This window comes from Vibrio rumoiensis 1S-45 (genome assembly GCF_000286955.2).
In the GTDB taxonomy this organism is placed as follows: Bacteria; Pseudomonadota; Gammaproteobacteria; order Enterobacterales; family Vibrionaceae; genus Vibrio; species Vibrio rumoiensis_A.
Genome location: NZ_AJYK02000024.1, coordinates 1 through 57671, shown reverse-complemented (window position 1 = coordinate 57671; position 57671 = coordinate 1). Strand labels below are relative to the sequence as shown.

Sequence of the window (57671 nt, the reverse complement as noted above, 5' to 3'; positions counted from 1 at the left end):
CTAAAATATATAAATTTGGCTTAATACGAATTTCACCGGTTGCACTTTCAGTTGGCGCTTCGTCTGATGCCGTGATCGTGCGTGCAATAAACCGGAAGCGATCACTTTTAAAGCCTTCTGGCATATTTTCGCTTAACCAACGGCCGGTTAATTCATGGAGTTGGAAATCGGTGAATTCAATGCGATCGATACTGTCACGAATTGAGTCGCGAGCAGGTCCGCTGTCTTTTTTGCCACGTAAAGATAAAATATCCGTGATGTATAATGGCGTCTTATTTGGCATCTGCTTGGCGTTCATGTGGTAGTCATCTTGATGATGCTCGTGGTATTGAACGGTAAGCGTAAACAGCGCAAACAATGTCATTAGATCATCCACCGTCATGATGTTTTTTGATGATCGTGTTTCAATTATCGCACGAGTACCTGATATTGAAACCATTGATTTTTGGTAACTTTTCCTGGTTCTAGGTGGTGCTAAGGCTTGATCGATAATCCCTGCCCAATTGGTTGGCGATACTACAAATTGATCTGCTTCATCACGCATTGCGGGGGGTGTATACAAACCATGTTCAGTTAAAAGTTGGCGGTTAACTTGAGTTTGTGCCAAAGCTTTCGAACGTTTTTGTTTTTCTGTTTGCCTAGTACTATCGGTTTTTAAACTTGTTGAACCTAGAATTGAAATTAATTGATTTGGATTCACAAAGGTGTGAAGCATGGTTTTTCCTGCTAAGCCTTCTTCAAATTTAACCGGAGTTTGGCTAAATAATCCAATGGAAACCGCAGCTCGTAATCTTTGTTGAATGGCAGCTCTGGTCAATTGCCCATCAGTGGCTTCAATGAGTTCAGTGGTTGAAACTAAGCCATCTTTGCTGGACAGTCCTTTGAGCGATATGAGATTTAATAACTCAATAATACTTTTTGTTACGCCTTTGAAATGTTGATATTGCTCGATCCAGTCGATCGCATGTTCTGAGATCTCAAATAAATGACCCCCTTTGTGGTCCCTCGGTAATTTAATTAAGATCTTTTCAAGGCTAGGCATAGCAATTCCATTTATCATTGGCTGTAAATGTCACATAGTTCCAAGAGAATAAATAAAAAAGATCAAAAAAGAAAGAAAAAATTACTTTTCTTTAAATAACTGATCTTTTTGTTTAATTGATCTTAAATGGTTATATGATCTATTGATCTGAACGAGAATTTGCTTTTAAGTTAATGATAATAAAGTTTATTTTTTTTATCATTTTGAAAGCATGATCAAGAGAATATCTGAACGATGATCATTGTATGAATGAAAGCATGATCAATTTCAGAAAGAAGAATGATCATCAATTCATCGAAGCATGATCATTCAAATATGAAACGATGATCATCATCTATTGACAAGTTATCCACAGATATCTGATTTTTAATTTTTGTTTTGATATAAATTTATCTTGGAACGATGATCAAGTATGAGCTATTTCGATGGTTATTTTCATCACTAATATTGGTATTTTTAGCAAAACATTCAATTTATGAAGCATGATCAAGGGGCTAGGCATAAATTGAATGATTATGTAGGTATTTTTGTATTCAACAGTGTCGATTCAAATGACATCAGATGTAATCTAGACAAGGGATTCCATGCTTCCAGAGGGTTATTTCTCTTGATCATTGATCCGTATTTCGATCCAACTGTTATCCCTATGCATATTTACAGTCTTATCTTGATCATGTTTCCAGTTAAAGTCATTCATTGCATTGGAAACATGATCAAGGGTATATGTATAAAATATCTATAATTTTCATAATTATTGCTGCTTTACTGTGATGTATTGTTCGATAAGAATGTTGGAATATAGTAAATTTATGGTGATTAGTGACGCTATGAGGTTATCTTAAGTCACTTTATATAGAGGAATAACGGGCCTATTTATACCTGTTCAATGTTTAACGTACGATGGTGAGTGATATTTTGAGCTAAGGTTATACCTGATTAAGCGATAAGATATATTTTGTTGTATTTTAATGGCATCAATTTTCCATGCATTCTCTTTATCATATTGCCAAACCCTCCTCCCCTCCCTCTTTTCTAAATGTTTTTATGGTCATTCTTTGTTTTTTGTATTGAAATGACAATGCCCGTAAATTCTATGGGTTTTGTAATCGTTCCGTTGATTATGACTATTTACATTGTAAATTGGTGACACCGTAACACTTTAAAAGTTTTAAGTTTACAAGGTAAATCAGTTAAGAAAAATGGACTATAAATAGACTTTTTTATTGTTATTGCCAATAAATGACAATTTAGCTTTAAAATACTCATTATATTATATGTTCAGCAAATTATTGTATTTAATGTCTTTTGGTGTACACTGTTTGACATTAGTTAAGTTGATTGGAAGAACTTATGAAAAGAGAACAAACGATTAAAAATCTGGAACGTTTAGCTGAATTAACCAAACAGGTTCAAGCTGATCGTATTGAGATTGTATTAGAAGAACGTAGGGAAGAACATTTCCCTCCAATGTCGAAGGCATTAATGGAAACTCGTTCTGGTTTAACTCGACGTAAACTTGATGAAGCGATTGCAAAAATGGAAGCGGCTGGTCACCAATTTACTAAAAATAACGCTAACCATTATTCGATCACTTTAAGTGAAGCCCATCAATTAATGGATGCAGCTGGCGTTGATATGTTCTATCAACGTAAAAAAAATCAATGCAATAAGCCTTGGATTGTTAATGTACAAAACCAAAAGGGTGGTACAGGAAAATCAATGTCGGCGGTGCATATTGCTGCTTGTTTGGCTTTGAATCTAGATAAACGTTACCGAATTTGCCTTATTGATTTAGATCCACAAGGTTCGCTACGTTTGTTCTTGAACCCACAAATTAGCACTGAAGACCGTGAAGAAATTTATTCTGCAGTTGACGTAATGCTGGATAACGTTCCTGAAGATGTCGAGATTGATAGCGAGTTTTTACGTAATAATGTTTTATTGCCTACGCAATATCCTAATTTAAAAACCATCTCTGCTTTTCCTGAAGATGCTATGTTTAATGCAGAAGCTTGGCAACATTTATCACAAAATCAATCTTTAGATATCGTTAAGCTATTAAAAGAGAAGTTGATTGATAAAATTGCCGATGACTTTGACATTATTATGATGGATACCGGTCCACACGTTGATCCGCTTGTTTGGAATGCGATGTACGCATCAAATGCGTTATTGATCCCTTGCGCAGCTAAACGTTTAGATTGGGCTTCGACAGTAAACTTCTTTCAGCACCTTCCAACGGTTTACGATATGTTTCCTGGTGACTGGCATGGGCTTGAATTTGTCCGTTTGATGCCAACTATGTTTGAAGATGACAATAAGAAGCAAGTGTCGGTATTAACGGAAATGAACTATTTACTTGCTGAACAAGTGATGATGGCAACCATCCCGCGTAGTCGTGCATTTGAAACTTGTGCAGACACATACAGCACGGTGTTTGATTTAACGGCAAGTGACTTCGAAGGTGGTAAAAAAACATTAGCCGTCGCGCAAGATGCAATACAAAAAAGTGCCCTAGAATTGGAACGTGTGATGCACAGCCATTGGGCTTCACTTAATCAGGAGAGTAACTAATGGCGATCAAAACTTCTGACTTAAACGCAAAATTGTTTGGTAAAGCAAATAAGCGTCGTGCAACTTCACCTGTGGAAGCACAAGCGGCAGCAAAAGATAAAGCGCAAGTTATTGAGCTTGCGATAGCGGGGCAAGATTTAGTCGCTTTTGAGCTAATCTCGGTTCCTGCCAACGAGATTGAGCAGCAAACGGTTGTGTTTGCCGAAAACTCGCGTGAACAATCGTTTCTTAACGAGCATGCACTGTCTGATATTCTCGTAACATTAAAAGAACGTGGTCAACAATACCCTGCTGTTGGTCGCCGTAATGTTAATGGAAAAATAGAAGTGTTAGACGGTAGCCGCCGTCGTATGTCATGTATTTTGGCGCAAAAAGATTTTTTAATATATGTTGCGGAAAATATAGAGACAGAACACGCTAAGTTTTTATCCGACGTTGCTAATGCCCACAAACCTTTATCGCTTTATGAGCGTGGGCGTGAGATGCAGCTTAAATTAGATTCTGGTGAGGCTGCCGATCAAAAAGCTTTAGCGCAGATCTTCCAATGCAGTGAAGCTTTGGTGAGTGGGGCATTAAAAGCAGCTGCATTACCTCTAGAATTATTACAAGCGTATCCTAACGTTAGTGATGTTGGTCGACCAACGATTGTGAAACTGCACAAGCTTTATCATTCATTGCCACAAAAATCCCAAGAACAGTTATTGAATAAATGTCAGTCGGGACATGGAGCCGTGTGGAAAAACTCTCAATCTCACGGCGTTGCTCGTTTAACTAAAGAAGTATCGAGCCAGCTAGAAGATTGGATTGAAGAGTTAGCACCGACTCAAAAAGAACCAGCAAGTAAGAAGGTTGAGTTGGTGAAAGGGCGTGTTAGTTATAACCGAAAAGGCAATAATTTATCGCTTTCTTTGAAGAAAATTGATGATGAAGTAATGGCTGAGATTCTGGCATTTGTAGAAACTAAGCTGCAGTCTTGATTTACTGAATAGTTGTTTGTCTCAACTTTTCAATAACGCTATACGTATAAGCCGCCAGCAATGTGCGGCTTTTTTTGTGCCTGTGATATGCTTGGCTTATTATTTTCAAACGGCCTAATTATCTATGTCTGCTTTAGATTATTTAAATCAGTTAACTAAAAAACTCTCTTCAATACGCCATCGCTCTGGCGTGGTGCTTAATCTAAATGAAGAGGAGCAATCATTATTATTAGACCGTTATATAGAGTCACAACAATTCACCGCACAACAAGTCGCTGCTTTAGGCAGTACGGTTAAGTTTAAGAACAATGGTCTTGTGTTGAACTACAACCAAGGGCAGCAGCTTCTTGGACGAGAAGTTTCAATGTTAGTTGTTGATTGCCATGATGGATTTGATGCCAACAGTTTTACTGCCGCATTGGGGGCTTTAATTGGCGGTGGCCTTGTGTTTATCATCAACTTTGAAGCTTTACCTGATTCAAATAGCAAAGTTTGGCTAGATAAACACTTGCAATCATGGACTCGAATTGATGATGTTCACTCTGTATGCGAGATATTATCAGCGTTCGAATTCTCAGCAGACACTCATTTTTCATTTGATGAGGCGACTGACGATCAAGTAAATGCGATTAATTCGATTAAGCGTGTTTTGTCTGGGCATCGTAAACGACCTTTAGTGATTAATGCTAATCGTGGCCGTGGCAAAACGGCATCCCTTGGTATGGCTGCCATTGAATTGATGGTAGAAAAACGCTGTCACATTATTGTTACCGCTCCAGCACGAAAATCCATTGAGCCGATGTTCACTCACATAGCGTCGAAATTTCCTCAACTTTCTTCATCACTGCATTGGGTTAAACAAAATAAATCCGATTGGCAACTTTCGAATGGCTCTACTCTTTCTTTTATGGCACCTGACGATCTATTATTAAATCGTCCAAATGCCGATTTATTGTTGGTCGATGAAGCCGCTGCATTACCGCTTTCTAGTTTGCAAGCGATGGTTTCTCTTTATCACCGTTGTGTTTTTAGTACCACGATCCATGGTTATGAAGGCTGTGGTAGAGGATTTACTCTCAAATTTATGGCTTGGTTAGACGAGCATCGACCAGGTTGGAAACAAATTGAGTTGACGCAGCCTATTCGCTGGAATGAACATGATCCATTAGAGCTTTGGTTGTTTAATACCTTTTTGTTAGATGCTGATAAGGAAGTCGCGAGTCTGTCTTGTTTGGTGAACCCTGAAGATGTGGAACTGGTCTCTGTACAAAAGCATGAGTTACTCGCCAATCCTAATTTATTTCACGACATTTTTGGATTGTTGGTTAATGCTCATTATCAAACCTCCCCGAATGACCTAACTCAAGTACTAGATGACGAAACGATTGATGTCATTCAGATTCAGTCTCAAGGCATTATGGTTGGTTGTTTATTATTGAATTTTGAAGGTGGGTTAGATGATCAAACCATCATGGATATTCAGCTTGGAAAAAGAAGACCAAAAGGGCAACTTGCTGCCAGTTATTTAGCCAATCATTTAGCTTTATCTGAACCTGCTCAGCAGCACTCTGCCAGAGTGATGCGAATTGCTATCTCTCCGAGTTATCAAGGGCAGGGGATTGGCTCAAAGACATTACATTTATTAAAAGCGCATCTTAATAAAAAAGTGGATTTTATTTCGGTTAGCTTTGGTGCTACATCCGATCTCGTTAATTTCTGGGGGGATGCGTTCCAAACAGTCAGTCTCGGCACTAAGCGTGATACCGCCAGTGGCTGCTATTCTGTTTTTATGGTGTGTGGGTTGTCCGAGGTATCATCAGAATGGGTTGAACAAGCCTCGAATGCTTTCATTTCAAATTTACAAATATCCTTACCTTTCCTTTATCCTCATTTTGACAGCCAATGTTTATTGTCGATATGTCGAACTTTAAATAGAGCTAATAATGTCGATAAATCTGTCGAGATGCCAATCTTAGTTGCCCACTATGCCCGTGGCGGTAACAGCTATGAATCGGTATTAGGGGCGTTGTATGTTTACCTTTGGAATCTGCTGATACATGCAGATGTTCAAATCAGTGAGAACACTCCTTGTGTTTTAGAAAAGGTTCTGTTCAATAAAAGCTGGCATGAAGTCTCGCATAAGTACAATTTGAACGGTCGTAAAGAAACGGAACTTTATATTCGTCAGTTTTTACTTTCTAAATTAGATGGTATTAGATAATCGATTTACACTGTAAATTGGTTCTCTTTACTCCATATACCTAAGTAACTTCAGAGTGCTGAACATAACACCTTGACGTTATTTGGCTATAAGCCAGTTAGATTTACAGTGTAAATTGGCTCTAGCATAAAATATCTAAGCCAAAAAAGAATATGACTTGTCTTGTGAAATGGATAAGCGCAAAATTAATGAAACGTAATTAGGGAATTGTAGAATGAAACTTTCAGATATTCGCCGTGAATATTCATTAAATGGACTTAAACGTTCAGAGCTTGTCGCTAACCCAATAGAGCAATTTAATCTATGGTTAGAACAAGCGATTCAAGCTGGTTTAGCCGATCCTACCGCTATGACAGTAGCTACTGTCGATGAGCACGGTCAACCATTTCAACGCATCGTGTTATTAAAAAATGTGGATGATAGTGGCTTTGTTTTTTATACCAACCTTGGCAGCCGCAAAGCTCAACACTTACAACACAACAATAAAATCAGTTTACATTTCCCATGGCACACTTTAGAGCGACAAGTGCATGTCACCGGCACGGTCGAGAAATTATCGGCAATGGAAAATATGAAATACTTCACTTCACGACCTAAAGAAAGCCAACTGGCTGCTTGGGCGAGCAAACAAAGTAACCGCATCTCAGCTCGTAGCATTTTGGAAGGAAAGTATATGGAATTAAAAGCCAAGTTTGCAGAAGGTGAGATTCCAGTACCGACTTTTTGGGGTGGGTATCGTATCAAAGTTGAAAGCATCGAATTTTGGCAGGGTGGGGAGCATCGTTTGCACGATCGCTTTATATACGTTAAATCAGAAAATTCTGAGGAAGATTGGGACATTTCCCGACTAGCACCGTAGCTGAATAAAGTTAAACTAATACCTGAGTTACGGATAATTGGCTTAGTGTTGATATTAATGTCACCCCATTTAATTCGATCACTACTACCAATAGTCAATTATTCGTAACTCGCCAAATCCTCTATTGACTCAGTTCTTTATACTCTTCTTTTATTGAAATGACTTCTTCCGTAATTTAATACTACTTGATCATCGTTCTGGAAGAATGATCAAGTGACCGACGTTGTCTATACTGATAATCTAAGTAAAGATATCCAAAGGACTGTGAACCAACCTATGATTAAATCTGTCGACTTTCATCACTATCCTCCTAAGCCTGCTCAAGTCATTACTTTGCCAAGTTATATGAATAGGCATCACCATGACTATACCCAAATCGTCATCGGTTTAACGGGGCGTGCTGAATTTGACGTAGAAGGTGAGGTGAATCTTATTGGCCCAGGGCAAGGCTGTATCGTAAGAGCGTCATCCGAACACAGTTTTGGTGGTATTGGCACATCCGATATTTTGGTTTTGAATTTTCTTAATTGGCGCGAACAAGATTCTCAAGTATCCCATTTACTCGATGAGCTACTTGCAGAAGAAGTCTATTTTCAATTGGATTTTCAAATACAACAGCTAGTTAAAATGTTGGTTCAAGAAATCAAGTCAAGCCCTGATGATTTGTTGTTATGTCGAGCTTGTCAGGATACGATTATCGCATTACTACACCGACATATTAAAAAGTTTGAAGTATTTAAAAAGGGTAACCGTTTAAATATGGATTTACTGGATCGTTACATTCACCAACATTTGGCCAGTAAAATTACTGTATCGGATCTTGCTGCTTGTGTTTTTCTTGGTGAAAGCCAATTTCATTTAGTGTTCAAAGCGCAAGTGAATATGACGCCTCATCAGTATGTCCTTAATAAGCGAATTGAAGTGGCGAAGACGTTAATTAAAGAAGGCCAATATAGCTTAGGGCATATTTCTGAATTAATTGGTTTTTCTGATCAAAGTGTTTTTACGCATACATTTACCCGTTTAGTAGAGGTTTCTCCCTCTCAATATCGTAAGCAGCACCAATAATTTTTCTTTTCTTATTCTTTTAATAATATGTGATCATGTTGGATTTTTGTTATTAAAACGATTTTTAAACAAATGAAGCGGAGTTTCTATCAATTATAAATATGTATTTGCCACTACACTTTAAACAATATTCGTTATTGTTCCGATTTGTATGTGAGGAAGATGCATGTTTACAGCAACAGATGTGTTGAGTACGGAATTTAATCAACAGCCTTTGGCTCAGCTTTGGTCTTTAATTTCACCTTTGTATATGGTGGATGAATCCGTTTGGTTAAAACAACTATTGCCGCTGGCAACGCCAAGCCAAGATGAAAAACAGGCAATAGAGAACCAAACCAGTGATTTAATTAAAGCCATTCGTGCCGATAAAAAATCGGTTCAAATGATTGATGCCTTATTACTTGAATACAGTCTTGATACACATGAAGGTATTTTGCTGATGTGCTTAGCGGAAGCTTTAATGCGTATTCCTGATTCTGCTACCGCAGATGCATTGATTCGTGACAAGCTAAGCGTGGCGGATTGGAAATCCCACCTAAAGAACTCAGATTCTGTTTTTGTGAATGCGTCGACTTGGGGATTAATGCTAACCGGTAAAGTGGTTGGCTTAAAAGAATCTCAAGCGCAAAGCCCAACTCAAGGGTTAAATCGTTTAGTTAATAAGATGTCTGAGCCTGTGATACGTAAGGCGATGCATCAAGCCATGAAAATAATGGGGCATCAATTTGTGCTAGGTCGAAGCATCAAAGAAGCTCAGAAGAATGGCAAAAGCATGCGCGAGAAAGGCTATACCTATTCTTATGACATGCTCGGTGAAGCTGCATTAACCACTAAGGATGCGCAAAAGTATTTTGATGATTACTTAATGGCGATCACTGCGGTGGGGAATGATCACTTTGACCATTCTATTAGCCCGGCGCCATCGGTCTCAATTAAGCTTTCAGCTTTGCATCCACGATATGAAGTCGCCAATAAAGAACGAGTCCTTACACAGCTATATGCTTCTGTTGAGAAACTTATCACTCAAGCGAGACAAGTTGGTGTGGCGTTAACGATAGATGCAGAAGAAGCGGATCGGTTAGAACTGTCGTTAGAACTATTTGAAAAGCTGTATCGCAGTGAAGCGGTAAAAGGGTGGGGCAAGTTTGGTTTAGTGATCCAAGCCTATTCAAAACGAGCGTTGCCAGTTTTGGTTTGGCTAAATGCGCTAGCGAAAGAACAAGGCGATCTTATTCCTCTACGTTTAGTGAAAGGGGCGTATTGGGACAGTGAAATTAAATGGTCACAGCAAGCGGGTTACTCGAATTACCCAGTTTATACTCGCAAAGAATCTACCGATGTTGCTTATTTAGCTTGTGCACGTTTTTTATTAAGCGATCAAGTCCATGGCAATATATTCCCTCAATTTGCTAGCCACAACGCCCATACGGTGACCTCTATTGCGAATATGGCTTCTCATACGGATTATGAATTCCAACGTTTACATGGCATGGGAGATTCATTGTATGAACATGCAATGGTGAAGTTTGGTCAATCCGTTCGTATTTATGCACCTGTTGGTAGCCATAAAGATTTATTACCTTATCTCGTGCGTCGTTTATTGGAAAATGGTGCGAACAGTTCGTTTGTTCATCGCTTAGTTGATGCACGTTGTCCGATTGAAACCTTAAATCAGCACCCTGTTGATACGTTATTGGCACAAGCGCATTTCAATAACACCGCTATTCCACTGCCTCCACAAGTATTTCCTGAAAGAAAGAATGCTTATGGGGTCAATGTGGATATTCAGAGTGAAAATCAACCTTTTGAAGAGAAAGTGAATCAATGGCTTACGAAAACATGGCAAGCCGGTCCAATTATTAATGGTCAACGTTCTTACGAAAGCATGATCAAGGCTGATTCTGTGAGTAATGCACACATCGAACGCGTCTCTGCCCCTTATGATAGGAAGATCCAAGTTGGATCTGTGGTGTTTTCAACCCTTGATCATGTTTCCGAGGCAATTGAGGTGGCTCAAGCATGCTTCCATGAATGGAACAGGGCTGAATTTAGTGCTCGAGCCAGCAAATTAGACCGTTTGGCGGATCTTCTCGAAGATCATTTGGCGGAATTGGTCGCGCTTTGTCATAAAGAGGCGGGTAAAACGATTCACGATAGTATTGATGAAGTGAGAGAAGCCGTCGATTTTTGTCGATTCTACGCTAAGCAAGATTCAGTTTTTGATGTGAAATCAATGCTAGGGTTTGATGGTGTTGAGCGGTTGATTAGCCGAGAGGGGAGAGGGGTGTTTGTGTGCATCAGCCCTTGGAATTTCCCATTAGCGATATTCTTAGGTCAAATTACCGCCGCTCTTGTCAGTGGTAACACTGTGATTGCGAAACCGGCTGAGCAAACCAGTCTTATTGCTGCTCGCGCTGTAGAGCTCATGCTAGAGGCTGGTTTTCCTAGTGGCGCAATTCAATTACTTACAGGTAATGGTGCGTTAATTGGTCAAGCATTAACCTCGCATCCTGCGATCGCGGGGGTCGCCTTTACAGGATCAACACCAACTGCACAACGCATTAATCATACATTGGCGCTACGCGATGCCGAGCCGGTACCATTTATTGCCGAAACGGGTGGTCAAAATGCCATGATTGTTGATAGTACCGCGTTGCCTGAACAAGTTGTACGTGATGTATTGCGCTCAGCTTTTGCTTCGGCGGGACAGCGTTGCTCTGCACTTCGAGTGCTGTATGTTCAAGAAGATATTGCTGAGCGTATTATTGAATTAATCAAAGGCGGCATGAATGAGCTTTCAGTTGGATTGCCTTATTTGCATCGAACGGATGTTGGCCCTGTCATTGATTTAGCGGCAAAAGAAAAATTACTGGCGCATATTGATGAGATGAAAAAATCGCAGAAAATCATTAATCAATTGTCTTTAGAGGCTGAGTGTCAGGCTGGGGACTTTGTTCCACCAACAGCGATAGAAATTAATGATATCAGTGTGTTGAAGGAAGAGAAGTTTGGACCTATTTTGCACGTTATCCGTTTTAAAGCGAATGAGTTAGCGAAAGTCGTTCAAGACATCAATAAAACAGGCTTTGGATTAACGATGGGAATCCATAGCCGTAACGAAACGACTTATCGTTGGATTGAGAAACAAGCCCGGGTTGGTAATTGTTACATTAACCGTGACCAAGTAGGCGCTGTGGTTGGTGTTCAACCATTTGGTGGGCAAGGGTTATCGGGTACCGGGCCAAAGGCAGGTGGACCACATTACCTCTATCGTTTTTCTCAAGTGAATCTTTCTGCTACTCATGCAGCGCAGCCAACAGCCTAGGAGGGTATTGTATGCAACCTATTACACGTTTTTCTGAAGTGACGGTTTTTGATGCAATGACGGCATGGGAGCAGTGGAATTTAACCGAATACACATTTAAAAGTGAGTGTTTACTATCCGTTTGGCGCAATTTGAGTCAGGAACAACCTGAATTAAGTTCGGTAATCAAGTATCATTTACTTCAAGCCGATGATTACTTAGCACAACCAAGGTTGATGCCGGGGCCTACTGGTGAAACCAATGAGTTGTATTGCGCAGGCCGGGGTGTTTGCGTATTGATCATAGAGAATGGCTCACCTTGGACAGCGGTATTTGCCATGCTAACGACAGCCTTAATTGCAGGTAATAGTGTGGTGATTTGCTGTGATGACTTGGATTTAAGTCGAGTGATCGAATCGGCAATATCGACGGTTCTGCCTGCTCATTTAGTGCAAATCGTGGCTTATGATTCTTATCAGGCTGTTATTAAATCCGATATTCGTGTTGCTGCTTTAGTTGGTAGCAACACAACTCAAATGTTAATTAACCGTTTACTCGCGGAAACGGAAGGCGTCATTGTGCCTTTTGTGGCGGAAACGTTTGATTCAACATTAGATGGGTATGGTCTTACTTTAGCGCATGACCCATCTTTGGTACTTAGGTTTATCACCGAACGCACTCGTACCATAAATATTACCGCAGTAGGTGGCAATGCCACGTTACTTGAATTAGGTAATCAGCACTAAGTGTTTGATGGCGTAGTCAGAATGTCTACACTTAGAATTAACACCAAATGAAACAAAAATAACCCTCCGGGATAGGAGGGTCATAATTAAAAAGGGCTTATTATGATTGAGAATAGCTTTGCTATTACCAGCACATTTATTGCGTACCTAGTATTGATGCTTGCTATTGGCTACTACGCATACAAACGCCCTTCCAGTTCTACCGATTATTTTCTAGGGGGGCGTACACTTGGTCCATGGCCGGCTGCTTTATCGGCAGGGGCTTCTGATATGAGTGGGTGGTTATTACTTGGGGTTCCAGGTTATGCCTACGCTGCGGGCTTAGAGGCAACATGGATTTGTGGCGGTCTTTTAGTCGGTACTTGGCTGAACTGGCTAGTGAGTGCTAAACGTTTACGTACATACAGTATTACAACCGATGCCATTACTATTCCTGATTTCTTAGCAAAACGATTTCTTGATAAATCTAAGTTGATTCAGACCATTTCAGCATTCTTCATTTTGTTATTCTTCTTGTTTTATACCAGTTCTGGTTTGGTTGCCGGTGGTAAATTATTTGAAACTGTATTCGGGCTTGATTACAAAATTGCGGTAGTGATAGGAACAGTTTGCGTTATTTCATATACCATATTTGGTGGCTTCCTTGCCGTCGCATGGACCGATTTAGTGCAAGGTTTGTTGATGTCAGCTGCGCTACTTATTGTGCCAATTGCTGCAATGAATGGTGGTTTTGCGCAAGTGGATATCGACATTACTAATATTAATCCTGAACTAATGAATATGTGGACCAATGCCAAAGGTGAGCCTATGACGGCTATTGCGATCATTTCGTTAGTGGCATGGGGTTTAGGTTATTTTGGTCAACCACATATTTTGGCGCGTTTTAAAGCAACCCGTAGCAATAAAGATTTGACTGCTGCTCGTCGTATTGCAGTGATTTGGACGGCTTTATCAATGGCTGGTGCCATTCTTGTTGGTTTAGTCGGTTTGATCTACGTCACAGGTCATCCAACACTTGAAGTGACTGATGGCGAGAAAATTTTCATGATTTTAGTGAATGCGGTTTTCCACCCAGTGATGGCTGGTATTTTGCTGGCGGCTATTTTAGCGGCGATCATGAGTACTGCGGATTCTCAGTTATTGGTTTCTTCATCAGCTTTAGCAGAAGACTTTTATAAGCAAGTGTTTAAGCAAGATGCAACACCGGAGCAAGTGGTTGTTGTTGGGCGTATTGCGGTCGTGGGTGTTTCTATGCTGGCCTTAATGCTGGCGATGAATCCAGAAAGCTCAGTATTAGGGCTAGTATCATACGCATGGGCTGGCTTTGGTGCCGCGTTTGGTCCTGCAATCGTCTTAAGCTTGTATTGGTCTAATATGAACCGTAATGGTGCATTAGCCGGTATTTTGGTTGGTGGTATCACTATTGTGATTTGGAAGCAGTTAACCGGTGGTATTTTTGATATTTATGAAATTGTACCTGGGGTCATTCTATCTACCATTTCTATCGTCGCGGTAAGTATGCTTACTGGTGGAGCGAGTGATGAATTGTCGAAACAACACCAAAAATACAAACGTCAATTAGTTGAATTAGATTAATTAATTTGATGTAAATATAAGCTGAAATAAGGCCTCCACACATTTGTGGAGGCCTTTACGTATAGGCGTCTAATTCGAACTTTATTATTGAAAATAAAGAGTTAGATAAAGTGTTTGAACCTATGAAAATAAATTAAACAACTTAGATCAAGTTTTTTAAAATATCCCTATACAACCGCGAAAAACCCGAGTATCTTTAAATCAGGCCTGAGATGGACCTATTTATTTGAAATTTGCTTTAGAAGTCTTCGCAACACCTGCTATACCAGTTAAGTGTCATGAAGTGTTTCCTTTAGAAGTATCCTCACTTAAGTAACTCTATTCCGGCTATAACACGCAACAAGCGTAATTGATTAGTAGAAAATATTTATAGGATTTACCCATGTCTAAGACAACTGGTACAGTTAAGTGGTTTAACGAAGAGAAAGGTTTCGGTTTCATCACTCAAGAGAATGGCGGTGCAGACGTATTCGTTCACTTCCGTGCTATCACTGGTGAAGGTTTCCGCACTCTAGCTGAAGGCCAAAAAGTTGCGTTTGAAGTTGAGCAAGGTCAAAAAGGCCCTCAAGCTGCAAACGTTGAAGTACTATAATTAAGTACTTATAAAGAATTAAAAAAAGCCGCACCTGTTGCGGCTTTTTTGTGCCAAAAATTTGTTTAAGAGTGAAATATGAGTAACCAAAACTCAAGACATAAGTATGTCGGTCATGATTTTTCTAACCAAGATCTCAGTGGGGAAGTTTTTCAAAATTGCCATTTTTATCAATGTGATTTTTCTCGAAGTGATTTAACAGATACAAAATTTATCGACTGTGTTTTTATTGAAAGTGGAGATGTGATGGGGTGTAACTTTGGTTATGCCAAGTTGAAAGATGCCAGCTTTCAAGGCTGTAATTTGAGTATGGCTAATTTTGATGGAGCCACTGCTTTTGGAATGGAAATGCGCCATTGTCACTTGAAAGGAGCGAGCTTCATTCGTACTCAGTTTGCCAATTTCATTACACATAATACTTATTTTTGCTCTGCTTTCATCACCAACTGCGACTTGTCTTATGCTAATTTAGAAAATCAAAAATTAGAAAAATGTGATTTGTTTGAAAACCGCTGGCGAGGGGCAAACTTGCAAGGTGTTACTTTTGAAGGCTCTGATCTCAGCCGAGGTGAATTTTCAGAAGAACACTGGCAGCAAGCTCGATTTCAGCAATGCAACTTGTCGCATGTAGAGTTAAATGGTTTAGATATCCGGGCTGTGAGCTTAAAAGGTGTCATGATTTGTCAATGGCAACAAGAACAATTACTAGAGAACCTTGGCATCATTACCGTCCCAGATTAATCAAGGTTTAGGTGTTGTCCTCGCTATTATTCTCTTTTTTATTTTTATAAAGCGCCATATCTGCGCGCTTATAAGTTTCATCAAAACTCTCATTTCCTTGTTGCTGGCTAATACCATAAGAAATTTTTACCATAATGCCATCTTGATTAATCGGTGTGTTGTCGATTTTATCTTTTAAGCTATGGGCGACTTTTTCCGCATCTACTTGTGGGGTATTAAATAAAACGACACAAAACTCATCGCCTCCCATTCGTATGCAAAGGTCATTCTTGCGGGTATTGTCCTTTAAGGTATCGGCAATGTGCTTGAGGGCTTCATCTCCAATGAGATGCCCATGATAATCATTAATATCTTTAAATTTATCCGCATCCAACACCACCAAAGTGAATGCGTTTTTATTATTTTCGGAATATTCTATTTCAGATAACACTTGATCAATGATTCTTCGGTTAAATATGCCGGTTAAATCATCCGTAATGGTTTGCGTGTGTAGGATATATTTTTCTTTTTTACTTTTTGCGATATTGAAATACAACAGGTTAAACAAGAATAATAATAGAGCAATAACCGGTAATTTATCCCATAAGCTATGTAAGATGAAGGCAGGTGGAATGGATAAATAAATGGTTGCCAGATTACTCACATGAAATTTTTTTCGAAATAAAACAGCGCTACTTGCTTGCTCTTTGTGAGTAAAGTAAAGAGGATCAGAGTCTTGATTAAAGTGAATGCTGACATTGGCGTACTTTTGAATAAGCGGGGGCAAATTATTTAAGGCTAAGAAATAATTTTTAGGGATATCAATTCCCATATCTCCGACATGTGATCCATTATGATACACCGGCGATACGATAGACATTACTTTTGCGCTATCAATGGCATCTCCATAAAAGTCGGTGATGTAAAAACCCTTTGTTTGTAATTGTTTCTTTGCAATATCTGGCGAACCGGCTTTTGAAAAATATCGACTTGGTTTAATCACATCTAAGCTTTGCGAGCTGGTTCTTCCTTGGGTGCGGTTTTTCATCGCATATATGAAATGATATTCATAGCTTGTATAAAATTGATCGGTACTGAGCAGTAACGGAGAACTTCGGCTCCAAGCTCTGTCTAAATATGGAAATAAGTAGTTTTTTTCTAATAATGATTGTGGCGGCTTGCCCATACCAAGAAGCGTACCATTTAATAAAATGTCTTTATGGATAGTATTGTTAAAACCGTATTCGTCGCGCTCAGGGTAATAATGAATAGGAACTTCAGTATCGTTAAAGGTTTTTGGCGGATTATTGAGCATATCTTGTAAGATATTTTTGTTCTCAATGGTTCGAGAGCCCAGTAAATTGACTGATTCTTTTACTGTGGAAATTAATTGTTGAACATCAACTTTTGACTGATTCCAAATGTTAAACGAGCTAGCCGAAAGTAAGATACAGATAATAATAATATTTAGGGTAACAGGGGAAATGAATGGCATATTAATTTTTGAGTTCATTGCTATTCCCAAATATTGCATGAGTTAAGTGAAGTCGTTGCTCTTAGAGCATAATACGCCTGATTTTTCCGCATACGCATACTAAAAAGGCAAATTTGATGAAAAATTAACATTGAAATCTAAGTTTACAGTGTAAATCATGAGGTTGAGTATGATAAATACTTGAACTCATCACGGATAGTTATATCAGCGGTATCAAGGTATCCATTTCTGATTAATGTATCGTTACTCTTAGCTTAGTAGCTTGAAAGGTGGCTACACTCCTGCACACATATTTTTGTCTAAAAAATTGGATGAGAGTTTGGCATTCTGTACTTGAACTTATCGGTTCATTTTGAAACAAATATGGTTTTTAATGTGCCTACCTTTTATTATGGTCCAATATTTATTTATTAGGAAAATAGCATGTCATCAGATTTTTATGGAACCAGTGCAGGTTATGCACGTAAAGAAAGTGGGTATCGTGAAAAAGCATTAAAAATTTACCCTTGGATATGTGGTAACTGCGCACGTGAATTTGTCTATTCAAATCTACGTGAATTAACCGTGCATCATAAAGATCATGATCATACGAATAATCCAGAAGATGGTAGTAATTGGGAATTACTGTGTCTTTATTGTCACGATCACGAACATTCAAAATACACCGATCATGATCGCTATGGCGCTGAAATCACCCCTGGGCAAGACGACCATGTTGCTGCTACGCATAATCCTTTTGCTAACTTGAAAGATTTACTGAAAAAGTAATCAATATGAACAATTATGATTAGAGATCGGTTATCCATTCGTTCTTACATCAGTCAATCGCGCCAACATAAGCATGACTATCACCAAATTGTACTGCCATTGCAAGGCGTGATTGAAATGCAAGTCGGAGAGTTTGATGGCAAAGTCAGTGTTGGCGATGCCATCGTTATTCACGCTGGTTTGAATCATGCTTTTTCTGCCAATGAAGCTGCACGTTTTTTAGTGGTAGATCTCAGTCAACTACCTTCGAGTTTGTGCCGTAGTCTAACTCCAAAGTTTTTATTATCTCCAGCGATTCTCGCTTATGTGCAGTTTTGCGGGTTGCAGTTAATGAGCAAAACCGATGCTCAATTAGAGAATGTGATGTGTTGCATGCTATTGCAACTGTTAGAGCAGCAAGGACCGCAGCTTAGAATCGATCCTCGTATTGTGAGTGTCGTCAGTGAAATACAGCAAGATATTAGTCAAAACTGGTCGGTTGAACGACTAGCAAAGTTGTCTTTTTTAAGCCCGACACAATTTAAAACCGTATTTAAGTCTAATTTAGGCCAAACTAGTCAACAGTTTGTGTTACAGCTTCGAATGGAAAAAGCCAAAGCGCTATTAACGCATACCGATCTTCCTGTGCAATTGATCGGAGAAAAAGTCGGTTTTTCCAACCCATCTGCATTTACTCGTCGTTTTAGCCAGTTTTTTGGCCAGTCTCCTAAATCATATCGATAATCATCACTTTAGTCATAAAGACCGTCTGATCAGCACATTTTATCTACCAATGATTCTTATACTGAAAACTCACTTGGGTAAAGTTATGGATTCGGAAGGTTAAAAATGCAAAGGATTGAAAATTTACGCTCACCTATTCGCTTTGAAACGGCTGCACCTTTGCTGTTTTTATTAATGTGGAGTAGCGGGGCGGTAATGGTAAAAATGGGTCTTATGGATGCCTCGCCTTGGACATTTTTATTCCTACGAGCAATGGCTACTTTCCTATTTTCCACCATTGTACTACTGGTGATTAAACCCAAATTAAAGTTTGAATTATTTCGCCATGATAAAGCGTCGATTATTGCGGTATTAAAAGTAGGTTTCTTTTTACAGTTTGCTTACCTGAGTACTTATATTTTGTCGATAGATGCCGGAATATCGCCAGGGTTGATTACCATGATACTAGGCTTTCAGCCGCTTATTACACCATTTCTTGCGAAAGAAAGTATGTCGAAACAAGGTTATGCTCTGTTAGCGCTTGGCTTTATCGGCTTATGTATCGCGGTTTTAGGTGCAAAAGGGATCGATGCTTCACATGTGATAGGTTTGTTGTTTGCTTTGTTGGCTTTAATGTCGTTAACCTTTGGCACCATCAAGCAAAAAGGCATCAATATGAATATTGAAAGCATGGTGGTCTACCAAAACTTATTCACTTTATTGCTATTTAGCGTGGTTGCCTTATGTACTGACTGGCAAGTTGAGTGGACAAATGAGCTCTTTATTTCATTATTTTGGATGAGTATTGTGGTCTCCGTTGGCGCTGTGATGTTGCTGCTTTATATGCTTAAGCGTGGCAGTGCCAGTCAAGTAAGTGTGTTGTTTTATTGCATACCTCTTTTGGCCATTATGTTTGATTATTTGATCTTTGGTGAACAGTTGAGTGGCATTACTATGGTTGGTATTGTCGTGGTGGTGATCGCTGTGTATTGTTTTCAAAAAGTAAAGCCAGTTCAAGCTGAGACTAATAAAAGCAAAAATTAACAATTGAATATAAGTTTATTTGATGTTTTTATATACAAAATATTGATGGGAAAGGAGTTTTCTATGGATTTGTGGCACGGATTAGTTTTAATTACCTCTATTCACTTACTGGCCGCCGCTTCGCCAGGGCCGGATTTTATACTGGTTTCGCAACAAACTATATCAAATGGTAAAAAAGCAGGTCTGTTGTGTAGTGTCGGTATTGCACTAGGTTTATCGATTCATATTCTTTATTCTGCGTTTGGTTTGGCGGCGATAATTGCCAACTCTGCCAATTTGCTCTGGGTGATCAAAGTACTCGGTGGCAGTTATTTAATTTATCTTGGTTGGCAGGGGTTAAAAGCGAAAGCGTCCAGCTCTGAGGAATCAGCGAAGCCACCAGCGGTTAAGCATTCTGCTAAGAAAATGATTGGTTTGGGGTTTTTATGTAATGCTTTGAACCCAAAAGCCCCGATTTATTTTGTGTCTCTTTTTACCTTGGTGCTATCGGCTGATATGCCAATGTATCAAATTGCCATTTATGGTACGTGGATAATGGTATTGCAGTTTGCGTGGTTTGCTTTGGTTGTCACACTGCTTTCACGGCCAAGAATCAACCAGAAGTTTAAGCAATGCGGGCATTGGATTGATCGCGTATTGGGCGGAGCAATGATTGCGTTAGGGGTTAAACTGATGATAACAAGAAGTTGATTTTCAGGGGAAGTGACCTCTAATAAAAAACCGAGCATTCAGAGCTCGGTTTTTTTATACCATCATAAAATAGTGAAATGGTCGCTATGGTATTAATCGACGAGTTTCATCTCTTGGATGATATCAGAAGCAATTTCTGGCTTGGTGCTGGTTGGGGTCGCGTGCAATTCTGCTTTCAGTTGCCCTTTGCGGTTTTTAAGCCCGGTTTCGAGTTTCTTCACAGCCGTGGCAATGGCTGGATACATCACTTTATCTTCAGATTTTGCTGAAATACGAACGCCTTCATAGTTGGTGAAGGTTTCAACGTGATGTTCGTTGTGCTGTTTTGTGATGATGATATCGCAGCTAATTAAGTCGGGGAAATGAGAAGATATTTTATTGAATTTTCCTTCAATTTCAGCTCGTGAGTCGTCGCTGATGGATACATGATGCGTTTGGATATTTATTTTCATACACAATACCTTCTGTTGAAAAGCCTTAAATAACAAGGCGAAATTCGGATTTGATATCCTAATGTTTAGACTGTTGAATCTTTAGTTTGTTTCATCAACACTAAACACTACCCCTCCAACCTATCAAACTTTTGCGTATTAGGCAAAGCGGTTCGTTGTAATCTTAAGTCTAGTTACAATTCTGATTTATTGTTATGTGATATCTAAAATTCTGACGTTTCTAGCTGAACTTTTTTACGGTTATCGACCCAAGAAGCATATTCCGACATTAACTTTCGTAATTTAGGGCTGATGATCGTTTGGCAAAACGGTTTATCAGGATTGCTATAAAAGTAATCTTGCATGCTTTGCTTGGAAGGTATGAAATTTCCCGCCATGAATGCTTGAGTGAGCAGAGTCGATTCAAACCTTTTTTTGAACTGGTGAAGTATCGTTTCAATCATAACCAAGTCATCTGCGTCATACGCATACACCGCGCTTGGATAACGACTGCGCAGTGCATGTTGATGGGTACTGCTGTGGGTATGAATATGAATGTCGATGATCACCTCAAGCGGAATGATGCTTGGATCGTATGTGATCAAAACAGCTTCATAAGTAGGTTCGTGATAAGACGGTTCATTGGAAGTATGTGAACCTGTGATAGTTGGGTCTTTTTTAGCGATCCAACCTTGGTTCACATGAGTAATACCTTTTAGTGACTGAAATATGGCCTCCATGCACCAATAACAACTTCCACTTAATGCCACTTGTTTGATCATGGAACACCTCTTTTGTTTGTCATCATTTATAAGACCTGATCAACATCGAATAGGTTTCATTTATAGAGCAGTATTGGAGTGAAAATTAAAAGAAAGCAAAAAGGGCATCACATGGATGCCCTTTAAGGTGGTTGTTTTAGTTGATGCTTGCGAGTGTTGGCGCTTATTGAGCGACCACAAACGCCTTCTTGCTTTGGTAAATCTCTTTCTTGCGGCGTTTTTCAGCTCTTGCCATCACAAACCAAGTTATGAAGGTGAAAAGCGATACACACAACAAAATGATACTGGCAATCGCATTGATCTCAGGTTTCACACCAAGACGAACGGAAGAGAAGATCTCCATCGGTAGGGTGGTGGCTCCAGGGCCAGAGACAAAGCTTGCCAACACTAAATCATCCAGTGAGAGGGCAAACGCCATCATGCCACCGGCAACCAGTGATGGCGTGATCATTGGTATGGTGATTTGAAAGAACACCTTCCAAGGTTTCGCTCCTAAATCCATTGCCGCTTCTTCCATGGAAATATCCAACTCACGCAAGCGGGAAGACACTAATATCGCCACATACGAACTGGTAAAAGTAGTGTGAGCGATCCAAATGGTCATCATACCGCGCTCGACTGGCCAACCGATGAGGTTGTTCATCGCAACAAATAGCAGCAACAAAGACAAACCTGTGATCACTTCTGGCATCACCAATGGCGCGGTGACCATGCCACCAAATAAGGTTTTACCATGAAAGCGTGGAATGCGCGTTAACACAAAAGCCGCCATAGTGCCTAAAGCCACCGCAGAAATGGCGGTGTAAAAGGCGATCTCTAATGAACGAAATACCGAGCCCATTAACTGAGTGTTTTGCCATAATGAGCCATACCATTGGGTTGACCATCCCCCCCACACCGTCACCAGTTTGGAAGCGTTAAATGAGTAAATCACCATGATGACCAGTGGCAAGTAAATGAAAACTAACCCTAGAACCAGCATCAAATTTGCAAAGCCAAAACGTTTCATTTCAGTTTTTCCTTAAAACGATTGTTGCTTGCTTTAACCTTCGAGCGCTTTGGCTTGAGTGCGATTAAAGAAAATAATTGGGATCATCAATACCACTAGCATGATCACCGCTAATGCGGCAGCAACAGGCCAATCACGGTTATTGAAGAACTCTTGCCATAACACTTTACCGATCATTAAGGTATCTGGGCCACCGAGTAATTCTGGGATCACAAATTCACCCACCACCGGAATAAACACCAACATACACCCTGCAATGATGCCGCTTTTCGACAGTGGCACTGTGATTTGCCAGAAAGTCGAGACATTACGGCAACCTAAGTCCGATGCGGCTTCTAGCAAGCTTTGATCGTGCTTTGCTAGGTTGGCGTACAGTGGCAACACCATAAACGGCAAATAGGAATATACGATCCCGATGTACACCGCTAAATCCGTATTGAGAATTTGCAAGGGTTCGTGAATCACCCCTAAATGCAATAAGAAGCCATTTAATAAGCCGTTATTGCTTAAAATCCCCATCCACGCATACACACGAATTAAAATCGCCGTCCACGTTGGCATCATGATCAAAAGTAACAAAATGGTCTGCGTTTCTTTGTTGGCTTTAGAAATCGCATAGGCCATTGGGTAGCCAATTAATAAGCAAGCTAAGGTGCTAATGAACGCCATTTTTAGCGAGCTGAGATAAGCCGCTAAATACAACGCATCATCACTCAACAATAGGTAGTTACCCATGTTAAGTAAGATGGTGATTTGTTCATCCGCCCAGCTGACTAATTCTGTGTATGGCGGTATCGCCACGTCTGCTTGTGAAAAACTTATCTTTAATACGATAACAAACGGCAGTAAAAAGAAAGTAAATAGCCAAAAGAACGGAATGCCAATGACTAACTTTCTGCCAATTTTTTTATCGATTTGCCATTTGTTGAATAGGCTTGTATTCATCGTAATGCCTTTAATGTAATGACTTTTTTGCTTAGGTTAATGCCTTGAGCGCATGAAGCGTTATTGCAATACCACGCCGCTGTCGTCTTCCCAGAATAAGTACACGTTATCTTCCCAAGTTGGGCGTTTACCATGACGTTCTGCGTTGGCAATAAAGGCCTGCACGATTTTTCCAGACGGCAATTGAATGTGATACACTGAATGCCCGCCTAAGTACGCAATGTCGTACACCACGCCCGTTGTCCAGTTGAAGTCAGGGTGAACTAAATCATTCGGCAGAGACGTACTCATCAAGAGCTTTTCAGGGCGCAATGCGTAGGTCACTTTTTTGTTCTCAGCTTGCGAGCTAATACCATGCCCGACATAAATCGGTTGCGATAAATCCACACACGCAATGGTGGCGTGATCTTGTTCATCTTCTACCAACATGCCATCAAATAAGTTCACGTTACCAATGAACTCACACACCAAACGGTTGACGGGTGTTTCGTAAATGTCCATCGGGCTACCGATTTGCTCAATGCACCCTAAATGCATGATGGCGACACGTTGCGCCATGGTCATCGCTTCTTCTTGATCATGGGTTACCATCACGCACGTTACGCCCACACGTTCAATGATCTCGACCAATTCTAATTGCATTTGTGAGCGCAGTTTTTTATCCAGTGCGCCCATTGGTTCGTCGAGCAATAACAATTTTGGGCGCTTGGCTAATGAGCGAGCCAAAGCCACACGCTGACGTTGACCCCCAGAAAGCTGGTGCGGTTTACGTTTCGCATATTGCGTCATGTGCACCAGTTTCAGCATTTCCTCTACGCGTGCTTTTATTTCTTCTTTTGGCAGTGAATCTTGCTTCAAGCCAAACGCGATGTTTTGTTCCACGCTCATGTGTGGGAATAATGCATACGACTGAAACATCATATTAATTGGGCGATCATAAGGCGCCATATCGGTAATATCGACGCCGTCCAAAATAATGCGACCTTCGGTTGGCTTTTCAAATCCAGCCAACATACGCAATAGGGTGGATTTACCCGATCCAGAGCCACCAAGCAAAGCAAAGATCTCGCCTTTATTAATGCTAAGTGAAACGTTATCGACGGCAATGGTGTCGTCAAACTGCTTACTGACACGATCAATCTTCACCAGTACTTCTTTTGGTTTCGATTGGCGCTCTAACGCTTTTTTATAGGCACTGGAGGTAATAACCATGCTATTAAATTCCTGTTACTTTTTATTCAAGAAAAAAGGCGTCCATAGTCGGACGCCTTATCAGCTGCTACCCAATATCACGGGTACACGCTTTAGTTAGGCTTTATCGACCGGTTTTGATCTTGGTCCAAGTCCGTGTCATGACACGTTGTACTTTGGCCGGAAGATCGCTAATCGTATAAATATTCTTTAATGTCGCGTCATCAGGGTAAATGCCTGAGTTATTGCGAATGTCTTCATTCACAAATGGTGTCGCGGCATGGTTACCGTTTGCTGCACTGACTTCATTGGTGATATTGGCAATCACTTCTGGTTTCATCAGGTAGTTCAAAAACGTGTGTGCGGCTTTCACATTTTTCGCATCGGCAGGAATAGCCATCATGTCGAAATAGCTGCCAGCCCCTTCTTTCGGGATCACGTATTCAATCTTGTTGCCATTGCTTGCTTCATTGGCGCGAGCTTGAGCAATAAACAAATCGTTTGAATAGCCCACAGCCACACAAATATCCCCATTCGCTAAATCTGAAATGTATTTAGACGAGTGGAAATAACTCACATTTGGACGAATAGACATGAACAGCGCTTCGGCTTGTTTAATGTCATCAGGCTTTTGCGAGCCTGTGTCTAATTGCAAATAATTCAACGCTGCTGGTAACATTTCAGTGGGTGAATCTAAGAATGAAACGCCACACGATTTTAGTTTTTCCATGTTTTCAGGTTTAAACACTAAATCCCATGAGTTCACTGGCGCGTCTTCACCTAAAACCTTCTTCACTTTATCTACGTTATAAGCAAAACCAATGGTGCCCCATAAATACGGCATCGCGTATAAATTACCTGGGTCACTTGGTGACAATGCATTTAACAATTCAGGGCTTAAGTTATTCCAGTTAGGCAGTTGAGTGCGATCTAACTTTTGAAATACGCCCGCGCGAATTTGTTTAGCTAAAAAGTTATTGGAAGGTACAACCACATCGTAGCCAGAACGACCTGCTAATAGTTTTGCTTCTAATACTTCATTGCTATCAAACACGTCATAAACCACTTTAATACCGGTTTCTTTTTCAAAATCAGAAATGGTATTCGGAGCGATGTAGCTACTCCAGTTATAAACGTGAAGCACTTGCGCATCTTGAGCGAATGTTTTTGTGGATGTAAATAATGCAGCAGACGTGAATACAGTAGTCACCGTCATTGATGCAGCTAACACAGCATTTTTAAAAGACATGTTAAAGTCCAAAATGGTGGATCGAATGATCCAAATGTATTGCCCACCAACCTAGCTTGTGGCCAGTCTTCCTTCTGATTGTCGCCATCGGGGTCTAACTGATTTGAGTCAGGTTGAATAAAAATTAATTTAATAATTGAAGATTCAATATGACGTTTTCTGAGTAGGGTGCATGAAGGGAATAGTCACCCGTACTCGTAGATTTGCAGCTTACGCCTATTGACCTTGCGTCAACGAAGGCTTGCACAATTCGGCTAATGCCGGTGCTTAAACTGGTACTTTCTTGCGAAGAACAAGGCGATAATAAATTGAAAATACAAATAGTAAATCAGAATAAATTTATGGTTTCGATAAATTTTTTTTGTAGAAAAAGTTTTTATTGTAGAGTGGTTTTTACATGAATATTTCATTGTATTGATATAGTTATGATGAATAACTGGCAAGGTGTAACGTATTAAAAAATAAAGTGTTGATCTTATGAATGCCAACGTATTTTATGTCCTAAGCTTAGTTAGAACTGATCCGTGGGTGTTGAAGTCTAGGTATCACACAGTCGATATGTTGTCGTGTTGGAACCGCTAATCGAAAGAATAAAGAAGGAGGCTCAATGATAGTGACAAAATACTACGTTGCAGGAAGTATTTTATTTTATGTGTTGGCATTACTTTGCCCCAACTTTTGGTTATCGATTCCATTAGCATGGATTGCGTTATCCCTTTCAGTCGTCAGTATTGCTTATTGGTGTAATTTTCCTCATTTATTTCGTAAAAGTCCCAATGGGGTGATCCCTAATGGCATTCAATTGGTGTTAGCGCCGTTTCTTATCGGTGTGCATTATTATAATTATTGGGCAAGAAAACACGATTCAGTCGCCCCTATTCAACGCATTGATCCGCAACTTTATTTAGCCAGGCGATTACTTCATAAAGATTTAGACGAATTACATGCTCAAGGCATTGGTAGCATTTTGGATATTACAGCTGAATTCAGAGGTCTTGAAAGTGGCAAAGCGATTCGAGAATTTCAGTATTTTAATTTACCGGTTTTAGACCACAAAGTGCCTTCAAAACGTAAATTATTAAAAGCATTAGATTGGATGGATGTGCAATTAGCCGATTCTAAAAAAGTGGTGGTGCATTGTGCATTAGGGCGTGGGCGGTCGGTGTTTGTTTTAGCCGCGTATTTGTTACGTAGGTACCCACAGTTGAGCATTGAAGATGTGATGGAAAAAATTCACTCCATTCGTAGTACAGCAAGTTTGAATAAGGAACAGATGGCCATGTTAACTACCTTAAATAAAGAAAAAGCGTTTACGAAAAAAAATGACACCACCAAAGAATCAAGTATTGAAAATCAGCCTAGTTTCTCAAAAACTAACACAGTTTGGATGATTGTGAATCCAGTATCAGGTGGTGGCAAATGGGGAATATACAAAGAAGAAATCTTGCAAAAAGTAAAAGAAAAATACCAAGTAGAACTTAGAGAAACCACTCCGGATATTTCAGCAACGCAATGGGCAAAAGAGGCGGTGGAAGCCAATGCATCATTCATTATTGCTGGTGGAGGTGATGGAACCGTAACAGAAGTGGCGAGCCAGATCGTTCATACTGATACCGTGTTAGGTATTTTGCCTCTAGGAACAGCCAATGCCCTTTGTCATGTTCTGTATGGTATTGAAAATAAAATCATTCCTGTAGAAACCGCTTGTGGCGCGATCTTAAATGGTGAAATTACACAAATTGATACTGCTTTATGTAATGACGATCTGATGTTGTTGGTGGCAGGAATTGGGTTTGAGCAACAAATGATCGAATATGCAGAGCGTGAAGAAAAAAATAATGACGGTCAGCTGGCGTATTTGAAGGGGTTATGGGGCGCGATTGCCAATAACGATACACTCCATATTAATATGAAATTAGATCAACATGATCCTGAATCGTTAGAAGTTAGTAGTTTAGTGATTGCCAACGCTGCGCCATTTACTACGCTCTTAGCGCAAGGTGGTGGCGAGCCGGATTTACAAGACGGCATCATGGATATTACTTACCTGCCAAGCCATGAAAGTGTGACTGGGCGTTTGTTGTCCTTGTCTGAATTGGCTTTATCTGGGTTATTACCTACCGCAGAGCCGATTGGTTTTATTCATAAACAAGCGAAAGAAGTGCAAGTATTTAGCGATCAGCCGTTTAAATATGTGATTGATGGTGAGTTGTATGAAACCAAAAAGTTGACCATTCGAGTTCAACCAAGATCGTTGAATGTGATGGTGCCGAGCTGGTTTAATGACCAATAATATGCTGGTGAAGTATCAATACTGTTGGATCTGCGGCAATTTGAAATAATAGTTGCCGTGAAAGCTTGAGGTTTCCTGATAATACTAACAATATGGTTATATCTTCCTTACTTGAAGCTGCAGTTTTTTGGCTACGTTCATTCACTCCATCGCTGCCTCTTGAAGTCACTTAGGTATAGTTACAGCTGAAGGAGAAATAATGATGAATGTGGCGACCGAGGTTGAATATATCAATCCATTAAATAATCAACTTATCCAATTACGCAAAGAATTCAATGCCAGTCCTTTTCCTAATGCAGACGTGAGAAAGGATAAGTTAGTCACACTTAAAAAATCATTGTTGTCACATAGAGAAGCTTTGGTCAGTGCCTTGAGTGAAGATTTTGGTTACCGCTCTGAATTTGATTCTGTAATGGCGGACATTATGCCGACAGTCACGCACATTAATTATAGCTTGAAGCATATTACTCAATGGATGAAACCGAGTAAGCGTCATGCTGGTTTGGTTTTTGCACCGTCTAAAATTAAAGTGCAATATCAGCCTTTAGGTGTGGTTGGCATTATTTCACCTTGGAATTTTCCTGTGATTTTAAGTTTAGCTCCTTTGGTGACAGCAATTGCAGCTGGCAATAAAGTGATGCTTAAACTGAGTGAATTTACCCCTAAAACCAACCGTGTAATCACTGATATTTTGAAAGTATTACCGCACGATGTTGAGGTTGTGGAAGGGGAGGCAGACACAGCTCAAGCGTTTAGCCAACTGCCATTTGATCACTTACTGTTTACCGGTTCAACTTCTGTCGGGCGCTTTGTTGCTAAAGCAGCAGCCGATACTTTAACGCCAATTACCTTAGAGTTGGGTGGAAAATCACCGGTGATCGTGGCGCAAGATGCTAATTTAGTTAAAGCAGTGGATGCCATTTTATTTGGTAAATGCCTTAATGCTGGTCAAATTTGCGTATCACCCGATTACGCCTTTGTACCGCAAGATCTGGTCGATAATTTTGTACAATTATTCTTAGATCGTTTCAAATTGTATTACGCCCAAAAGAAAAAATTGAACAAGTTTACCCAGATCATTAATCAGCGACAATTTGACAGACTAGAGCAATACCTTGTTGATGCCAAAGAGAAAGGAGCAAAGATCCATACAGTCGAGTGGGATACTAGCCAACAAGATAGATGTTTGTTGCCTCATTTGGTGACTGAAATTTCTGATGATATGGCATTAATGCAAGAAGAAATCTTTGGCCCTATTTTACCTATTATGCCTTATCAAAATATTGATGATGTGATTGGCTATATTAACCGAGGTGAGCGTCCTTTAGCGTTGTATTTAATGTCGGAAGACAAAGAGCTTATTCAAAAGGTCACAAGCACTACCCATAGTGGCGGCGTTGCCATTAATGACACGGTATTGCATGTTGGAGCAGAAGACGCACCATTTGGAGGGGTCGGCCAGTCGGGGATTGGGCATTATCATGGCATTGAAGGCTTTCACACCTTTAGCCATGCCAAAACGGTTTTTCATACGCCTAGCTGGTTGCCTCGTAATCATTTCATTATGAAGAACAAAAAGTTAGCTTTGAAGGTATTCAACCGCTTCTTTTTAAAATAACTGATTCAAGTGTTATTCGATACATCAAGTTAAAATAGAAACCGTGCAAGCAATAGGCGGTTTCTATTTTGGGTATAGCAATCCTATTCCTCAGCCTTTATCATCGGCATACTTTTTTGTTAATGAGATGTTTGACTATGCCCAACCATTCACCCGTTTTGGGTGCATCGTGGATGCTGATTGCAGGTTTGTCTTTTGCGGTTGTAAATAGTATTGCGCAATACATTAGTATTACCTTTTCCATCCCCTCTACCACTGTGGCTTTGCTTCAATACGCCATTGCGCTGGTGGCAATTCTGCCGTATTTAAAAACGCTTGGCATTCGTAAGTCTTTGCATACCCAACATTTTTGGTGGCATGCTTTCCGAGTCTTTTTATCGGTAATCGGCATTCAGCTTTGGTTCTGGGCGCTAGCGTACCCTGTACCGATTTGGCAGGGTATTGCATTACTCATGACTTCACCTTTATTCGCCACTGTAGGTTCTGGCCTTCTATTAAAAGAAAACGTCGGTTGGGCCCGTTGGATGGCAACCTTAGCCGGTTTTGGTGGTGCGATGATCATTTTAGAGCCGTGGTCGGATGCTTTTAGTTGGGCAACCTTACTGCCTGTTGGCGCAGCCTTCTTTTGGGCGTGTTATTCCTTAATGGTGAAGAAGATGTCGGTAAATGACTCACCTTCGACCATGGTGGTGTATTTACTATTATTATTAACGCCATTTAACTTGTTTTTGGCGCTGCCAGAATGGTCCACACCAACTGGTTGGACAGTTTGGATACTGCTGATTGGGGCTGGGATCATGACGGCTCTCGCGCAATGGGCGATAGTAAAAGCCTATGCCGTTGCTGATGCTTCGTTTGTGCAACCTTTTGATCTTGCCAAATTGCCATTTAACGTTTTTTTAGGTTGGGTAGTCTTTGGTTGGATACCAACCGGTAATTTATGGATTGGCGCGGCGATCATGATGGCATCGATAGTGTTTATTACCCAATGGGAAAGGCGAAAATAGGTTCCAGTAAATATTCACGATGAACCAAGCTTCTTACCTCTGCACTATCAGATCTATCTAGGAATTAAGTTAATCGCTTGCGTTATCATTTTGGTGTAATTGGAATATTTATTTCAAATTTTTTGTGATCTAAGCCTGCTATTTTTTCGTCTTTTCCTTTTAGTATCCTTGCTTGATTTCTATCAGTTGATTGCTTGTAAGTGCAATCAACTGCGGCGAGGCTTTATTATGTCCACACTTCTGGCGATTTCTCTTACCACTGGCTTGCTTTCCGGCATTTGGGGCTGGGTTGCAGTGTCTTTAGGCTTATTATCTTGGGCTGGCTTTCTAGGCTGCACCAGTTATTTTGCATCGCCCACTCAAGGGGTTAAAGGGCTTGGAATCAGTCTGCTAACTAACTTAGCAGGGGTAGGTTGGGCGTTAGTGATCATTTATGGTTCTCAATGGTTTGGCAATGAAATAATTGGTTATGTGTTAACGGCAATGGTGTCCTTTTTTATGTGTATTCAAGCTAAAAAACAATGGCTGAGTTTTATTCCGGGGACTTTTATTGGTGCGTGCGCCACGTTTGCGGCCAGTGGAAATTGGCAATTAGTGATCCCGTCTTTATTAATTGGTGGTGTTTTCGGTTATTTAATGAAAGCCAGTGGTGTATGGCTACAAGCAAGAAGCCAGTCGAAGGGCGCGTTGCCACAAACCACACTGTGACACCTTAAATTTAATATTATTCTTTCTTAAGCGGCCAGTATTGTTTTATTACTGGCCGTTTTTTGTTTTTTTAAATTCTCTGAACAAAACCTGACGTTTGAATGACAAGATATTCACAATACTTTGTCATTTTGGACGCAAGATTATTCTGATGAATGGATGGAAGAGATGGAATTTACTGAACAAGACCGAGAAGTACTATATAACCTGTGGATGTCACAAAAAGCGAAGCGTCATTTAACGCAAATGGATATGGCTAAACGCTTAGGCGTTGGGATTGTTGAATTCTCTGAAATGATCCGTGGAAAAGGGCAATTGACGACGAGTTTCGTCACTCGATTTTTTCAACAGTTGGATATTGAGCCGCACACCATTTTACCGTCATTAAAACGACAAGTCTCGCCAGATAATGCTGTGGTGTATTTACAAAATCGAATTATCATTGACGGTGATATTCAAAATGTTCAAGTGGATGGTAACCAAGTGATCATTGATTATTGCTGTAAAGTGGCAAAGTTAAACACAAGTAAATCAACCGAGAAGTGATCGATAAGAAGAGGTTGGCCGCCATAGAGCATGGCGACCAATGACATGAGATTAGAAATTATCCCAGTTGTAGTTAAAGGCTAAGAACCAGATGGAAGGATCGTGGTATGTTCCTCCTAAACCAAGGCTGCCGTCTTCAACACTGGACGATTCAAGATCCATGTATTGCACCGCAACACCAAAGGATTGACCGCCTTCTAACTTGTATTTCATACCGACACCAAGCATTAGTGCACCGCCAGAAGGCATGGTTAATGAGGTGTCACCTTGTGATTTGTATACACTGGTATCGTAGCCAATCCCAGAGTTTAACGTTAACTTATCTGAATATTGGTGCTGAACCCCAAACGCAAAACTGTAGGTGTCTTGAAGCCTGTCTTTAGATGGGACACCTATCTGACTTGCTACGGTTAGGTCTGCATCGCCATATTTACTCCAATCTTGCCAACCTAAATTACCCATGATCGCCCAAGTGGCATTCAGTTGGTGGAAAGCACTGGCAATAAGTTGTTGTGGAGCGTTGGCAGTACCCGATAAAGGTAAAGCAGCATCGACATTAACAGTAATAGGGCCTTGTTGGACTGGTACCGTTACATTGGTTTTAATGTCGTAATCGTAGTTGGTTTCACTGGTATATCCGACACCAAATCGGGTGTTTTTATCCAGTTCATACAACACACCTAGGTGGTAATTTAAGGCGACATCGGAATCATCAACCGATTCACCAGCACGTTCAACTTTGAGTATGCCGTAATTAATCCCAAGACCTGCACCAAATGACCACTGATCGTTGAGGCGGTATGATGCAGTTGGTTGTAAGGTTAGCCCTTTCATGTCAACGCTTTGTATCGCATTGCTTCCAGCCCAGTTGCCAAAATCTAAACCTAGGCCAAACATGCCGTAAAATCCGAGTCCGACAGTCCATTGGTCATTAATTTGTTGGCTATAAAAAGCTGAAGCAGAAGGTACAAAGCCAATCGCATTACCGGTGTCACCGGCACCCGGTGCGTCTAAATCATAATTCGCATTTCCATAAATGGCTTCACCTGCCACGGTGGCATGTCGGCCATCTAAGCGAGAGAGACCTGCTGGGTTCATATACATAACGGATGGATCTTGGGCGCGAGCGGCAACCCCTGCGGCGCTTAAACCCACATCATCTGTGCCGATTTCATTTAAATAAATACCGCCGGCAATACTTTGAAAGCTAGTGAGTATAAGCCCACCGTAAACCAAAGGAGATAAACGCATTGTTCAGTGATTCCTGTATGTTAAAGGATAATTTCTGAAGAAATAATAGCTTATATTGACCTGATTTTTTTGATCGTGATGTTAATTTTTGCGTTTAATTGCTTTTAAGTAGAATTAACATGGATGGAAGTGTGTATTTGAACGTTAGCATAAAAAAAGCCTCCCACTGATGAGGGAGACTTAAACATAAAATTTATACTTTAATGACTTGAAGCTATTAGGCAGCGTTCGGTTTTGGCTCTATTGTTTCATCTGATGCTTGTTCTAACGCTTGATAATTACCTAATAAAGCATTGTAGAATTCACTGTCACTTAACATTCCGACAAGGTGATTATTGTCGACCATAAGGACAGGGTGAGCCGTGCGGTTTTTTAGCTCAATGGCATCACGCATACTGATTTCTGGGTTGGCAGTAATTAACATGCTGTCATCAATATCTTCAAGCGACATGCTAGAGGGTTGCCAGTTCACTAATGTCAGTGGTTTCTCACTGATCATTTGAAGTGACTCCATCGAAAGTGAAGCACTGGTTTTTTTCAAGCGAATATTCGAATGTGGGCAAATCTGGATTTCATTATCTGAAAATTCCAAATCACTCACTGGCATCATTAATGAACTGCCTTTAAGCACATTCAATGGATTAGTGTGGGCAACAAAATCTTTCACGTATTGTGTTTTAGGTGCCAGCACGATTTCTTCTGGTGTGCCGTGTTGAATTAAACGTCCTGATTCCATGATGGCAATATTATTACCAATTTTTAACGCTTCATCCAAATCATGACTCACAAACAAAATGGTTTTATTGAGCTTCGTTTGCAGCTCGAGTAACTCATCTTGAAGCTGAGCACGGATCAAGGGATCAAGCGCGGAAAAAGGTTCATCCATCAACAAGATATCGGTATCCATTGCAAAGGCGCGGGCTAGGCCAACACGTTGCTGCATGCCGCCTGACAGTTCATGTGGGAGCTTATCTGCCCACTCTGCTAGTCCGACCATTTCAATCTGTTCACGCGCTTTTTTACGTCTCTCTGTCTTGCCCATGCCTTTCATTTCAAGGCCAAAAGCGACGTTGTCCAATACGCTTAACCACGGCATTAAAGCGAATTTTTGAAACACCATTGATACGCGATGAGTACGCAAATGGCGTAAGGTCGCTTTATCACAGTTGGCTAGGTCAACATGGCTGTCACCATCTTTAATTTCTAATGAGCCACGAGAGATAGGGTTGAGGCCATTTACTGCACGTAATAAACTCGATTTTCCTGAACCTGAAAGGCCCATTAATACGCAGATCTCGCCTTCTTTTACGCTGATACTGACATCATCTACACCAACTACTTGGCTAGTTTGGTCAATAATATCTTGGCGTGATTGCCCTTGATCGAGTAAGTCGAGTGCTTGAATTGGGTTATTACCAAATACCACATCAAGATTTTTAATGTTAATTGAGTTCATGATTATCCCTCCTTGGCTTGGTTAGGTGTTTTACATAGGCGATCCAAAATGATGGCGACTAATACAATCGCTAAACCTGCTTCAAAACCTTGAGAAATGTTCACGGTATTCAATGCTCGGATAACTGGTTTACCGAGACCATCGGCGCCAACCAATGCTGCGACAACCACCATGGATAATGACAACATAATACACTGGGTTACTCCTGCCATAATGCTTGGTAGCGCGGCAGGTAGTTCAACTTTAAACAGCAATTTCATACGGCTTGCACCAAAGGCTTTACCTGCTTCTACGAGTTCTTCAGGCACTTTAATAATACCCAAATAGGTTAAACGGATGGGCGCAGCAATGGCGAAAATAATGGTTGAAATTAGGCCTGGAACAATACCTAAGCCAAATAAAACTAAGGTTGGGATTAAATAAACAAACGTAGGTACGGTTTGCATCAAATCTAAAATAGGGCGCATCACGGTATATAACCAAGGACGGTGTGCCGCCATGATCCCAAGAGGAACGCCAATTAATACGGAAATCGTTGTCGCCGCAAAGACGAGAACAAAGGTTTCCAGCATTTCTTGCCAATACCCTAAGTTTAAAATGAGCAGTAATGCTGCAATGATGAATATCACCAAGGATAATTTACGGTGTAAATACCAAGCTAATGCGGCGGTAATAGCGATTGGAGCCGCTGGTGGCATCCATTGAAAAACATCCACTAAACAGGTGATGATGGTTTCAAGGAAAATGGAAATAGCATCGAAGAGACTGGCAGCATTCACCGTGAGCCAATCAACAACAATTTCCATCCAATGTCCGAGTGGGATTTTATGATCCGTTATAAAGTTCAATGTATTGCCTTATCTGGCGAGCTTATACCCGCCAGTCCTATTACTTGTGTTGAGAATTTTCAGAGGCCCGCATGGCTGATCCTCTGGGATTACATGGTTAGATATTGAATCACCGCAGGAGCTGCAGGCTTACCATCTAAGGTTTTGACATTTTTCAGCCAAGTTTTAACTTGCTCAGGATTTTTTGCTAACCATTCACGAGCTGCGATAGCTGGTTTCTGATTTTCGTTCAAAATGGAATTCATGATCTGGTTTTCCATCTCAAGAATAAATTGCAGATCTTTTAATAAACTACCGACATTTGGACATTGCGCTAAGTAACCTTGACGAACGTTAGTATGAACGCTTGCACCGCCATAGTTAGGGCCAAAGTAGTCATCGCCACCGTCCAGATATTCCATCTCTACTTTGCTGTTCATTGGGTGAGGTGCCCAACCCAAGTAAACGATCCATTGGTTACGACGTACAGCACGTGTAACTTGTGACACCATGCCAGCTTCGCTCGATTCCACTAAACGGAAGCCTTTTAAATCGAAAGCGTTGTCATCGATCATGCTTTGCAGTAAGCGGTTACCATCATTACCGGGCTCAATACCGTAGATGCGGTCGTTAAATTTGTCGGCATTTTTAGCGATATCTGCAAAGGTTTTCACACCCGCGTCATAAACGTATTTAGGAACAGCAAGGGTATATTTTGCACCTTCAAGGTTGGCACGAACGCTTTCTACTGTGCCAGCTTCACGGTATTTTTTAATATCGTTTTCCATGGTTGGCATCCAGTTACCAAGGAATACATCAATATCGTTATTGGCCATCGAGGAGTAAGTAACAGGAACCGACAACAATTCAGTTTCGGTTTGGTAACCCATGCCTTTCAATAACTCAGAGGTCACCGCAGTTGTTGCGGTAATGTCGGTCCAACCTACGTCTGAGAAGCGGACAGTTTCACATTGATTGGCAGCTTGAGCATTAAAAGCAGCTAATGAAGTAAAGCCTAGAGTTATTAATGTTTTATTTTTCAGTAACATAATCAATCCTTATGATGAGTAACTTACTTTTTATTTTTCAGTCGTTAAATTTCGTATTGGAGCGTTATTACGCTGTGTTTCTTGCCAGTTAGGAGCTATCCATACCGGCACGTCATTGGGTTCGAGTAGGCGTTTACCTAAAATCATATCGGCAGCACGTTCCGCGACCATGATGGTCGGTGCGTTCAAGTTGCCATTAGGAATAATTGGGAAAATAGAAGAATCAACCACACGTAGGTTTTCAATACCAAGTACGCGACACGCTTCATCGACTACCGCCATTGGGTCATTGTTTGCGCCCATTTTGCAGGTACAAGAAGGGTGGTATGCACTTTCCACATTTTGTTTAACCCATTGATCAATGGCGTTATCCGATTCAATATCAATACCCGGTTGAATTTCTGTGCCACGGAATGTGTCCATGGCTGGTTGCGCTAAAATCTCACGAGTTAAGCGAATGCAATCACGCCAATCTTGACGATCTTGATCGGTTGAAATGTAGTTAAATTGAATGCTTGGTTTCGCATGTGGATCGCTAGATTCTATGGCGACACGGCCACGGCTTTGTGGTTTGTTTGGGCCTACGTGAACTTGGAATCCATGGCCATCAAAAGCGGCTTGACCGTCGTATCGCATGGCAGCTGGCAAAAAGTGGTATTGAATATTTGGCCATTTCAAGCCCTTGCGAGAACGAATAAAGGCACACGATTCAAAATGATTGGTTGCCCCTAATCCGGTGCGTTTTAAAATCCACTCAGCGCCAATTAAGCCTTTGCTGACTAAATCCAGTTTGCTGTTGAGTGTGATCGGTTCTTTACATTCATATTGAAAATACACTTCTAGGTGATCTTGTAGGTTTTCCCCAACACCTGGAAGTTCGTGCTTCACTTCTACATTGGCTTTTTTGAGCGTTTCGCGCGCGCCAATACCTGATAATTGCAGCAATTGCACTGAACCAATGGAACCTGCACTTGAGATTACTTCTTTTTCAGCATAAACCTTGTGTGCTTTACCTGACTTTTCGTATTCAATTCCACAGGCCGTTTTACCTTTAATAATAACTTTATGTGCAACGATTCCTTTTAAAACGGTAAGGTTTGTGCGTTTGAGTGCGCGTTTTAAATAAGCATTAGAGGTTGAAGCGCGCACACCACCATCGACCGTCATGTGCATTGGACCAAAGCCTTCCTGTTGATAAGCGTTGTAATCCTCGGTTTCTGGGTAACCGGCTTCTTTACCAGCATCGATAAAAGCTTGGTATAACGGGTTACGTTTCATGTCATTGCCGTTACAAGTACCTACTGGGCCGTTGCCACCTCGGTAGCCGTTGCTACCATCCATCCAACTTTCAGCTTTTCGGAAGTAAGGTAAACAGTTTTGATAATTCCAACCTGAAGCGCCAGACTCCTCCCACTGGTCGAAATCGCAAGCATGACCGCGTACATAAACCATGCCGTTAATTGAAGAGCTTCCACCCAGTACTTTACCGCGAGGACAATGTAGTTGGCGGCCATCAAGCCCTGCTTCTTTCTTGCTTTCAAATTGCCAAGCGTATTTTTCGCTGTTCATTGGATATGAAAGTGCGGTTGGCATTTGAATGAAAATGCTTTTATCACTGCCACCGGCTTCTAATAGCAGAACATTATGTTCGCCTGATTCGCTGAGTCTGTCGGCAAGTACACAGCCGGCCGAACCCGCGCCGACGATAATATAATCGTAGCGTTGTTGCATAAGAATTGTCTCCGCTCTCTGTTAGAGAGTATCGATTAGAAAGTCGGTGAGGTTAAGCACCGACAAATAGATTCATTTCTAGGTGATAAGGCGTGTTAAGCATAAGGACTTTCGAAGTCGCCTAAGTGAACAAACACACTTTTGGTTTGGGTGTAATGGTGTAATGTTTCAGTACCATTTTCGCGGCCAATACCCGAGTGTTTGTAACCACCTACTGGCATTTCAGCAGGGGAGTCGCCCCAAGTGTTGATCCAACAAATACCCGCTTGCATCTGATGAATAACGCGGTGTGCACGCGATAAATTTTGAGTGAAGATACCGGCAGCAAGGCCAAACTCGGTTGCATTGGCACGTTGGATGACTTCATCTTCATCATTGAACTTAAGCACAGACATGACAGGGCCAAAGATTTCTTGTTGAACATGAGCCATGTTGTCATCACAATCGATAAAGATGGTTGGCGCGACAAAGTTACCCTTTTCTAAACCTTTATCCGTGACCTGATAGCCACCGGTGAGTAATGTTGCACCACTTTGTTTTGCCGCTTCAATTGCGTTTAGGACTTTGCCTAAATGCTCTTTGGAAATCAGGGCACCCACTTGAGTGTTGATGTCCATAGGATCGCCAACAATCATTTTTTCAGTGCGCGTTTTTAATTGAGTAATGAAATCGTCATACATAGCTTCATGAACAAAGACGCGTGTTCCGTGGGTACACACTTCACCTTGTGTATAAAAGTTTGCCACCATAGCCGCAGAAACCGCTTGGTCTAGTTTGGCGTCGTCAAAAATAATCAAAGGTGATTTCCCACCTAATTCCATCGTGACGGATTTAAGTGTTTTGGCGCTGTCACCCATGACGGCTTTACCAGTACCAGACTCCCCAGTGAAAGAAACTTTTGCTATCTCAGGGTGAGCGGTAAGCATTTGACCAACACGATAGTCGCCTTGAAGCACATTAAATACGCCATCCGGAACGCCTGCTTCCGTAAAGATTTCTGCCAATTTCAGTACCGACAATGGCGTTTCTTCCGATGGTTTGAAAATCATGGCATTACCGGCAGCAAGCGCAGGGGCTGATTTCCACATTGCGATTTGGATCGGATAGTTCCATGCACCAATACCAGCACAAATACCAAGAGGCTCACGACGTGTATAAAAGAACTGATCTTCACTTAACGGTTGTTGCTCGCCTTGTAAGCTTGGTACTAGATTTGCGAAGTATTCGATGACATCTGCGCCCGTCACAATATCAACTTCCAATGCTTCTTGAAGCGGCTTTCCTGTATCTGCCACTTCTAATGCGGCAAGCTCATCGTTTCGTACTCTAAGTATTTCAACTGCTTTTAAAAGAATTCGACTGCGTTCAACTGCGCTCATTTTCGACCAAATTTGAAAACCTTGTTTGGCAGAGGCTATCGCTTTATCTAAGTCGCCTTGAGAGGCTTGACCAATTTCTGCAATGGCTTCACCCGTTGCAGGGTTGTAGCTGGTGAAGGTTTCACCTGATGTTGCAGAGGTTAATTGACCATCGATATAAAGTGTTTGAGTTGTCATGTGAAAGCCTATTAATTGGAAAATTTAAAGTGATGATTGGGCGTAAAACGTCAGTTGTTTGTCGAGATAATCGTTAATAATTTCACGCGCTTTATCGGCATCAATACCATCTGGGTTTAATGTGCCACGTAGCCAAATACCGTCAATTAATGAAGCGATGCCATGCGCAACCAAGTTGGCTTGTTCGACAGGAAGTAGCGCTTTTAACTCTATTTTTAAATGGGAAAGCAAACGTTGTTCATTCACGCGTTGCAGCCTTTTTAACTGGACGTCATGCATGGAATAAGACCAAAATGCCAGCCAAGTTTTAGCCACTTTGTTTTCGGCTTGAAAGCCTTCAACGTTGGCATTGATGATGGCGTTAATTCGTGACTGATGATTGTCTTTTGGCAAGTGCTTGAGTTGCGCTTGTACCGTGCCAGAAAGGTCTCGCAAAATGGCTCTCATGGTTTCTTCGAGTAAACCATGCTTGCCGCCAAAGTAGTGATTGATAATACCTGTAGAAACCCCCGCTTCTTTGCTGATCAACGAGATGCTTGCACTGTGCAGACCGACTCTTTCAATCACAGCCATCGTGGCTTTTACAAGTTGCGGTTTTCTAATGTCAGGCATTCCAATTTTTGGCATATTTCGAACCCATTTATTTTTTATTGAACGGTTAATTAACAATAATGCTACACATAAAATGTTTAGACCTCAAATGAATATTCTGGGTTTTATTGTTAGGTTTTGGTTGGGTTTTATATAAATATGTTATTTATCAGTTGAATAAAGTGAAGTGGCAAGTTTTGAGGAATTAAAAATTATTACGGATGTAAGGTTATTTTGCAGAAAAAATAGAACAAAGAGGGGAGGAGAACGGTGGTTGGGTGACGGAGGAGGATAAACTGATGTCTGCTCATAAGTCAGTTCCAATCTTCATTGCTCAAACAACTCTAATCCACAAGGAAGAACAAGAAACGGAAAGTACCCCTTCCAAATAAAATTCTGAAAAAAAGCGCCAATCAATGTGATTGATTAGCGCGATTTAATGAGCATTATGGTGCTCTATTTAGAGTTATAAAATGGTTTTATTTACTGATTTAAAACCCAACGTTCATGCCTACCCAATAACGACGACCATCTTCTACATAGCCGTACTCGTCATAAGTGACTTCTTCATCTAATAGATTATAAATAGCGGCATTAAGCGATACGCTGCTTGTTAATTGGTAGCTCATGCCCATGTCAACAAAGGTGTATGACGGTGCTTCTAAGCTGCTCGATGATGGCCCTGTGATAGGTTCCATCTCTTCACCATGGTAAGTGACTTGAGCCCATGTTTCTAAATCTGCAGTGGCCTGCCAAGAAAGATCGGTACTGAATAAATGTTTTGGCAACTGAACAAGAGGTTGACCTGCGTAGTCTCCAGATTTTTGCTCAGAGTGTGTAAAGGTGTAGCTATTATTCCAATAAACACTTTCTGATAGAGGTGTTGATAACGTGACTTCGACACCTCTTGTGACCGCTTTATCGATATTCACACGTTGTGTTGAATCGCTGCCCCAATCATTGACAGGGCCACAACTTGTACAGCTCACGCGTGAGATTTTATCTTTAAAGTCGTTATTAAACAAAGTCACACTTGATGACACACCATAATCGTTTTGGTAATTTAAACTGATTTCTGTATTAACGGAGGTTTCAGGGGTTAAATTTTCATTACCGTAGATATTACCGCCTCGACTCACTTGAGCCCAACCTGGAGTAATTTCTCGAAGGCTTGGAGCACGATAGCCGGTTGATACACCACCTTTTAATACCCAATTTGAAGTCATGCTCCATACGCCATAAGCTCTTGGGCTGATATGGGTTCCGTAGCGTTCATCATCATCCAAACGTGCGCCTAGTGTTAAACTAAATGAATCGACAATTGCCCATTCATCTTCTAGGAAAACCGCGAATCGATTGTTATCGAGCTCGCTAAGATCGGAAGCTTGATTTGAAGTGTAATCTTCTAATTTTTCATATTGGAATTCAAAACCAGTTGTCAAAGTATGAGAATAAATTGGGGTGACAAGACTGGTGTTGAATACGGTGTTCATGCTCTCCATTTCTCGGGTTGTATTTTCCGAGTCTTCATATTGAAGATAGGTGTTAGAGCGACCCACTTTCCCCCAGTTACCCTGATGGCTAATGGAGTAATGTTGGCGGTTGTACTCATCAAGTTCTGGGTCAGAGCCATCTGCGAGTGTGTTGCCAGCGGTTCCTTCACGGTCTTGTTCTGATATACCAGCTTCAAAAGCGATTTGGTGATCATCATTTGCTTGGTAAGTTAACGTGGAGTCAATGCTGTTCAGAGATTTATCTTCATAACCATTTAGAATTTGATCTTCGTCTCTTACGGTGGTTTGTCCGTTAACTTGTAAAGTCAGTTTGTCAGAGATTGGACCGGTGAGATAAAAATTAGCGCTACGCTCATCACCGGATTTACGGTTTTCTTGAATTGTGGTTCCTATTTGAACATTCCCAGTCCAATGTTGCGTATCTTTACGTGTAATGACGTTGATCACGCCGCCAATCGCATCCGAGCCATACAAGGTCGACATAGGACCACGAATCACTTCAATACGTTCAATGGCTTCAATTGGTGGCAACCAACCTTGTTCGATACCAGGGCCGTCACTGTTTGGCCTTGTTTGTCTTGATGACTGGCGCTTACCATCCACTAAGATCAATGTATATGCCGATCCCATTCCACGAATACTAATATCGGTTTTATCACCACCACCAGTAATGGTTACCCCTGGAACATTACGAAGCGCATCGGTGACATCACGATAATAACGATTATCAAGTTCTTCACGAGTGACCACGCTGATACTGGCTGGCGCGGTAATTTCTGATTGTTCATAACCGGATGCTGTGACCACCATTGTCTCTGTGGTGCTCTTTTCAGCCGCTTGTGCATTCGTTGCTAATAAAATAGCGCCCGCTAAAGTCGAAAGCGGTAAATGGTACCTAGACATTACAATTCCTTTAAATGATAATGATTCTTAAATTCATTTGCGATTATTCATAGGTTTTGTCTTATTGACTAGATCAATAGATGAAACAGGCTGTTCCAAAAATGGGATTGAGATGAAAACAGAACTACAAGGGATACGTGCGTTTGACGCATTAAATCGTCATCATAGTGTGACTGCGGCGGCAAAAGCATTAAATCAACCAAAATCAACCGTTAGCCGACGTTTAGCTCAATTAGAAGCAGAGCTTGGACAAACGTTGTTTATTAAACAAGGTTCTCGTTTAATGCTAACGCGAGCGGGGGAGGTGTTTGCTCAATATTGTGAGCGCTTAATTACGGTGGCTGAAGAGTCTCAAAATGCGCTGCAGTCTTTAAAGCAAAATATTAGCGGAGAATTGACCGTATTAGCCCCGCCTAGCTTAGTGCGAGGTTGGTTGCGTTCAGAGTTAAATCAATTCCTTGATGCCCATTCACAGGTGAATATCCGTCTGTTCACGGAATCACGAGAAGAATATTTTCATCAAGAGCCTGATATTATACTGTCAGTGGGTGAGACCCAGTTACCCGGGACGTGGCGTAAACAGGTGCTCGGGTATTGGCAGTTTGGCTTGTATGCAAGTGCTGAATATTTAGCCCGACAGCCTAAACTTACTCATCCACAAGAGCTAAATACACATCAATGGTTGCCCTTTGATCATGATCAAAAGAGCAGCATTTATTTATCTCATGCTCAAGAGCATTACATGGTGATGCCGCAAATCAGTCGGCTCACCAGTGATAATTTATTGTTACAAATTGACTCTATGGCCAATGGATACGGAATTGGTTTATTGCCTACTTGGATTGCGAATAATTATTCTAGTGCGCATCCGGGAAAAATTGTTCGTTGTTTACCTCACTGGCTTGGGCAACCGAAGCCCATCATTTGTTATTTTGGCAATGGCGTGCTGCCATTACGAGTGCAAACCTTGATCAAAACACTACAAGAAAACGCGCCTAAAGAGTGGAATACCAAGGCATCCCCTTTTCATACATATAAAGAAAGTATTGCTACCATGGCACAGTGTGTTTGAGTACCATGGCAAGCATTTTTTGATGACTTAATGCTGGTAAAACCGGTTATGAGAAATACAGACACATTCGGTTGCCATCCACTTCAATTACGTTAAATGGGGTTTCATAGATATCCGCAAGAACGTGTGAATCGATCACTTGCTCCACGCTGCCTTTTGCTACGATCTCGCCTTTTTTTAACGCAAGAATGGTATCGGAATAACAAGAAGCAAAGTTGATATCGTGGATCACAATCACTACGGCTTTATTCAGTTCATGAGCGAGGCGACGTATAGTGCTCATGATTTGCAAAGAGTGTTTAATATCAAGGTTGTTTAAAGGTTCATCGAGGAACACATAGTCAGTATCTTGTGCTATTACCATGGCGATGAATGCCAATTGCCGCTGTCCTCCACTCAACTCATCTAAATATTTATATTGGATTGCCCCTAAATCAACATATTCAATCGCTTTGTCGATCACTTCATTATCTTCTGCTTTCAAGTTACCTTGGCAGTAAGGAAAGCGACCAAATGAAATCAGTTCACGTACCGTAAAACGTAACGACACAGTATTGGCTTGTCTTAGAATGGATAAGCGTTTTGACAGTGCTTTGGTATCCCAATCAACGAGTTCTTGTCCATCAATCCAGACTTCGCCTTGATCGCGCTTTAATAAACGGCCTGCCATGGAAAGTAGTGTGCTTTTCCCAGCGCCATTAGGGCCAATAATTGCGGTGACTTTTCCTTTTTCAAATTCTGCACTGGCATTTTGTACGACAGGGTGTTCGCCAAAATATTTGGTTAGTTGTTTTAATTCAATCATCAGTGTTACACCACTTTATTACGTAATAAAAGGAACAAGAAATAAATGCCACCGACAAAGTTAATGATGACGCTTAATGTGGTTTCAAAGCCAAATGCTTTCTCTATTACCCATTGGCCAGTTAATAATGTTGCGACGGACATTAAGCCACAAGCGGTAAGTAAGTACTTATGTTGGTAAGTTTTTAGCCATTCACGTGTGAGGTTGGTAATGAGCAAACCAAAGAACATGATAGGGCCAATTAAGGCGGTCGAAATTGCAATCAAAATTGAAGACAGCAACAGCACTGTGCGTGTGGTACGTGCAATATCAACCCCTAAGCTGGTGGCATTATCTTGATCGAGTAAGTACACATCAAGGGTGCGATGTATTCTAAACAACCAGAAGGTGACCGATAACAAAATGGGTAGTGTCCAATAGACTAATTCAACATGAATATTATTAAAGCTAGCAAACATGTTGGCTTGTACTGTGGCGAATTCATCAGGGTCCATCAGCATGGTTAAAAACGATGAGCCGCTGCCAAACAGTTGTCCAAAAATCACACCTAATAATAGCAATGAGATGATGTTGCTGGCTGAATAGCGGAAATACAGCAAAAACAACAATAAAGAGAAGCACATCATCAATACTACGGAGATAGAAAAGTTGATCACCGGGTTGGTCATCATGATGCTTAAGCCACCAAAAAGGCTGACCACGAGGACTTGGATTAATAAATATAAAGAATCAAACCCCATAATACTTGGCGTTAAGATCCGGTTATTGGTAATGGTTTGAAAACAAAATGATGCAATGCCAATAGAAAATCCTGCAATGATAATGGCGAGTACCTTCGGGATACGACGAGATAAAAAGTATTCATAATTATCGGCCGTTAATCCATAGCCAATAAATAATGAAGCCATCACCACACTGAGAATGAACATGGCCATCATTTTTTGTTTATCGGTTATCGATTTTTTTATTTTTTGTTTTTTGATCATTGAGTTAGCGTTCATGTCTCATTCCTTTTAACACTAGGAAAATAAACACACTGCCGCCAAGAAGGCTTATTACCATAGAAATTGGAATTTCATAAGGGAAGATGATCACACGCCCAACTAAATCACACGCAAGTACTAAAATTGCGCCTAAGAGAGCAGTACGAGGAATATTCTTGCGCAAGTTATCACCATAAAAGCGATTGACGAGGTTGGGGACAATTAAACCTAAAAACGGCAGTTGGCCGACGATCATCACTACCGATGCCGACATGATCGATACTAATGCCACACCAATCACCATCACTTGTTGATAATTCAAGCCAAGGTTTACTGCAAAATCTTTGCCCATGCCCACTGCAGAAATTCGAGCAGCATATAAATAACTAAAAATGGCGACTGGTAGAGCGATATAAAGCAGTTCGTAATTACCGGCTAGAATATTGGCAAAGTTGGCGACCGCCCAGCCGGATAGGTTTTGCAGGGCATCGTATTTATAAGCAATAAAGGTTGCCATTGAAGCGATGATATTGCCGAAAATAATGCCAATCAACGGAACGAAGACGGCATTTTTAAACTGGATGCGTTGGATTAAATGAACGAAGAAAAGTGTGCCTAGCATTGCAGTAGCAAAAATAAGCCACAGTTGATCACCGTTGCCAAATATCACTAAGCTAAGAACAAAGCCGAGCATCGCGCATTCAATGGTGCCTGAGGTCGACGGGGCTGCAAACCGGTTTTGACTGATTTGCTGCATGATAAGTCCAGCAATACTCAACCCGCTACCTGCCAGTAAAATGGACAGCAAGCGTGGTACTCGACTGGTGACAAATAATTGCCAAGCATTGGCATCACCGCTAATAAGGTGGGCAATAGAGACATTACCCACCCCAACAAACAGCGAAGACAGACTTAGGCAGACTAAAACAAACAACAATTTAGTCACAACAACCTCTAGGTCTGATTATTGAGTTTTGGTTAAAGATTCAATGTCTTCAATCATGGTTTGTGTTGCGGTAATGCCAGAGCTTGCCACGTACCATGCTGGAATATCCAGATACACCATACGATGATTTTTATACGCATCGGTTGATTTAACTAACTCATTATCAAAATCTTGGCGAGTGGTGCTTTTGCCTTTGTTGACAAGCTTATCACGATCTAAAATCAACAATGTCGATGGGTTTTCTTGGCTGACTAGCTCGTAAGAGACAAGTTGACCATGGCCGCCAGTTTTGTCCGATTTTTTGTCACTTACATCAATGGTTGGTTTAAAACCAAAGTCTTGATATAGGATTGAGAAGCGAGAGCCTTCCCCAAAAGAGGTCACGTTGCCACCAGAGCTCATCAACATGAGTGCATCCAAATTATGGCTTTGATTGTAGTTTTTAATCGCGGTAAAACGTTGATTTAACGTTTCAATTGTCTGGTCTACCAAGGTTTCTTTATCAAAGATATCACCAAGATCATGCCAAATTGCTTGGGTGTGTTTCCAGTAGTCGGTGCCATTTTCGACAGCAAACACAAAAGTTGGGGCAATTTTAGAGAGTTCTTTGAAATGTTTAGAGCTACGCGGTCCAACAATGATCAAATCGGGTTTTTGGGAATAAATGGCTTCAAAGTCAGGTTCAAAAATAGTGCCTGCAGAAGCAAAGCTTTTATCATCATATTGAGTAAGATATGAAGGAAAAACCACACCTTTAGAAACTGCTACGGGTTTTATGCCTAACGCATCGATGGCATCTAATGCCCCAACCCCAATGACCACAACACGCTGTGGTGAGGTTTCTATTGTGGTTGATCCCATAATGTGATCAACCGTGATGGTTTTAGCGGTAAGAGGAAAAGCGCTGGCTAGAGTTGCTGCAGCTAATCCCAAAAGAATAAAACGTTTCATATATATCCACTCCTTAATGATAATCATTATTATTGCGATTACTATATATATGAAAAGTAAGAAATCAATAGAAACTCGGTAAAGCTGAGTAAAGATAGCGAGATAGTTAGGCGCTAATAGAGATATAGAGTGATTTTTAAGCTGAATGTATTTATCATTGACATTCCCATGACTTATGTGTGGGTGTCGTTTGGGACACCATCCGAGATGAAAAATATAATTCACCTGGAACCCTATGCTTATTCTTGATAATCGAACTCTATTGGTTGTAATTGGTATTATTGCCACAGGAGCAGCCATTACATTAGCTTTTCTTTGGCGATCTCAAACGCAACGTAATGGTGTTGGTTATTGGGCTGCTGGTATGTCGAGTATCGCTCTGGCATCAATACTGGTTTCTTTACGTGATCTTGTCCCTGATTTTGTTTCATTGATGGTGGCTAATTTACTGTATGTAGTCGGCTTCCTTTTTATTTTACGTGGTATTCGTGTTTTTAGTGAACGCCCCCCTTTATTGTTTCTAGACTTCTCTCTTATCCCCATTGCGGGCTACCTTTTTTACTATTTTAAATACATAGAAGAGAGCCAAAGTATTCGGATTGTTGTGTTTTCTGCTGTTGTCGTCGTGGTGTGTACCAGTATTGTCGTAGCATTATTGACCGATAAGAATAAAGCGAAACGTTCGGCAGGGCTTTCAGTTGCAACGATCTTTGGTTTATTTGCTTTTCTCAATTTTATGCGCGGCTTTATGGCATTAATGTTGCCTTCGCAAGAGTCAGTTATTCAAGATAGTCTTACTACGACCTTATTATATCTCAGCGGTATTTTCTTTGTCGGCGGGGTAGCGATTACCTTGGTTTTGCAAACCTATTCAATGCTAGCGTCGAAATTAAGAACGGTGTCGTTGGCGGTTGACCAATCTGCATCGTCGATAGTGATTACTGATAACGATGGCCGTATTGAATATATCAACCCAGCAGCATTAGAGAAAATGGGCTATCAAAAAGAAGAAGTCATAGGTAAACATACCTCAACTTTTCGCGCAAATATACCATCTCCAGAAGAATACGCTGAGCTTTCAAAACAGCTTAATAGTGGTAAAGCATGGCGTGGGCAACTATTGAACCGCAAAAAATCGGGAGAAGAGTTTTGGGAGTTAGTTTCCATTGCGCCGGTAAAACAAACGAATGGTGATATCAGCCATTTTGTTGCCGTTAAAGAAGATATTACCGCACTCACAGAAGCGAAAAAGAAAATTCAACATCTTGCGCATCACGATAATTTAACGGGTTTACCTACCAGAGCATTGATGATGGAAAGATTGGAGTCTGCACTTTTGAAGGCTCAATCAAATCACTGTCAAGTGGCGGTTCTGTTTATTGATATTGATGGTTTTAAAGCGGTAAATGATACTTTTGGACATGCGACAGGGGATGAATTACTTAAATTAATTAGCGAGAAACTGTGTGTTTGTGTTCGTGATACCGATACTGTTGCTCGTATTGGAGGGGATGAATTTTTAATTGTGCTTACCCACATTACCGACAACCATGTTATTACGGTTATTACCGAGAGAATGATTCAAGCGACGTCAGAATTGTTTGATGTATATGATTCTAGAGTCAATGTGAGCGTGAGTGTCGGTATTGCTCAATATCCTATTCATTCTAAAGACCCACATGAATTGATTCAACTAGCTGATCAGGCAATGTATGGGGTTAAGAGAGCTGGTAAAAATAACTTTGCTTTTGCTATCAGTTCTCAAGAAGCGAATCACTCTATAATGAATAGTGAGCAAGCTTCATAAATAGTGATATTTTAAGCGTTGGTTATCTCACATCGGTAATGATTTTATCTAATAAGGTAATCATTTGTTGCGCCTCGTCATCACTTAAACTTGGAAACTGGCAGCGAATCGTATGAGGAATGGTAGCGGCTTTTGATTGCATGTCATGACCATAAGGTTGTAATTCTACTGTTCTTTTACGTTTGTCATGCTCATATTTCACAATATTCAATAAGCCTTTATCACTCATTTTTTTTAATATTTGAGTCATAGCGCTGCCATCAATAGCGGTTTTTTCTAATAGCTCAGTAATGCTGATCTTATCGTTTTCCCAAAGAGCCATCATCACCACGTATTGTGGATACGTGAGACCGAGTTCTGATAAAGCCTCGCGATAAGTTCTTATTAATCCATTCGATGCCATGTATAAGCGATGACAGATTTGGTTGTCGAGTTTGAGTTGTGGATGTTTCATGACTATTCTCATTGAATAAATAACGTAATGTTCGTTTATGTAATATTGAATCACGCCATTGCCGTGATGAAGTTGATTTTAATTTGCATGCAAAATATTTGCAATTAATCTTATCTCGATCTAGTATTTTGCATGCAAAGTATTTTATAACCCAATTAGGAATTCAAAATGAAAACATTACAAAGTGTAGCTTATACCGCTAAAGCGACGGCAACTGGTGGACGTGAAGGTAGTGCAAAATCTGATGATGGACGTTTAGATGTTGCTCTTTCTACTCCGAAAGGTTTAGGCGGTGATGACGGTCAAGGAACTAACCCAGAGCAGTTATTTGCTGCAGGTTATGCAGCTTGCTTTATTGGCGCATTAAAATTGGTTGCTGGGCAAGCAAAAGTTGCTTTACCAAAAGATACGCACATCAACTCTGAAGTGTCTATTGGTCCAATCGAAGGCGGTTTTGGTATTGCAGTGAAATTGGAAGTGAATGTTGGCGATCTTGATAAAGCAACGGCTCAAGAATTGGTAAACAAAGCTCACGAAGTTTGTCCGTATTCAAATGCAACTCGTGGTAATATCGCTATTGAGTTGTCAGTTATTTAAAAATAATTCACGCCTTATTTATTATGGCGCTCAGTTTGATTACTGTCTCATCAACTTAGATGATGCCTGACAATACAGCCTCGCAAAGATAGCGGGGCTTTTTTATGGATGGTATTTAAGATGAGACAGCAGAAAGTTTAGCTCCGGGTTGTAAAATAGCCTTTCTATCTTCAGGGTTGTATAAAGCACAACTTTCTAATGATAAGCACCCACAATTGATACAGCTGCCTAACTGTGTTTGAAGTGCTTTCAAGCTTTGAATTTTTTGGTCTAATTGATGCTGCCAGCTTTGGGCTAATTCTTCCCATTCTTCCTTTTTAGGCGCTCGGTGTTTAGGTAGGTGAGATAACTGTTGTGCAATTTCTTGCAAACTTAAACCAACATTTTGTGCAGCTTTAATCACGGCAATACGACGCAGGATCTGTTGAGGGTAACGACGTTGATTTCCGGCATTGCGACTGCTGTAAATTAACCCTTTCTGTTCATAAAAGTGCAAGGTGGCAACACTGATCCCCGCGCGCTTAGCGACTTGTCCGACACTCATATCCATTTATTTGATGCCACCTATTTTATTTGGGATGCTTAGTTTAACGTAAGGCGGAGTCGAAGTGCTATTTTTGATGGTAGGTTTTGTGTGATGGGTGCTAGATGCAGTGTGTGAATAATGCACATTAAAGATCGATATTTAAAGAGCCACTCAAAATGGAGTGGCTTGTTTAATTTGCTGAGTATGTACTCCTAAGCTAGCAGTGACCTGGATATTAGATACCTAAAGCTTGACCGCCACCAATTTGAATGGTTTCTGCTGTAATGAACGATGCATCTTTGCTGGCTAAGAAAGAAATAACCGATGCAACTTCCTCTGGCTCACCGAGGCGACCTAACATGATGCTGTCTTTCCATGTTGCAAATACTTCAGGCTTGGTTGCTTTAATTTGAGCGTGGAACGGAGTATCGATAGTACCTGGAGATACAGCGTTAACACGAATTCCTGCAGGGGCTAGTTCTTTTGCTAATGCGCGAGTTAAAGTATGAACAGCGCCTTTAGACACACCGTAGATACCTGCACCTGGGCCACCAGCATTCCAACCCGCATTTGAAGTAAAGTTGATGATAGAAGCACCTTCTGCTTTCTTTAAATATGGGATTGCAGCGCGAGAAACAAAAAATGCGCTATCAAGGTTTAACGCCATAACAAAGCGGTAGAATTCCGTTGTCATTTCTTCCATTGGGCTACGGCCACCAAGGCCACCGGCATTATTCACGACAACGTCAATTTTACCGTATTTCTCACCGATAGCCGTGATGTTTTCAGTCACTGCCTTATCATCGGTAACGTCAAAACCGTAATACTCAGCTTCGATACCAGCTTCTTTTAGCTCAGCTACGCAAGCGGCACCTTTGTCGTTTTCAATACCGTTAAGAACAACAGTGTAACCATCTTGCCCAAGACGTTTCGCTACTTGGAAACCGATACCACCTGTTGCACCAGAAATAAAAGCAATTTTATTAGACATGTGTGATGTTCTCTTTGGTTAGTCAGCCTTTACTAAAGACGATCTTTATCTTTAGCATTCAATATAATCTTATTGTATTACAATAATGCTAATGTTCAAGTGCTGAAAAATACGACAATTAAAAAATGAGATCTGTAGCAATGTTAGAATACTTTCGTTGCTTATGATTTTTCACGCACGATCAAAATAGTGACGCGAGTTGATGCTCTGTAGCGATGGGTGGGTATTACCATTAAGGTATTTGGAGAACTGCTGGCGATTGATACCAATTTTTCGGCAACACTCTGCAACGCTGCCTACATAGCTGCACAAAAGACGAAGATTGATAGCCAGATGCTGTGATTCCATAACGATCTAACAAGGTAAGAGTCCATATTGGATCTTTTCTAACATATTCATGATGAGTATGTATACCCAAGTCACTTCAAGATGTCGATTTCAAGCATGATCACAACTTACTATTACGTAGAGGAAGGCGTGGTAGGTAGTGAGCTATTTATCATTTTGTTGTCTAAATATAGCCTCTAATATTGTCGATAACGAAAGATGGCGTACAATAGCGGCAATCTAATTATAATCAGAGCTGGAAAATGGAACTCACCCAAGCATTGCAACAAATTCAACCTTCTTATATTCGTGAAATCTTAAGTGATGCTCAAGCTGAGGGCGTCATTTCTTTAGCGGGTGGTTTGCCAGATGGTAATACTTTCCCAATTGCGTTAATGGAACAATCTCTAAAATCACTTCCAGAACGTCCAGCCTTGTTTCAATATGGTCATACGGCTGGTTTCGCTCCGCTTTTAGATTACTTTCGTGAGCAATACCAATTACTTGAAAATCATCAAGCTTTAGTGTGTACCGGATCTCAACAAGGGTTGGATCTGATCGCTCGCGCCTTTGTCAATCCAGGCGATAAAGTGGTAATGGAAGCACCAAGTTATTTAGGTGCACTGCAAGTCTTTGGTTTAGCTCAAGCGAATGTGATCAGTGTGTCACAACAAGCTGATGGTCCAAACCTTGAAGAATTAGAAGCATGTTTTGCCAATCAAGCACCAAAGTTATTCTACGCAGTGCCAGATTTTCATAACCCAACAGGCGTGTCTTGGTCTTTAGCGGTTCGTCATAAAGTTGCGCAATTATGTCAGCAATATGGCGTAACCTTAGTAGAAGATGTGCCTTATCGTGAATTACGTTTTAAAGGTGAAATGCTGCCTTTGGTGTCAAGCTTTTGCCCAGATCAAGCTTTGGTACTGCGTTCGTATTCTAAAATTGCTGCACCGGGTATGCGTATGGGTGTGGTGACAGGTAAAGATGAATGGATTGCGCCACTTATCAAAGTAAAACAGTGTGCAGATTTACACTCAAGTGTGCCAATGCAAGCCGTGCTATTGGATCTTCTGCGGCATCCACATTTTGACCAACACATTGCGACGCTTCGCTCTATTTATCAAGAACGTTACCAATGCCTTGCCGAACAACTTCGCGCTAAATTACCACAAGGCTGCGCGTTTAATGAAGTAGAAGGCGGTATGTTTATTTGGGTTACAGTCCCTGAGTGTGATGATTTTGCTTTAGCCAAAGCCGCATTAAAAAATAAAGTGGCGGTCGTTCCAAGCACTGTGTTTTATCAACAAGGTGAAAAAATCACTCCAGCTTTACGACTTAACTTCACCAACGCAACGGTTGAAGAACTAGCAGAAGCGGTTGATCGTTTAGTCACTGTGATTAAAGCTGAGTGTGGTGTTAAATAGTTAATATTCATTCAGGATGAAAGCGGAGGCCAAGACGTTATGTGCTTGGCCTTTTTTATGCTTCTTATTTAATCTTGAATACGTTCAACTAAACCCTTGTCATTGAAGATCACAATGAATTTATTCCAGCGGTTTGACCAATACATCCATTCGTTATTTTTGAGTGATGGTGTTGTATGTTCTGGTGGAAAGCCAATCGCAAGCGTAACACCTTCTTTGGTCATGCCCGTTAATGCTTTGCCTTGACCTATGCCTTTTTTATCAAGACTGCTTAGTGTGAGATTGTTAGTTGCGGTGCATTCTGTACCAAAATAGCCTTGTAAGTATTTAGCAAAATCTGGTGATGATTTATGACGAATTAAGGTATATACAGTGTCAGTTTTGGTTTCTTTAAAGGTGATCGATTTATTGCTGTAATCTTGTAAGTCAACTTGAGTACAACGAGGGATCAAGCCATCTTGTTGATAGTTGACCGTGTATAAACGCTTACGTTGTTGGTCTGGATGCAAATTAACCAATGTATAAATTGGTTGAGTTGTATCAACTAGGTTAGTGCCTGACTGGTCTTCTAAAGGTTGAGTGCTAGCACAAGCGGCAAGAAGTGTGGTGAGAACAGCAGGTAAAGCTAAGTGCTTAATCGGTGGCATAGTTCGTCCTTACTTAATGATTGTTCTTCTTACTATAAGAATAAGCACAAAGTAGCATAATGGGTAGAAGAACTTTATGCTGCTTGTTTACCACTTTAGCCCCAGCTCAATATTTGCCACGGTGTTCCTTGAGCTTGTTTTACTAAACGTTCACATGGATTGACCAAATAGGCAAAATCAGCGTGTTCACATAACGCGAGATCATTAATTGAATCGGTATAAAAGTGGATCTCTGAAAATGATTCAGATTGATTGTTGTTCCACTGTTGTAGCCGAACCACTTTTCCTTCTTGATAACTTGGTGTGCCTAATATGTTTGGCGTGTAGCCGCAATTGCGTTCGACTAAATCAATACCAATGGCATGCTGAATGCCAATACGTTTCGCGACCGCTGTAACCAAAAATGAAACCGATGCGGAAATGATTAACATGGTGACTTTTTGTTGGTGTAGCGCTTCAATTAACATTTTGGCTTGCGGAAATAGTTTAGGTAGGATCTTCTCTTCCACACATTGATCGGCTAAATCAGCAACTTGTGTGATGTTGAGTTGAGATAATGGCGCAATAGAGAAATTAAGATAATCTTGCATATCCATTTCCCCCTTAGCGTATAGCGCCATTAGGGCTTTATCTTGCTCAAGAAAATCGGAGGTAGTTACAATGCCTTGCTCAACCAAGAATTCATGCCACAACATGGCGCAATCAGCATTAATTAAGGTTTCATCCATGTCAAAGACATACAATGGATTGGTCATGGTTAAGCTCTCACTGGTTGAATTTCATTAAGATTAAAGCGTAAGTTAAGTTGCTGGCCATTTGCCAATAAGCGTTCTGAAGAGCGATTCAATAAATCGACGGTTAGTTCGCAATCATGGCTGTTCTCTATAGTTACTTGGTATCGAATGATATTACCAAGTAACTGGTGGCTTTTTATTTTAGCCGCTAATGGTGCAGAAATATACTCTGGGTAAGATCGCCCCATCTCCTGACAAATTCACCGCCAAAACATTAGGTTTAGTCGAAGGGCACCCATCTTGAAAATCAGCTGAACTAATTACAAACAAGACGGAGAATTGATGGATTGCGAATTGGAATATTAGCGACTGGATGCCGTTATCATTGGGGTTGATGTTGAGGGATAATTAACACTTCCTCTCCAGCCTCGTCTTCCATAACGATATCGGTTTCTAAACTGGCTTCGCTTAACCAACGTTGAATTGCTGGGCTATTGAGGATCTTCAACTGATATTCTCGTGCTTTATCCGACATAGGGATCTGATAGGTTTGAAATCGCAGTGCGATAGGCGCGTACATGGCATCGGCAATCGACCATTCGCCAAATAAAAAGGAAGCAGGGTGTAAGGTCATTTGTTGTGACCAAATTTCATCAATGCGTGCTACGTCCTTTTGAGCTGAATTGGATAAGTGAACTCGACGAATTGCACGGCAGTTCATTGGCATTTCATTACGCACTGAACTAAACCCAGAATGCATTTCACAAGCAAGGGCGCGAGCTTTTGCACGTTCAATAGGATCCACCGGCCATGCTTTACCATTTAGATGCGTTTCATTGACGTATTCTAAAATCGCTAGCGAATCCCATACCGTTGCCCTTTCGTCAACTAAAGCCGGCACTTTTGCGCTAGGGGTGATGTTTTCTAAGGTTTGATAGAACTCATCAGTGAACAGTTTTAACTTTGTAATTTCAACGTCTAGATTGTATTGAGCGAAAATCAACCAGCCACGAAGCGACCAACTTGAGTAGTTTTGATTTCCTATATATAGATGCATATTGATATCCTTATTGAGTATGAAAAATTTTAATCCGTTAATTGGAGTTTAGGGGATTGCTTGTTTTGTGACTAACGGATAGTTTTAATACCAGATATCAAAAATTGTGATGGATAAAAGTAATGAGTAAATCAAATGGATATTGATGCACTAAGAAGTTTTTTAGCTTTTGTTGAAACGGGCAGTTTTACGAGAGCAGCGAAGCAAATATGCCGTACTCAATCGGCATTCAGTGCGCAGATGAAAAAGCTTGAAGAGGAAACCGGTGCTGGGTTGTTTGAGAAGGATGGACGAAACCTCATACTAAGTGAGGCTGGGTTACAACTGAGTGGCCAAGCAAAGCAGCTTATTACGTTACATGATAATACTCTTAACCAATTGAAGCAGAATCAAGGTAAACGTTCATTACGCTTAGGTTGCCCTGAAGATTATAACGACATTATTTTACCCATTATTGTTTCGATAATTAAAGAAGCTGATCCACGTTGTTCTATTCATATTTACAGTGAAACCAGTATGACGTTAAGGAAATGGCTAGATGAAGGTAAAATTGATGCCGCTATTTTAACTCGTCAGCCTAATTCTGAGGAAGGCTATTGGCTAACTTGCGATCAAGGCGTTTGGATTGCAGCGCCAAGTTATCAAATACCCAAATATGAGCCGCTACCACTTGCCTTATTTCAAACTGACTGTAAATACCACGCTGCTGCCATCGATGGTTTAACCAAGCGAGGAGTAAATTTCCAACTGTTAGCATGTTGTAATACGGCTTCTGCTCAAAGAGCGTTGGTTAAACATGGCTTAGCAGTTGGGGCGATGGGGAGGTTAAGTGTTGGTGATGGTCTGAGAATTATTGAAGACATGCCTTCATTACCGAATGTCGATATTGTTTTATCGGTTTCAGCAAAAGTTCACCCATTGTTGAATTCTGGTTTTCTACAAAACTTGGAAGCAAGCTTTAAAAAGAAAATGACAATGGTTTCTCAAACTAGAAAAACCAAGGAATATAGTTATTAGCTGACTAGAATCTATTTTTATCGTTAATGACAAGAATCTCCTGTCTCGAGTTAGATGAAAAACGTATATTAACGATGATTTTTAGTTTAAAAAGTAAACAAATAGTGCGTTTTTGAGTGAAAAATAAGCGTTTGATGTCTTTTTTTAAAATTATTAAAATAAATGCTTGCTAATGAACTGAGCTGCCCTATAATGCGCACCTCTTCAACGGAAAGCCAAAACGGTGACCGAGTTATCTCAAGTAGATAACAGCGAAGAAAGCTCTTTAACAATTTAAA

Annotated in this window: 50 protein-coding genes and 1 pseudogene (1 of these 51 running past the window's edge); 24 read left to right on the top strand and 27 right to left on the bottom strand. The window is 40.8% G+C overall.

All coding sequences use genetic code 11. The annotated features are described in order from the left end of the window. Window positions 1–1042: the 5' portion of a replication initiator protein RctB domain-containing protein gene (locus tag A1QC_RS03485; protein ID WP_017025484.1), read on the bottom strand. 935 nt of this gene lie to the left of the window's left edge; the window shows 1042 of its 1977 coding nt (coding positions 1–1042); it begins with the start codon at window positions 1040–1042; its stop codon lies beyond the left edge, outside the window. A gap of 1350 nt (window positions 1043–2392) precedes the next feature. Here A1QC_RS03485 and A1QC_RS03475 point away from each other — a divergent pair. The 10 genes from A1QC_RS03475 to A1QC_RS03430 all read left to right on the top strand — a co-directional run bounded on the left by A1QC_RS03475 (window position 2393) and on the right by A1QC_RS03430 (window position 15720). Beyond that, complete coding sequence (locus A1QC_RS03475) at window positions 2393–3616, top strand: AAA family ATPase (protein WP_017025482.1); 1224 nt, start codon at window positions 2393–2395, stop codon at window positions 3614–3616. Further along, the gene (locus A1QC_RS03470) at window positions 3616–4593 is read left to right on the top strand and encodes a ParB/RepB/Spo0J family partition protein (protein ID WP_017025481.1); all 978 of its coding nucleotides are present in this window, start codon (window positions 3616–3618) and stop codon (window positions 4591–4593) included. Before A1QC_RS03475 ends, A1QC_RS03470 begins: the two co-directional genes overlap by 1 nt. Window positions 4594–4717: 124 nt before the next feature. After that, on the top strand, window positions 4718–6814 hold the full coding sequence (locus A1QC_RS03465) for a GNAT family N-acetyltransferase (protein WP_017025480.1): 2097 nt from the start codon (window positions 4718–4720) through the stop codon (window positions 6812–6814). Between the two features lie 214 nt (window positions 6815–7028). Next, window positions 7029–7673, top strand: coding sequence for a pyridoxamine 5'-phosphate oxidase (gene pdxH, locus A1QC_RS03460; protein WP_017025479.1), 645 nt, complete (start codon window positions 7029–7031; stop codon window positions 7671–7673). A 276-nt stretch (window positions 7674–7949) separates the two neighbouring features. Further along, complete coding sequence (locus tag A1QC_RS03455; protein ID WP_017025478.1) at window positions 7950–8741, top strand: helix-turn-helix transcriptional regulator; 792 nt, start codon at window positions 7950–7952, stop codon at window positions 8739–8741. 166 nt (window positions 8742–8907) lie between these two features. After that, the gene (gene putA / locus A1QC_RS03450) at window positions 8908–12066 is read left to right on the top strand and encodes a bifunctional proline dehydrogenase/L-glutamate gamma-semialdehyde dehydrogenase PutA (protein ID WP_017025477.1); all 3159 of its coding nucleotides are present in this window, start codon (window positions 8908–8910) and stop codon (window positions 12064–12066) included. 11 nt (window positions 12067–12077) lie between these two features. Further along, window positions 12078–12791 (top strand): aldehyde dehydrogenase family protein, encoded by a 714-nt coding sequence (locus tag A1QC_RS03445; protein WP_017025476.1) that lies wholly within the window; start codon window positions 12078–12080, stop codon window positions 12789–12791. A gap of 102 nt (window positions 12792–12893) precedes the next feature. After that, window positions 12894–14387, top strand: coding sequence for a sodium/proline symporter PutP (gene putP / locus A1QC_RS03440; protein WP_017025475.1), 1494 nt, complete (start codon window positions 12894–12896; stop codon window positions 14385–14387). Window positions 14388–14769: 382 nt separating this feature from the next. Next, window positions 14770–14979, top strand: a complete 210-nt coding sequence (cspE, locus tag A1QC_RS03435; RefSeq protein WP_017025474.1) for a transcription antiterminator/RNA stability regulator CspE — start codon at window positions 14770–14772, stop codon at window positions 14977–14979. 78 nt (window positions 14980–15057) lie between these two features. Next, window positions 15058–15720: a Qnr family pentapeptide repeat protein gene (locus tag A1QC_RS03430; RefSeq protein WP_017025473.1), complete on the top strand. Its 663-nt coding sequence runs from the start codon at window positions 15058–15060 to the stop codon at window positions 15718–15720. A gap of 7 nt (window positions 15721–15727) precedes the next feature. Here A1QC_RS03430 and A1QC_RS03425 read toward each other — a convergent pair whose 3' ends face one another. Then, the gene (locus A1QC_RS03425) at window positions 15728–17212 is read right to left on the bottom strand and encodes a GGDEF domain-containing protein (RefSeq protein ID WP_017025472.1); all 1485 of its coding nucleotides are present in this window, start codon (window positions 17210–17212) and stop codon (window positions 15728–15730) included. A 405-nt stretch (window positions 17213–17617) separates the two neighbouring features. Between A1QC_RS03425 and A1QC_RS03420 the strand changes: the two genes are divergently transcribed. From A1QC_RS03420 to A1QC_RS03405, 4 genes are all read left to right on the top strand, one after another. Beyond that, on the top strand, window positions 17618–17962 hold the full coding sequence (locus A1QC_RS03420; RefSeq protein WP_017025471.1) for a YajD family HNH nuclease: 345 nt from the start codon (window positions 17618–17620) through the stop codon (window positions 17960–17962). Between the two features lie 15 nt (window positions 17963–17977). After that, window positions 17978–18685 (top strand): AraC family transcriptional regulator, encoded by a 708-nt coding sequence (locus A1QC_RS03415; RefSeq protein ID WP_017025470.1) that lies wholly within the window; start codon window positions 17978–17980, stop codon window positions 18683–18685. A 105-nt stretch (window positions 18686–18790) separates the two neighbouring features. Then, the gene (locus tag A1QC_RS03410) at window positions 18791–19708 is read left to right on the top strand and encodes a DMT family transporter (RefSeq protein ID WP_017025469.1); all 918 of its coding nucleotides are present in this window, start codon (window positions 18791–18793) and stop codon (window positions 19706–19708) included. A 63-nt stretch (window positions 19709–19771) separates the two neighbouring features. Beyond that, window positions 19772–20398 (top strand): LysE family translocator, encoded by a 627-nt coding sequence (locus A1QC_RS03405; RefSeq protein WP_017025468.1) that lies wholly within the window; start codon window positions 19772–19774, stop codon window positions 20396–20398. Window positions 20399–20490: 92 nt separating this feature from the next. Here the strand turns inward: A1QC_RS03405 and hpf are convergent, their stop codons facing one another. From hpf to A1QC_RS03375, 6 genes are all read right to left on the bottom strand, one after another. Further along, on the bottom strand, window positions 20491–20850 hold the full coding sequence (gene hpf, locus A1QC_RS03400) for a ribosome hibernation-promoting factor, HPF/YfiA family (RefSeq protein WP_017025467.1): 360 nt from the start codon (window positions 20848–20850) through the stop codon (window positions 20491–20493). A 203-nt stretch (window positions 20851–21053) separates the two neighbouring features. Beyond that, window positions 21054–21611, bottom strand: coding sequence for a peptide-methionine (S)-S-oxide reductase (locus A1QC_RS03395; RefSeq protein WP_017025466.1), 558 nt, complete (start codon window positions 21609–21611; stop codon window positions 21054–21056). Window positions 21612–21774: 163 nt separating this feature from the next. Next, on the bottom strand, window positions 21775–22620 hold the full coding sequence (locus A1QC_RS03390) for an ABC transporter permease subunit (RefSeq protein ID WP_017025465.1): 846 nt from the start codon (window positions 22618–22620) through the stop codon (window positions 21775–21777). A gap of 33 nt (window positions 22621–22653) precedes the next feature. Continuing rightward, entirely contained in the window at window positions 22654–23565 is a 912-nt protein-coding gene (locus A1QC_RS03385) for an ABC transporter permease subunit (RefSeq protein ID WP_017025464.1), read from the bottom strand. 60 nt (window positions 23566–23625) lie between these two features. Further along, window positions 23626–24777, bottom strand: coding sequence for a polyamine ABC transporter ATP-binding protein (gene potA, locus A1QC_RS03380; RefSeq protein WP_017025463.1), 1152 nt, complete (start codon window positions 24775–24777; stop codon window positions 23626–23628). A 103-nt stretch (window positions 24778–24880) separates the two neighbouring features. Continuing rightward, a complete protein-coding gene (locus A1QC_RS03375) occupies window positions 24881–26005 on the bottom strand; it encodes a polyamine ABC transporter substrate-binding protein (RefSeq protein WP_017025462.1) in 1125 nt (374 codons plus the stop codon). Between the two features lie 607 nt (window positions 26006–26612). Between A1QC_RS03375 and A1QC_RS03370 the strand changes: the two genes are divergently transcribed. The 5 genes from A1QC_RS03370 (at window position 26613) to A1QC_RS03350 (ending at window position 32177) form a co-directional block, all read left to right on the top strand. Then, complete coding sequence (locus A1QC_RS03370) at window positions 26613–28298, top strand: diacylglycerol kinase family protein (RefSeq protein WP_017025461.1); 1686 nt, start codon at window positions 26613–26615, stop codon at window positions 28296–28298. A gap of 202 nt (window positions 28299–28500) precedes the next feature. Further along, on the top strand, window positions 28501–29916 hold the full coding sequence (locus tag A1QC_RS03365) for a coniferyl aldehyde dehydrogenase (protein WP_026025859.1): 1416 nt from the start codon (window positions 28501–28503) through the stop codon (window positions 29914–29916). 137 nt (window positions 29917–30053) lie between these two features. Next, window positions 30054–30923, top strand: a complete 870-nt coding sequence (locus A1QC_RS03360) for a DMT family transporter (protein ID WP_017025459.1) — start codon at window positions 30054–30056, stop codon at window positions 30921–30923. Window positions 30924–31151: 228 nt separating this feature from the next. Next, window positions 31152–31631 (top strand): DUF1097 domain-containing protein, encoded by a 480-nt coding sequence (locus tag A1QC_RS03355; protein WP_017025458.1) that lies wholly within the window; start codon window positions 31152–31154, stop codon window positions 31629–31631. A 168-nt stretch (window positions 31632–31799) separates the two neighbouring features. Continuing rightward, on the top strand, window positions 31800–32177 hold the full coding sequence (locus A1QC_RS03350) for a helix-turn-helix domain-containing protein (protein WP_017025457.1): 378 nt from the start codon (window positions 31800–31802) through the stop codon (window positions 32175–32177). Window positions 32178–32228: 51 nt separating this feature from the next. Here A1QC_RS03350 and A1QC_RS03345 read toward each other — a convergent pair whose 3' ends face one another. The 8 genes from A1QC_RS03345 to A1QC_RS03310 form a co-directional block, all read right to left on the bottom strand. After that, complete coding sequence (locus tag A1QC_RS03345) at window positions 32229–33428, bottom strand: OmpP1/FadL family transporter (RefSeq protein WP_017025456.1); 1200 nt, start codon at window positions 33426–33428, stop codon at window positions 32229–32231. Window positions 33429–33645: 217 nt separating this feature from the next. Beyond that, window positions 33646–34884, bottom strand: a complete 1239-nt coding sequence (gene choV / locus A1QC_RS03340) for a choline ABC transporter ATP-binding protein (protein WP_017025455.1) — start codon at window positions 34882–34884, stop codon at window positions 33646–33648. Between the two features lie 2 nt (window positions 34885–34886). Beyond that, window positions 34887–35732 (bottom strand): choline ABC transporter permease subunit, encoded by an 846-nt coding sequence (gene choW / locus A1QC_RS03335; RefSeq protein WP_026025858.1) that lies wholly within the window; start codon window positions 35730–35732, stop codon window positions 34887–34889. Window positions 35733–35821: 89 nt separating this feature from the next. Next, on the bottom strand, window positions 35822–36760 hold the full coding sequence (locus tag A1QC_RS03330; protein ID WP_017025453.1) for a choline ABC transporter substrate-binding protein: 939 nt from the start codon (window positions 36758–36760) through the stop codon (window positions 35822–35824). Between the two features lie 30 nt (window positions 36761–36790). Beyond that, on the bottom strand, window positions 36791–38491 hold the full coding sequence (gene betA, locus A1QC_RS03325) for a choline dehydrogenase (RefSeq protein WP_017025452.1): 1701 nt from the start codon (window positions 38489–38491) through the stop codon (window positions 36791–36793). Between the two features lie 95 nt (window positions 38492–38586). Then, window positions 38587–40047 carry a betaine-aldehyde dehydrogenase gene (gene betB, locus A1QC_RS03320; protein ID WP_017025451.1) on the bottom strand — a complete coding sequence of 487 codons (1461 nt, stop codon included), beginning with the start codon at window positions 40045–40047 and terminating at the stop codon, window positions 38587–38589. A 24-nt stretch (window positions 40048–40071) separates the two neighbouring features. After that, window positions 40072–40674, bottom strand: coding sequence for a transcriptional regulator BetI (betI, locus tag A1QC_RS03315; protein ID WP_017025450.1), 603 nt, complete (start codon window positions 40672–40674; stop codon window positions 40072–40074). A 455-nt stretch (window positions 40675–41129) separates the two neighbouring features. Then, complete coding sequence (locus A1QC_RS03310) at window positions 41130–43055, bottom strand: ligand-gated channel protein (protein WP_017025449.1); 1926 nt, start codon at window positions 43053–43055, stop codon at window positions 41130–41132. Window positions 43056–43167: 112 nt separating this feature from the next. Between A1QC_RS03310 and A1QC_RS03305 the strand changes: the two genes are divergently transcribed. Further along, window positions 43168–44127: a LysR family transcriptional regulator gene (locus A1QC_RS03305; RefSeq protein ID WP_017025448.1), complete on the top strand. Its 960-nt coding sequence runs from the start codon at window positions 43168–43170 to the stop codon at window positions 44125–44127. 46 nt (window positions 44128–44173) lie between these two features. Here the strand turns inward: A1QC_RS03305 and vctC are convergent, their stop codons facing one another. From vctC to A1QC_RS03285, 4 genes are read right to left on the bottom strand one after another with little or no spacing between them, the layout of a single operon-like run. Further along, complete coding sequence (gene vctC / locus A1QC_RS03300; RefSeq protein WP_017025447.1) at window positions 44174–44932, bottom strand: iron chelate ABC transporter ATP-binding protein VctC; 759 nt, start codon at window positions 44930–44932, stop codon at window positions 44174–44176. A 5-nt stretch (window positions 44933–44937) separates the two neighbouring features. Next, window positions 44938–45888, bottom strand: a complete 951-nt coding sequence (locus A1QC_RS03295) for an iron chelate uptake ABC transporter family permease subunit (protein ID WP_026025857.1) — start codon at window positions 45886–45888, stop codon at window positions 44938–44940. A gap of 34 nt (window positions 45889–45922) precedes the next feature. Beyond that, window positions 45923–46861, bottom strand: coding sequence for an iron chelate uptake ABC transporter permease subunit VctD (vctD, locus tag A1QC_RS03290; RefSeq protein ID WP_017025445.1), 939 nt, complete (start codon window positions 46859–46861; stop codon window positions 45923–45925). Window positions 46862–46879: 18 nt separating this feature from the next. Next, window positions 46880–47812 carry a siderophore ABC transporter substrate-binding protein gene (locus A1QC_RS03285; protein ID WP_017025444.1) on the bottom strand — a complete coding sequence of 311 codons (933 nt, stop codon included), beginning with the start codon at window positions 47810–47812 and terminating at the stop codon, window positions 46880–46882. A gap of 235 nt (window positions 47813–48047) precedes the next feature. Between A1QC_RS03285 and A1QC_RS03280 the strand changes: the two genes are divergently transcribed. Next, window positions 48048–49619 carry a sensor domain-containing diguanylate cyclase gene (locus A1QC_RS03280; RefSeq protein WP_017025443.1) on the top strand — a complete coding sequence of 524 codons (1572 nt, stop codon included), beginning with the start codon at window positions 48048–48050 and terminating at the stop codon, window positions 49617–49619. A gap of 22 nt (window positions 49620–49641) precedes the next feature. Here the strand turns inward: A1QC_RS03280 and A1QC_RS03275 are convergent, their stop codons facing one another. After that, on the bottom strand, window positions 49642–50073 hold the full coding sequence (locus A1QC_RS03275) for a MarR family winged helix-turn-helix transcriptional regulator (RefSeq protein ID WP_017025442.1): 432 nt from the start codon (window positions 50071–50073) through the stop codon (window positions 49642–49644). A 168-nt stretch (window positions 50074–50241) separates the two neighbouring features. On the opposite strand from A1QC_RS03275, the gene A1QC_RS03270 reads away from it, so the two are divergent. Then, window positions 50242–50670 carry an organic hydroperoxide resistance protein gene (locus A1QC_RS03270; RefSeq protein ID WP_017025441.1) on the top strand — a complete coding sequence of 143 codons (429 nt, stop codon included), beginning with the start codon at window positions 50242–50244 and terminating at the stop codon, window positions 50668–50670. 115 nt (window positions 50671–50785) lie between these two features. Here the strand turns inward: A1QC_RS03270 and soxR are convergent, their stop codons facing one another. Both soxR and A1QC_RS03260 read right to left on the bottom strand, forming a co-directional pair. Further along, window positions 50786–51220, bottom strand: a complete 435-nt coding sequence (soxR, locus tag A1QC_RS03265; RefSeq protein ID WP_017025440.1) for a redox-sensitive transcriptional activator SoxR — start codon at window positions 51218–51220, stop codon at window positions 50786–50788. 211 nt (window positions 51221–51431) lie between these two features. Continuing rightward, complete coding sequence (locus A1QC_RS03260) at window positions 51432–52187, bottom strand: SDR family NAD(P)-dependent oxidoreductase (RefSeq protein ID WP_017025439.1); 756 nt, start codon at window positions 52185–52187, stop codon at window positions 51432–51434. Between the two features lie 590 nt (window positions 52188–52777). Here A1QC_RS03260 and A1QC_RS03255 point away from each other — a divergent pair. Then, window positions 52778–53938 (top strand): PLP-dependent aminotransferase family protein, encoded by a 1161-nt coding sequence (locus A1QC_RS03255; protein WP_017025438.1) that lies wholly within the window; start codon window positions 52778–52780, stop codon window positions 53936–53938. A gap of 68 nt (window positions 53939–54006) precedes the next feature. Here A1QC_RS03255 and A1QC_RS03250 read toward each other — a convergent pair whose 3' ends face one another. The 4 genes and pseudogenes from A1QC_RS03250 to A1QC_RS03235 form a co-directional block, all read right to left on the bottom strand. Next, window positions 54007–54585, bottom strand: coding sequence for a hypothetical protein (locus A1QC_RS03250; protein WP_017025437.1), 579 nt, complete (start codon window positions 54583–54585; stop codon window positions 54007–54009). Window positions 54586–54680: 95 nt separating this feature from the next. Further along, window positions 54681–55340 (bottom strand): HAD family hydrolase, encoded by a 660-nt coding sequence (locus A1QC_RS03245; protein WP_017025436.1) that lies wholly within the window; start codon window positions 55338–55340, stop codon window positions 54681–54683. Between the two features lie 2 nt (window positions 55341–55342). Further along, window positions 55343–55573: pseudogene (locus A1QC_RS03240) on the bottom strand (ABC transporter ATP-binding protein); the annotation flags it as partial. 128 nt (window positions 55574–55701) lie between these two features. After that, entirely contained in the window at window positions 55702–56376 is a 675-nt protein-coding gene (locus A1QC_RS03235) for a glutathione S-transferase family protein (protein ID WP_017025434.1), read from the bottom strand. Window positions 56377–56511: 135 nt separating this feature from the next. Between A1QC_RS03235 and A1QC_RS03230 the strand changes: the two genes are divergently transcribed. Beyond that, on the top strand, window positions 56512–57393 hold the full coding sequence (locus A1QC_RS03230) for a LysR family transcriptional regulator (protein WP_017025433.1): 882 nt from the start codon (window positions 56512–56514) through the stop codon (window positions 57391–57393). Window positions 57394–57671: the final 278 nt, after the last annotated feature.

Excerpts from the sequence above, each read along its gene's own strand:
- putA (WP_017025477.1), top strand. The coding sequence starts at position 8,908 with ATGTTTACAGCAACAGATGTGTTGAGTACGGAATTTAATCAACAGCCT.
- A1QC_RS03280 (WP_017025443.1), top strand. The coding sequence starts at position 48,048 with ATGCTTATTCTTGATAATCGAACTCTATTGGTTGTAATTGGTATTATT.
- A1QC_RS03420 (WP_017025471.1), top strand. The coding sequence starts at position 17,618 with ATGTCATCAGATTTTTATGGAACCAGTGCAGGTTATGCACGTAAAGAA.
- A1QC_RS03445 (WP_017025476.1), top strand. The coding sequence starts at position 12,078 with ATGCAACCTATTACACGTTTTTCTGAAGTGACGGTTTTTGATGCAATG.
- A1QC_RS03255 (WP_017025438.1), top strand. The coding sequence starts at position 52,778 with ATGGAACTCACCCAAGCATTGCAACAAATTCAACCTTCTTATATTCGT.
- A1QC_RS03260 (WP_017025439.1), bottom strand. The coding sequence starts at position 52,187 with ATGTCTAATAAAATTGCTTTTATTTCTGGTGCAACAGGTGGTATCGGT.
- A1QC_RS03250 (WP_017025437.1), bottom strand. The coding sequence starts at position 54,585 with ATGCCACCGATTAAGCACTTAGCTTTACCTGCTGTTCTCACCACACTT.
- A1QC_RS03365 (WP_026025859.1), top strand. The coding sequence starts at position 28,501 with ATGAATGTGGCGACCGAGGTTGAATATATCAATCCATTAAATAATCAA.
- A1QC_RS03455 (WP_017025478.1), top strand. The coding sequence starts at position 7,950 with ATGATTAAATCTGTCGACTTTCATCACTATCCTCCTAAGCCTGCTCAA.
- A1QC_RS03310 (WP_017025449.1), bottom strand. The coding sequence starts at position 43,055 with ATGTCTAGGTACCATTTACCGCTTTCGACTTTAGCGGGCGCTATTTTA.
- vctC (WP_017025447.1), bottom strand. The coding sequence starts at position 44,932 with ATGATTGAATTAAAACAACTAACCAAATATTTTGGCGAACACCCTGTC.
- pdxH (WP_017025479.1), top strand. The coding sequence starts at position 7,029 with ATGAAACTTTCAGATATTCGCCGTGAATATTCATTAAATGGACTTAAA.
- A1QC_RS03345 (WP_017025456.1), bottom strand. The coding sequence starts at position 33,428 with ATGCGTTTATCTCCTTTGGTTTACGGTGGGCTTATACTCACTAGCTTT.
- A1QC_RS03245 (WP_017025436.1), bottom strand. The coding sequence starts at position 55,340 with ATGACCAATCCATTGTATGTCTTTGACATGGATGAAACCTTAATTAAT.
- A1QC_RS03230 (WP_017025433.1), top strand. The coding sequence starts at position 56,512 with ATGGATATTGATGCACTAAGAAGTTTTTTAGCTTTTGTTGAAACGGGC.
- choV (WP_017025455.1), bottom strand. The coding sequence starts at position 34,884 with ATGAACTCAATTAACATTAAAAATCTTGATGTGGTATTTGGTAATAAC.
- A1QC_RS03305 (WP_017025448.1), top strand. The coding sequence starts at position 43,168 with ATGAAAACAGAACTACAAGGGATACGTGCGTTTGACGCATTAAATCGT.
- A1QC_RS03410 (WP_017025469.1), top strand. The coding sequence starts at position 18,791 with ATGCAAAGGATTGAAAATTTACGCTCACCTATTCGCTTTGAAACGGCT.
- A1QC_RS03425 (WP_017025472.1), bottom strand. The coding sequence starts at position 17,212 with ATGAACTCAAAAATTAATATGCCATTCATTTCCCCTGTTACCCTAAAT.
- A1QC_RS03375 (WP_017025462.1), bottom strand. The coding sequence starts at position 26,005 with ATGTCTTTTAAAAATGCTGTGTTAGCTGCATCAATGACGGTGACTACT.
- A1QC_RS03270 (WP_017025441.1), top strand. The coding sequence starts at position 50,242 with ATGAAAACATTACAAAGTGTAGCTTATACCGCTAAAGCGACGGCAACT.
- A1QC_RS03405 (WP_017025468.1), top strand. The coding sequence starts at position 19,772 with ATGGATTTGTGGCACGGATTAGTTTTAATTACCTCTATTCACTTACTG.
- A1QC_RS03430 (WP_017025473.1), top strand. The coding sequence starts at position 15,058 with ATGAGTAACCAAAACTCAAGACATAAGTATGTCGGTCATGATTTTTCT.
- A1QC_RS03390 (WP_017025465.1), bottom strand. The coding sequence starts at position 22,620 with ATGAAACGTTTTGGCTTTGCAAATTTGATGCTGGTTCTAGGGTTAGTT.
- A1QC_RS03355 (WP_017025458.1), top strand. The coding sequence starts at position 31,152 with ATGTCCACACTTCTGGCGATTTCTCTTACCACTGGCTTGCTTTCCGGC.
- betA (WP_017025452.1), bottom strand. The coding sequence starts at position 38,491 with ATGCAACAACGCTACGATTATATTATCGTCGGCGCGGGTTCGGCCGGC.
- A1QC_RS03330 (WP_017025453.1), bottom strand. The coding sequence starts at position 36,760 with ATGTTACTGAAAAATAAAACATTAATAACTCTAGGCTTTACTTCATTA.
- soxR (WP_017025440.1), bottom strand. The coding sequence starts at position 51,220 with ATGGATATGAGTGTCGGACAAGTCGCTAAGCGCGCGGGGATCAGTGTT.
- A1QC_RS03350 (WP_017025457.1), top strand. The coding sequence starts at position 31,800 with ATGGAATTTACTGAACAAGACCGAGAAGTACTATATAACCTGTGGATG.
- potA (WP_017025463.1), bottom strand. The coding sequence starts at position 24,777 with ATGGTTATTACCTCCAGTGCCTATAAAAAAGCGTTAGAGCGCCAATCG.
- A1QC_RS03235 (WP_017025434.1), bottom strand. The coding sequence starts at position 56,376 with ATGCATCTATATATAGGAAATCAAAACTACTCAAGTTGGTCGCTTCGT.
- A1QC_RS03465 (WP_017025480.1), top strand. The coding sequence starts at position 4,718 with ATGTCTGCTTTAGATTATTTAAATCAGTTAACTAAAAAACTCTCTTCA.
- A1QC_RS03360 (WP_017025459.1), top strand. The coding sequence starts at position 30,054 with ATGCCCAACCATTCACCCGTTTTGGGTGCATCGTGGATGCTGATTGCA.
- A1QC_RS03395 (WP_017025466.1), bottom strand. The coding sequence starts at position 21,611 with ATGATCAAACAAGTGGCATTAAGTGGAAGTTGTTATTGGTGCATGGAG.
- A1QC_RS03475 (WP_017025482.1), top strand. The coding sequence starts at position 2,393 with ATGAAAAGAGAACAAACGATTAAAAATCTGGAACGTTTAGCTGAATTA.
- A1QC_RS03275 (WP_017025442.1), bottom strand. The coding sequence starts at position 50,073 with ATGAAACATCCACAACTCAAACTCGACAACCAAATCTGTCATCGCTTA.
- betI (WP_017025450.1), bottom strand. The coding sequence starts at position 40,674 with ATGCCAAAAATTGGAATGCCTGACATTAGAAAACCGCAACTTGTAAAA.
- hpf (WP_017025467.1), bottom strand. The coding sequence starts at position 20,850 with ATGAAAATAAATATCCAAACGCATCATGTATCCATCAGCGACGACTCA.
- A1QC_RS03385 (WP_017025464.1), bottom strand. The coding sequence starts at position 23,565 with ATGAATACAAGCCTATTCAACAAATGGCAAATCGATAAAAAAATTGGC.
- A1QC_RS03415 (WP_017025470.1), top strand. The coding sequence starts at position 17,978 with ATGATTAGAGATCGGTTATCCATTCGTTCTTACATCAGTCAATCGCGC.
- betB (WP_017025451.1), bottom strand. The coding sequence starts at position 40,047 with ATGACAACTCAAACACTTTATATCGATGGTCAATTAACCTCTGCAACA.
- A1QC_RS03470 (WP_017025481.1), top strand. The coding sequence starts at position 3,616 with ATGGCGATCAAAACTTCTGACTTAAACGCAAAATTGTTTGGTAAAGCA.
- A1QC_RS03285 (WP_017025444.1), bottom strand. The coding sequence starts at position 47,812 with ATGAAACGTTTTATTCTTTTGGGATTAGCTGCAGCAACTCTAGCCAGC.
- A1QC_RS03370 (WP_017025461.1), top strand. The coding sequence starts at position 26,613 with ATGATAGTGACAAAATACTACGTTGCAGGAAGTATTTTATTTTATGTG.
- cspE (WP_017025474.1), top strand. The coding sequence starts at position 14,770 with ATGTCTAAGACAACTGGTACAGTTAAGTGGTTTAACGAAGAGAAAGGT.
- putP (WP_017025475.1), top strand. The coding sequence starts at position 12,894 with ATGATTGAGAATAGCTTTGCTATTACCAGCACATTTATTGCGTACCTA.